General features: G+C 73.3%; 45 protein-coding genes and 2 pseudogenes (1 of these 47 cut by a window edge). 24 read left to right on the forward strand and 23 right to left on the reverse strand.

Annotated features, from left to right (window positions below; translation table 11 throughout):
* The first annotated feature begins 129 nt into the window (after positions 1 to 129).
* The gene (locus ABZ862_RS02790; protein ID WP_360951062.1) at positions 130 to 1,416 is read left to right on the forward strand and encodes a TetR/AcrR family transcriptional regulator; all 1,287 of its coding nucleotides are present in this window, start codon (positions 130 to 132) and stop codon (positions 1,414 to 1,416) included.
* Between the two features lie 693 nt (positions 1,417 to 2,109).
* Here the strand turns inward: ABZ862_RS02790 and ABZ862_RS02795 are convergent.
* The gene (locus tag ABZ862_RS02795) at positions 2,110 to 3,303 is read right to left on the reverse strand and encodes an oxygenase MpaB family protein (protein ID WP_360951065.1); all 1,194 of its coding nucleotides are present in this window, start codon (positions 3,301 to 3,303) and stop codon (positions 2,110 to 2,112) included.
* Between the two features lie 383 nt (positions 3,304 to 3,686).
* On the opposite strand from ABZ862_RS02795, the gene fucO reads away from it, so the two are divergent.
* The 8 genes and pseudogenes from fucO to ABZ862_RS02835 all read left to right on the forward strand — a co-directional run bounded on the left by fucO (position 3,687) and on the right by ABZ862_RS02835 (position 13,432).
* Positions 3,687 to 4,835, forward strand: a complete 1,149-nt coding sequence (gene fucO / locus ABZ862_RS02800) for a lactaldehyde reductase (RefSeq protein ID WP_360951068.1) — start codon at positions 3,687 to 3,689, stop codon at positions 4,833 to 4,835.
* A 216-nt stretch (positions 4,836 to 5,051) separates the two neighbouring features.
* On the forward strand, positions 5,052 to 6,401 hold the full coding sequence (locus tag ABZ862_RS02805) for an MFS transporter (protein WP_360951071.1): 1,350 nt from the start codon (positions 5,052 to 5,054) through the stop codon (positions 6,399 to 6,401).
* A 1-nt stretch (position 6,402) separates the two neighbouring features.
* Positions 6,403 to 6,708: pseudogene (locus ABZ862_RS02810) on the forward strand (L-rhamnose mutarotase); the annotation flags it as partial.
* A 65-nt stretch (positions 6,709 to 6,773) separates the two neighbouring features.
* Positions 6,774 to 7,949 (forward strand): L-rhamnose isomerase, encoded by a 1,176-nt coding sequence (gene rhaI, locus ABZ862_RS02815; protein WP_360951074.1) that lies wholly within the window; start codon positions 6,774 to 6,776, stop codon positions 7,947 to 7,949.
* A 1-nt stretch (position 7,950) separates the two neighbouring features.
* Positions 7,951 to 9,444 (forward strand): rhamnulokinase family protein, encoded by a 1,494-nt coding sequence (locus ABZ862_RS02820; protein WP_360951077.1) that lies wholly within the window; start codon positions 7,951 to 7,953, stop codon positions 9,442 to 9,444.
* Entirely contained in the window at positions 9,441 to 10,253 is an 813-nt protein-coding gene (locus ABZ862_RS02825; RefSeq protein ID WP_360951079.1) for a class II aldolase/adducin family protein, read from the forward strand. Before ABZ862_RS02820 ends, ABZ862_RS02825 begins: the two co-directional genes overlap by 4 nt.
* 253 nt (positions 10,254 to 10,506) lie before the next feature.
* Positions 10,507 to 12,561, forward strand: a complete 2,055-nt coding sequence (locus tag ABZ862_RS02830; RefSeq protein WP_360951082.1) for a phosphocholine-specific phospholipase C — start codon at positions 10,507 to 10,509, stop codon at positions 12,559 to 12,561.
* Positions 12,562 to 12,613: 52 nt separating this feature from the next.
* The gene (locus tag ABZ862_RS02835) at positions 12,614 to 13,432 is read left to right on the forward strand and encodes a phospholipid scramblase-related protein (RefSeq protein WP_360951085.1); all 819 of its coding nucleotides are present in this window, start codon (positions 12,614 to 12,616) and stop codon (positions 13,430 to 13,432) included.
* Between the two features lie 19 nt (positions 13,433 to 13,451).
* Here the strand turns inward: ABZ862_RS02835 and ABZ862_RS02840 are convergent, their stop codons facing one another.
* Together ABZ862_RS02840 and ABZ862_RS02845 are read right to left on the reverse strand one after the other, a co-directional pair.
* Positions 13,452 to 14,624 carry a hypothetical protein gene (locus tag ABZ862_RS02840; protein ID WP_360951088.1) on the reverse strand — a complete coding sequence of 391 codons (1,173 nt, stop codon included), beginning with the start codon at positions 14,622 to 14,624 and terminating at the stop codon, positions 13,452 to 13,454.
* Positions 14,621 to 15,535, reverse strand: coding sequence for a phosphatase PAP2 family protein (locus ABZ862_RS02845; protein ID WP_360951091.1), 915 nt, complete (start codon positions 15,533 to 15,535; stop codon positions 14,621 to 14,623). The genes ABZ862_RS02840 and ABZ862_RS02845 overlap by 4 nt, the downstream gene beginning before the upstream one ends.
* Positions 15,536 to 15,846: 311 nt before the next feature.
* Between ABZ862_RS02845 and ABZ862_RS02850 the strand changes: the two genes are divergently transcribed.
* Positions 15,847 to 16,461 carry a TetR/AcrR family transcriptional regulator C-terminal ligand-binding domain-containing protein gene (locus tag ABZ862_RS02850; protein ID WP_360951094.1) on the forward strand — a complete coding sequence of 205 codons (615 nt, stop codon included), beginning with the start codon at positions 15,847 to 15,849 and terminating at the stop codon, positions 16,459 to 16,461.
* Positions 16,462 to 16,611: 150 nt separating this feature from the next.
* On the opposite strand, the gene ABZ862_RS02855 is transcribed toward ABZ862_RS02850, so the two are convergent.
* The gene (locus tag ABZ862_RS02855) at positions 16,612 to 17,787 is read right to left on the reverse strand and encodes a DUF2510 domain-containing protein (RefSeq protein WP_360951097.1); all 1,176 of its coding nucleotides are present in this window, start codon (positions 17,785 to 17,787) and stop codon (positions 16,612 to 16,614) included.
* Between the two features lie 411 nt (positions 17,788 to 18,198).
* Between ABZ862_RS02855 and ABZ862_RS02860 the strand changes: the two genes are divergently transcribed.
* Positions 18,199 to 20,883 carry an AAA family ATPase gene (locus ABZ862_RS02860; RefSeq protein WP_360951100.1) on the forward strand — a complete coding sequence of 895 codons (2,685 nt, stop codon included), beginning with the start codon at positions 18,199 to 18,201 and terminating at the stop codon, positions 20,881 to 20,883.
* Between the two features lie 276 nt (positions 20,884 to 21,159).
* Here the strand turns inward: ABZ862_RS02860 and pcaD are convergent, their stop codons facing one another.
* The 6 genes from pcaD to ABZ862_RS02890 all read right to left on the reverse strand — a co-directional run bounded on the left by pcaD (position 21,160) and on the right by ABZ862_RS02890 (position 26,496).
* Positions 21,160 to 22,293, reverse strand: a complete 1,134-nt coding sequence (gene pcaD, locus ABZ862_RS02865) for a 3-oxoadipate enol-lactonase (RefSeq protein WP_360951103.1) — start codon at positions 22,291 to 22,293, stop codon at positions 21,160 to 21,162.
* On the reverse strand, positions 22,290 to 23,621 hold the full coding sequence (gene pcaB, locus ABZ862_RS02870; RefSeq protein ID WP_360951106.1) for a 3-carboxy-cis,cis-muconate cycloisomerase: 1,332 nt from the start codon (positions 23,619 to 23,621) through the stop codon (positions 22,290 to 22,292). The genes pcaD and pcaB overlap by 4 nt, the downstream gene beginning before the upstream one ends.
* A 72-nt stretch (positions 23,622 to 23,693) precedes the next feature.
* The gene (pcaG, locus tag ABZ862_RS02875; RefSeq protein WP_360951109.1) at positions 23,694 to 24,299 is read right to left on the reverse strand and encodes a protocatechuate 3,4-dioxygenase subunit alpha; all 606 of its coding nucleotides are present in this window, start codon (positions 24,297 to 24,299) and stop codon (positions 23,694 to 23,696) included.
* A 6-nt stretch (positions 24,300 to 24,305) separates the two neighbouring features.
* Complete coding sequence (gene pcaH, locus ABZ862_RS02880; RefSeq protein WP_360951112.1) at positions 24,306 to 25,079, reverse strand: protocatechuate 3,4-dioxygenase subunit beta; 774 nt, start codon at positions 25,077 to 25,079, stop codon at positions 24,306 to 24,308.
* Positions 25,080 to 25,096: 17 nt separating this feature from the next.
* Complete coding sequence (locus tag ABZ862_RS02885) at positions 25,097 to 25,741, reverse strand: 3-oxoacid CoA-transferase subunit B (protein ID WP_360951115.1); 645 nt, start codon at positions 25,739 to 25,741, stop codon at positions 25,097 to 25,099.
* A complete protein-coding gene (locus ABZ862_RS02890; protein WP_360951118.1) occupies positions 25,741 to 26,496 on the reverse strand; it encodes a CoA transferase subunit A in 756 nt (251 codons plus the stop codon). Before ABZ862_RS02890 ends, ABZ862_RS02885 begins: the two co-directional genes overlap by 1 nt.
* 214 nt (positions 26,497 to 26,710) lie before the next feature.
* On the opposite strand from ABZ862_RS02890, the gene ABZ862_RS02895 reads away from it, so the two are divergent.
* Positions 26,711 to 27,175: a MarR family transcriptional regulator gene (locus ABZ862_RS02895; protein WP_360951428.1), complete on the forward strand. Its 465-nt coding sequence runs from the start codon at positions 26,711 to 26,713 to the stop codon at positions 27,173 to 27,175.
* A 22-nt stretch (positions 27,176 to 27,197) separates the two neighbouring features.
* On the opposite strand, the gene ABZ862_RS02900 is transcribed toward ABZ862_RS02895, so the two are convergent.
* On the reverse strand, positions 27,198 to 28,181 hold the full coding sequence (locus ABZ862_RS02900) for a DUF3048 domain-containing protein (RefSeq protein ID WP_360951121.1): 984 nt from the start codon (positions 28,179 to 28,181) through the stop codon (positions 27,198 to 27,200).
* Between the two features lie 206 nt (positions 28,182 to 28,387).
* On the opposite strand from ABZ862_RS02900, the pseudogene ABZ862_RS02905 reads away from it, so the two are divergent.
* Together ABZ862_RS02905 and ABZ862_RS02910 are read left to right on the forward strand one after the other, a co-directional pair.
* Positions 28,388 to 28,909, forward strand: a pseudogene (locus ABZ862_RS02905) (DNA primase small subunit domain-containing protein); the annotation flags it as partial.
* 111 nt (positions 28,910 to 29,020) lie between these two features.
* Positions 29,021 to 30,103 carry a LacI family DNA-binding transcriptional regulator gene (locus ABZ862_RS02910; protein WP_360951124.1) on the forward strand — a complete coding sequence of 361 codons (1,083 nt, stop codon included), beginning with the start codon at positions 29,021 to 29,023 and terminating at the stop codon, positions 30,101 to 30,103.
* Between the two features lie 273 nt (positions 30,104 to 30,376).
* Here ABZ862_RS02910 and ABZ862_RS02915 read toward each other — a convergent pair whose 3' ends face one another.
* Positions 30,377 to 31,162 (reverse strand): VOC family protein, encoded by a 786-nt coding sequence (locus ABZ862_RS02915; protein WP_360951127.1) that lies wholly within the window; start codon positions 31,160 to 31,162, stop codon positions 30,377 to 30,379.
* Between the two features lie 283 nt (positions 31,163 to 31,445).
* On the opposite strand from ABZ862_RS02915, the gene ABZ862_RS02920 reads away from it, so the two are divergent.
* Positions 31,446 to 31,709: a WhiB family transcriptional regulator gene (locus ABZ862_RS02920; protein ID WP_360951130.1), complete on the forward strand. Its 264-nt coding sequence runs from the start codon at positions 31,446 to 31,448 to the stop codon at positions 31,707 to 31,709.
* Positions 31,710 to 31,780: 71 nt separating this feature from the next.
* On the opposite strand, the gene ABZ862_RS02925 is transcribed toward ABZ862_RS02920, so the two are convergent.
* The 4 genes from ABZ862_RS02925 to ABZ862_RS02940 all read right to left on the reverse strand — a co-directional run bounded on the left by ABZ862_RS02925 (position 31,781) and on the right by ABZ862_RS02940 (position 36,312).
* Positions 31,781 to 32,758 carry an acyl-ACP desaturase gene (locus tag ABZ862_RS02925; RefSeq protein WP_360951133.1) on the reverse strand — a complete coding sequence of 326 codons (978 nt, stop codon included), beginning with the start codon at positions 32,756 to 32,758 and terminating at the stop codon, positions 31,781 to 31,783.
* Positions 32,759 to 32,969: 211 nt separating this feature from the next.
* A complete protein-coding gene (gene ddaH / locus ABZ862_RS02930; RefSeq protein WP_360951136.1) occupies positions 32,970 to 33,746 on the reverse strand; it encodes a dimethylargininase in 777 nt (258 codons plus the stop codon).
* Positions 33,747 to 33,893: 147 nt separating this feature from the next.
* Positions 33,894 to 35,528, reverse strand: a complete 1,635-nt coding sequence (locus ABZ862_RS02935) for an ABC-F family ATP-binding cassette domain-containing protein (RefSeq protein WP_360951139.1) — start codon at positions 35,526 to 35,528, stop codon at positions 33,894 to 33,896.
* A gap of 370 nt (positions 35,529 to 35,898) precedes the next feature.
* Complete coding sequence (locus ABZ862_RS02940) at positions 35,899 to 36,312, reverse strand: SsgA family sporulation/cell division regulator (RefSeq protein ID WP_360951142.1); 414 nt, start codon at positions 36,310 to 36,312, stop codon at positions 35,899 to 35,901.
* 209 nt (positions 36,313 to 36,521) lie between these two features.
* On the opposite strand from ABZ862_RS02940, the gene ABZ862_RS02945 reads away from it, so the two are divergent.
* The gene (locus ABZ862_RS02945) at positions 36,522 to 37,211 is read left to right on the forward strand and encodes an endonuclease V (protein WP_360951144.1); all 690 of its coding nucleotides are present in this window, start codon (positions 36,522 to 36,524) and stop codon (positions 37,209 to 37,211) included.
* A gap of 147 nt (positions 37,212 to 37,358) precedes the next feature.
* On the opposite strand, the gene ABZ862_RS02950 is transcribed toward ABZ862_RS02945, so the two are convergent.
* Positions 37,359 to 38,537, reverse strand: a complete 1,179-nt coding sequence (locus ABZ862_RS02950) for a saccharopine dehydrogenase NADP-binding domain-containing protein (RefSeq protein ID WP_360951147.1) — start codon at positions 38,535 to 38,537, stop codon at positions 37,359 to 37,361.
* 278 nt (positions 38,538 to 38,815) lie between these two features.
* Between ABZ862_RS02950 and ABZ862_RS02955 the strand changes: the two genes are divergently transcribed.
* The 5 genes from ABZ862_RS02955 to ABZ862_RS02975 all read left to right on the forward strand — a co-directional run bounded on the left by ABZ862_RS02955 (position 38,816) and on the right by ABZ862_RS02975 (position 46,424).
* Entirely contained in the window at positions 38,816 to 39,952 is a 1,137-nt protein-coding gene (locus ABZ862_RS02955; RefSeq protein ID WP_360951150.1) for a CaiB/BaiF CoA-transferase family protein, read from the forward strand.
* Between the two features lie 152 nt (positions 39,953 to 40,104).
* Positions 40,105 to 41,247 carry an acyl-CoA dehydrogenase family protein gene (locus ABZ862_RS02960; RefSeq protein WP_360951431.1) on the forward strand — a complete coding sequence of 381 codons (1,143 nt, stop codon included), beginning with the start codon at positions 40,105 to 40,107 and terminating at the stop codon, positions 41,245 to 41,247.
* 55 nt (positions 41,248 to 41,302) lie between these two features.
* Positions 41,303 to 42,517, forward strand: a complete 1,215-nt coding sequence (locus ABZ862_RS02965; RefSeq protein ID WP_360951153.1) for an acetyl-CoA C-acetyltransferase — start codon at positions 41,303 to 41,305, stop codon at positions 42,515 to 42,517.
* A gap of 138 nt (positions 42,518 to 42,655) precedes the next feature.
* The gene (locus ABZ862_RS02970) at positions 42,656 to 44,857 is read left to right on the forward strand and encodes a 3-hydroxyacyl-CoA dehydrogenase NAD-binding domain-containing protein (protein WP_360951156.1); all 2,202 of its coding nucleotides are present in this window, start codon (positions 42,656 to 42,658) and stop codon (positions 44,855 to 44,857) included.
* 181 nt (positions 44,858 to 45,038) lie between these two features.
* Positions 45,039 to 46,424 (forward strand): glycoside hydrolase domain-containing protein, encoded by a 1,386-nt coding sequence (locus ABZ862_RS02975; protein ID WP_360951159.1) that lies wholly within the window; start codon positions 45,039 to 45,041, stop codon positions 46,422 to 46,424.
* Positions 46,425 to 46,458: 34 nt separating this feature from the next.
* On the opposite strand, the gene ABZ862_RS02980 is transcribed toward ABZ862_RS02975, so the two are convergent.
* Positions 46,459 to 47,190, reverse strand: a complete 732-nt coding sequence (locus ABZ862_RS02980) for a MerR family transcriptional regulator (protein WP_360951162.1) — start codon at positions 47,188 to 47,190, stop codon at positions 46,459 to 46,461.
* A 126-nt stretch (positions 47,191 to 47,316) separates the two neighbouring features.
* Here ABZ862_RS02980 and ABZ862_RS02985 point away from each other — a divergent pair, with 126 nt between their 5' ends.
* Positions 47,317 to 48,234: a PfkB family carbohydrate kinase gene (locus ABZ862_RS02985; protein ID WP_360951165.1), complete on the forward strand. Its 918-nt coding sequence runs from the start codon at positions 47,317 to 47,319 to the stop codon at positions 48,232 to 48,234.
* A gap of 63 nt (positions 48,235 to 48,297) precedes the next feature.
* Here ABZ862_RS02985 and ABZ862_RS02990 read toward each other — a convergent pair whose 3' ends face one another.
* Entirely contained in the window at positions 48,298 to 49,809 is a 1,512-nt protein-coding gene (locus ABZ862_RS02990) for a M1 family metallopeptidase (RefSeq protein WP_360951168.1), read from the reverse strand.
* A 353-nt stretch (positions 49,810 to 50,162) separates the two neighbouring features.
* On the opposite strand from ABZ862_RS02990, the gene ABZ862_RS02995 reads away from it, so the two are divergent.
* A complete protein-coding gene (locus ABZ862_RS02995; RefSeq protein WP_360951171.1) occupies positions 50,163 to 51,803 on the forward strand; it encodes an ABC-F family ATP-binding cassette domain-containing protein in 1,641 nt (546 codons plus the stop codon).
* Between the two features lie 253 nt (positions 51,804 to 52,056).
* Here ABZ862_RS02995 and ABZ862_RS03000 read toward each other — a convergent pair whose 3' ends face one another.
* The 3 genes from ABZ862_RS03000 to ABZ862_RS03010 all read right to left on the reverse strand — a co-directional run bounded on the left by ABZ862_RS03000 (position 52,057) and on the right by ABZ862_RS03010 (position 56,329).
* A complete protein-coding gene (locus ABZ862_RS03000) occupies positions 52,057 to 54,489 on the reverse strand; it encodes a Tex family protein (RefSeq protein ID WP_360951174.1) in 2,433 nt (810 codons plus the stop codon).
* Between the two features lie 143 nt (positions 54,490 to 54,632).
* Entirely contained in the window at positions 54,633 to 55,502 is an 870-nt protein-coding gene (locus tag ABZ862_RS03005; protein WP_360951177.1) for a hypothetical protein, read from the reverse strand.
* A gap of 83 nt (positions 55,503 to 55,585) precedes the next feature.
* Positions 55,586 to 56,329, reverse strand: coding sequence for an enoyl-CoA hydratase/isomerase family protein (locus ABZ862_RS03010; RefSeq protein ID WP_360951180.1), 744 nt, complete (start codon positions 56,327 to 56,329; stop codon positions 55,586 to 55,588).
* 280 nt (positions 56,330 to 56,609) lie between these two features.
* Here ABZ862_RS03010 and ABZ862_RS03015 point away from each other — a divergent pair, with 280 nt between their 5' ends.
* Positions 56,610 to 57,077 (forward strand): ATP-binding protein, encoded by a 468-nt coding sequence (locus ABZ862_RS03015; RefSeq protein ID WP_360951434.1) that lies wholly within the window; start codon positions 56,610 to 56,612, stop codon positions 57,075 to 57,077.
* Between the two features lie 81 nt (positions 57,078 to 57,158).
* Here ABZ862_RS03015 and idi read toward each other — a convergent pair whose 3' ends face one another.
* On the reverse strand, positions 57,159 to 57,671 hold the 3' portion of the coding sequence (idi, locus tag ABZ862_RS03020) for an isopentenyl-diphosphate Delta-isomerase (RefSeq protein ID WP_360951183.1). 81 nt of this gene lie beyond the right edge of the window; the window shows 513 of its 594 coding nt (coding positions 82–594); the start codon falls outside the window, past its right edge; it ends in the stop codon at positions 57,159 to 57,161.

Below are 57,671 nucleotides of genomic sequence, written 5' to 3' on the forward strand. Positions count from 1 at the left end.
GGCCACCAGGGCCCGCCGGGCGGAGCACTTCGGCGGATCACGCCGGAGGAGACCGGCGGGATTTGTCGGCCGGGGTGAGCGGGGGGCCGGGACGTCGCGCAGTCGCAAGGCGGAGGAGGGAGTCACACGGTGGGTGTCCCTCCCGCACGGGCGCGGCCGGGCATGCGGGAGTCGGCGACCGGCGGTGACGCCTCCGGCAGTACCTCCCCGGGGGCGGTCGGCGGACCTCCCGTCGGCGCGGGCCCGCCCGTCCCGGGCGTGATCCGCCGGACGGGGTCCAGGCCCCGGAACCGCAAGCAGCTCATCGTCGAGGCGGCCGGCCGGGTCTTCAGCGAGCGGGGCTACCACCGGGCGTCCATGGAGGAGATCGCCACCGCCGTGGGGATCACCGCGGCTGCTCTGTACCGGCATTTCCCCAACAAGTACGCGCTGTTCGCGGAATGCGCCGAGCTCATGGCGGACCGGCTCGTCGCCGCGCTCGACGAGGTGCCGCCCGGGGCGGCCCTGACGGAGGTGCTCTCCGCCGTCACCCGGGTCACCGTCGCGCACCGCGCGTCGGGCGGTGTGTACCGCTGGGAGGCCCGGTACCTCAAGCGCGAGGACCGCCGGAATCTGAAGGCCAGGTTCGGGCACCTCGTCGGACGGGTCGACGAGGCGGTGCAGCGCGAACACGCCCTGCCCGACGCGGGTCTGCGGGCCGTGGCGGCCCTCGGCGCGATCGGGTCCGTCACGATGCACCACACCTCGATCACCCCGCGCCGGGCCGAGGAACTGCTGCTGGCGTCCGCGCTCCGGGTCGCCGCGACCGATCCCGCGGCGGTCCGCGGGGGCGCGCGGCCCGTCGAGCTGCCCGCCCAGCCGGTCCCGGGCACCCGGCGCGCGGAGATCCTCGCGGCAGCCATCCCGCTGTTCGCACGGGACGGGTTCGCCAGTGTCACGAACGGCCAGATCGCGGAGGCCGTGGGACTGGCACCCTCGGCGCTCTACCGTCACTACCCCGGCAAGGTCGACATCCTGGCGGCCGCCTGCTTCCAGGCGGCCGGACTGCTGGCCCAGGGCGTGGCCCGGAGCCTGCAAGGGGTGGCCGGCCCGCACGACGCCGTCGTCGCGCTGGCGGCGACGTACGTGGCCTACAGCTTCGAGTACACCGCGCTCAACAGCGTCGCCGAGGCCGAACTCGCCGGTCTGCCGGCCGACCTGCGGCGGTCCCTGGCCCTCGCCCAGCGTGAACACATCGCCGTCTGGGAACAGCAACTGCGCCTCGCCCGGCCGGAACTGGACCCGCGTCAGGCCCGGGTGCTGGTGCACGCCGGGTTCGGGGTGGCGGTCGAGGCGGGCCGCAGACTGCGGTGGCGGGACGACCAGCACCACCGCGACGCCGTGACCGCCCTGCTCGTGGCCGCCCTGGGCATCTGAACAACCCCCGCCGGGCCCGACCCACCGGACCTACCGGGTCGCCGTCCCGCCGGATCCGCCGCGCCTGCCGACCTGCCGGGCCTGCCGGATCCGTCGACCTGCCGTCCCGCCGGATCCGCTGCCCGCCTGAGCCTGCCGGACCTGCTGACCCACCGGGTCTGCCGGGCCCACCGGGTTTGGCGGGTCTGGCGACCTGCCGGGCCTGCCGGATCCGCTGCCCTCCCGGGCCTGCCGGGTCTGGCGGGCCTGCTGACCCACCGGGTCCGCTGTGCCTGCCGACCTGCCGACCTGCCGGGCCGCCGTCTCGCCGAATCCGCCGTGCCGGCTGGACCCGCCGGCCTGCCGGGTCTGCCGTATCCGCTGCCCTCCCGGGCCTGCCGGGTCTGGCGGGCCTGCTGACCCACCGGGCCTGTCGGGCCCACCGGGTCTGGCGACCTGTCGGGCCTGCCGGATCCGTCGACCTGCTGGCCCGACGGATCCGCTGCCCTCCCGGGCCTGCCGGGTCTGGCGGGTCTGCCGACTCACCGGGTCTGCCGGGTCTGCCGGGCCGCTGGGCCTGCTGAGCCGCCGGACCCGCCGGACTCGCCGGACATGCAGACCCGCCTACCCGCCGGGCCCGGCATCCCGTACGGGTGCCCGCCCTTCGGCACGGCTCTGCCGAGGGGCGGGCACGTCCGGGGGCGGGACGGTGGCTCAGGCGGCCGGCCGGTTCCCGGTGGGGATCGTGATGAGGGTGGTGGTCGGGGAGGTGCCCTTGTTGAGGAACAGCATGGCCAGGGCGCGGATGAACTGGTCCATCACGTAGAACGTGCCGGGCATGATGGGCGACAGCCCCTCACGGAACATGATGTAGGCCGGCCACGCGGTGCGGACCAGGGCCGCCGCCGCGTAGTCCCGGGTCAGCCCCAGCCAGTCACCGATCTGGTCGCTGAGGACATAGCGCACGAACTCGTTCAGGAACCCGCGCGTGACCCCGAGATCGATCTGTGCGGTCAGACCGAGCAGGTCCTTGGCCAGTTCGATGCCCTCGGGCGTCGACGTGAGGATCGGGGTGAGCACCTGCGCGGACTGCGCCTCCGCGGCGGCCCAGGTCTGCGGGATGTACGTGTCCGGCACACCGAGCAGGTGCAGGGCGACCTGCCACGAGTGCAGAAAGGCGTCCTGGTCCGCGGCCGGCATCGGGACCCCCCAGTCGAGCATCCTCCGCCGCACGAAGGTGCCCAGGCTGTGGAAGGTGACCAGGATGTCGGCGGCACTGATCGGGACGGCCTCGTTGGTGACCGCCGCCCACTGGGGCGACTGCGGCAGCAGATGGCGCACCGCGGCGTGCACCAGGCGTGTCTTGTTCGCGGTGACGATGAACTGTCCCGTCGGGTCGAACGCCCCCAGCTGGGCCAGGTCGTAGCCGAACGTGAACGTCTTCGCCGCCCGGTTCTGCATGTCGGCGCCGCCCGCGGACCAGTAGACGCTCCTGGCCTCGCGCGGGATCACGGTGCTCATGATCCCGCTGCCCAGGCCGTACAGCATGAACAGGTAGGTGTCCCGCCGCCGGTTGAAGTCGGAGGCGCGGGCCAGCTTGACGGGATCGGCCCAGCTGGGCAGCTGGTTGACCCCCTGCAGATACGTGGTGAGGTCCGCGGGCAGGCCGCTGGGCAGCGGGTCGTTGTTGTTCACCCACGTCGCCATCGCGGAGTTGACCGACGCGACCTGGCCGTTCTCGATCAGCGACGCCACCAGCGGATCCGCCGCGCTGTCCCAGACGTACTCCGCACCGGTACCCGTCGCGGCCGCCGACGGGGACGCCCATGCCTTGCTGCTGTCCATCACGGTCACGAGACCGAGCGCGGCACCTAGGGATAAGACTCTTCGCCTGCTGAGATTGTCCATTGACTTACCCGCTTTCCTGATGGGCGAGTTGGCGCTTAGTGCCATGTCCGACTTGTCAGTTGCGTGACCGTCGTGTGACCGGTCGTGTGGGGCGACGTGATTTCCGATTAACATAGCGGGGCGCGTTACCGTCGGCAATGGTCGTGACGGACGCCGCCCGCGCGACCTTCCGGGGCGTCCGGCGGCGGGGTGCGTCCGCGGCCGGTCAGCCACCCGGCGTCCCTGTCCCCGGCCCGGTGCGGGTGCACCTGCGCCGCCGCTCCGGGCGTGCCGTCAAGTACCACCGGTCCTGGCAAGTCGGGACCTCCGACCCTGCGCCGCCACCCGGCCGCGGTTATGGTTTGAGCCACGCAATGAAACGATTCAATCCGAGGAGTTCTGGCGTGGCACAGCGAATGATCTGGAACCAGACCGCGTACTTCGGTCCGGGCGCGATCAAGGAGATCCCCGGCGAGCTCGCCGCCCGCGGTTTCACCAAGGCGCTGGTCGTCTCCGACCAGGTGCTGGTGGACACGGGCGTCACGGGCCGGGTCACCGACCTGCTCGACGCGGCGGGTTTCCCGTACGACCTCTTCAGTGACGTCGCCCCCAACCCGCCGATCGAGAACGTCAAGGCCGGCGTGGCCGCGTTCGCCGCCGCGGGCGCCGACGTGCTCATCGCGATCGGCGGCGGCTCGCCGCAGGACACCTGCAAGGCGGTCGGCATCGTCACCGCCAACCCCGAGTTCTCCGACGTGCGTTCCCTGGAGGGCGTCGCCGCGACGAAGAACCCGTCCGTACCGATCGTCGCCGTCCCCACCACCGCGGGCACCGCCTCCGAGACCACCATCAACTACGTCATCACCGACACCGAGCGGCAGCGCAAGTTCGTGTGCGTGGACCCGCACGACATCCCGGTCCTCGCGATCGTCGACCCCGAGATGATCGCCACCGCGCCCCGTGCGCTGAAGGTCGCCACCGGTCTGGACGCCCTGACCCACGCCATCGAGGGCTATGTCACCCAGGGTGCCTGGGAACTGTCCGACCTGTTCCACCTCAAGGCCATCCAGACCATCGCCGCCTCGCTGCCCGCCGCCGCCGACGGCGACCCGACCGCGATGGAACGCATGGCCCTCGCCCAGTACGTGGCGGGCATGGGCTACTCGAACGTGGGCCTGGGCCTGGTGCACGCCATGGCGCACCCGCTCGGGGCGTTCTACTCCTCCCCGCACGGCGTGGCGAACGGCATCCTGCTGGCCCCCGTCATGGCGTTCAACGCCGGGGCCACCGGCGAGAAGTACCGCGACATCGCCGCCGCGTTCGGGATCGACACCGGCAAGCTGGACCTGGACGAGGCCCGCGCCGCCGCCGTCGAGGCCGTCGCCGCCCTGACCCGCGACCTGGGCAACCCCGTCTCGCTGCGCGAGATCGGCGCCAAGGAGGAGGACCTGCCCGCCCTGGCCCAGGCCGCCTACGACGACGTGTGCGCCGGCGGCAACCCGCGCACGGCCACCGTCGAGGAGATCGAGGCGCTGTACCGGTCGGTCCTCTGACCGGAGTCCGCCGCGGACCCCGGTCCCCGACCCGTCACCGCCACGGCCTTCCGGAATCCCCCCGGAAGGCCGGCAGGCAGCCCGCCCCCGCTTCCCGGCCCCCCCCGGAACCCCCCGGAACCCCCCGGAACCCCCCGGAACCCTTCGGGGTTCCGTCCGATCCACTGATTGAATCGTTTCATTCCGCCGCACCTCACCCAAGCAAAGAGGCTTGAGATGGATCTGCAGAGTGGTAATGCCCCCGGGACCAGAACACGGTCCCTGTCCGGCTACAAGGCGACCATCGCCGTGGCCATGTCGAACTACATCGAGGCCGGCTCGATCATCGCGCTCGCCACGTCCCTGTCCCTGTGGCAGGACCGGTTCGGACTGTCGAACACGGCCGTCGGCCTGGCCGCGGCGATCTCCGCGAACGCCTTCGGCGCCGCCATCGGCGCCATGATCGGCGGCCCGCTGGGCGACCGGTACGGCCGGAAGTTCATCTACACGTACGACCTCATCCTGTACATGCTCGGCACGCTGCTGGTGGTCTTCGCCGGCGCGACCTGGATGCTGTTCACCGGCATCGTGCTGACCGGGATCGCGGTCGGCGCCGGTGTCCCGGTGGCCTGGACGTACATCGCCGAGGAGGCACCCACCGAGGAGCGCGCCAAGCACGTCGGCACCGCGCAGCTCGCCTGGTCCATCGGCCCGTTCATCGGCTTCGCCCTGGCCACCGCACTCGTCCCGCTGGGCCTGCTCGGCTCGCGGATCATCTTCGCGCACCTCTTCGTCATCGCGTTCGTCACCTGGTGGGTGCGCCGCGGGCTGTCCGAGTCGGACACCTGGAAGGAGTCCAACGAGAAGCAGGTCGCCGCGGGCCGCAACCGGCGCGGACTGCGCGAACTGCTCTCCGCCAGGCAGAACGTCAGGGCACTGGTCTTCCTGTTCCTCGTCTACGGCCTGTGGAACCTGTGGGCCAGCCAGGCCGGCATCTTCATGCCCCGGATCTACGACACCGCGGGTGTGACGTCCGCCGTCCAGCAGAACCTGCTCCAGGTCCTGGTCTGGGGCCTGACGGTCGCGGCCACCTTCTGGGGCTTCATGAAGTACGGCGACCGGATGTCCCGGCGCACGCTGTACGGCATCGGCGCGGTGATGGCCGTCGTGGCCTGCGCCCTGCTCGCCTTCGCACCGGGCTCCGTGCCCGTGCTCATCGCCTTCGCCGTCATCTGGGGCATCTCCGCCGGCATCGGCGCCCAGGCCTTCTACGCGCTGTGGACCGCCGAACTGTTCGCCACCGTCTACCGCTCCACCGCCCAGGGCGTGCTGTTCTTCGCCGTCCGCATCGCCTGCGGCCTGATCTCCTACGCCATGCCGACGCTGCTGGCGAACAACGGCGTGCACTTCGTGGGCACGCTGATGATGAGCCTCCTGCTGGTCGGCCTGGTCGTGGGCCTCGTCTGGGCACCCGACACCGAGGGCAAGTCCCTCAAGGAGATCGAACTCGAGCGCTACGGCGACCTGGACGCCGAGCTCGCCGTTCCCGCGCCGGCCGCCGAGGCCACGTCCGACACGGTGGCCTGAGATGCGCGTCTGCTTCGTCTCGCAGGTCGACCCCCGGCACCTCGACGCCTACCGCAAGGCCCATGCCGAGGTGTGGCCCGAGATGCTCGAGGCGCTGCGGGACACCGGCTGGCGGGACTACACCCTGCACCTGTCCGACGACGGGCTGCTCGTCGGCGTCGCCGACGTCGACTCCTACGCCGCCGCCCAGCGGCGGATGGCCGCCACCGAGGTCAACGCCCGCTGGCAGGAGGCCATGTCGCGGCTCTTCGCCGCCGACGGAGCCCCCGACGAGGGCATGCGCGTCCTGCCCGAGATCTTCAACCTCGACGACCGGCTCACCGCGGCCGGCCTGCCGACCACCCCCCACCCGTCCGCGCGAGAGGACCAGCCATGACCACCGCCACCTTCACCCCCGCCGCGCAGCAGGCACTGCGCGAGCAGACGGTCGAGCTGCCGTCCTGGGCGTTCGGCAACTCCGGTACCCGCTTCAAGGTGTTCGGCACCCCCGGCACCCCGCGCGACCCGTACGAGAAGCTCTCCGACGCCGCGCAGGTCCACCGCTACACCGGCATCACCCCCCGCGTGTCCCTGCACATCCCGTGGGACCTGGTGGACGACTACACCGCGCTCGCCGAGCACGCCCGCGCCGAGGGCGTGGCGATCTCCGTCATCAACTCCAACCTGTTCCAGGACGACGACTACAAGTTCGGCTCGCTCACCAACCCCGACCCGGCGATCCGCGCCAAGGCCGTCGCCCACCACCTTCAGTGCCTGGACGTCATGCACGCCACCGGCTCCAAGGAGCTCAAGCTGTGGCTGCCCGACGGCCTGAACTACCCGGGCCAGGACGACCTGGCCGCCCGCCAGGAACGCCTGGCCGAGTCCCTCCGGAAGATCTACGCCGCGATGGCCGACGACGAGACGCTGCTCATCGAGTACAAGTTCTTCGAGCCGGCGTTCTACGCCACCGACATCCCCGACTGGGGCACCTCCCTGCTGCACTGCCTGGCCCTCGGCGAGCGCGCCAAGGTCGTCCTCGACACCGGGCACCACGCCCCGGGCACCAACATCGAGTTCATCGTCATGCAGTTGCTGCGCGCCGGACGCCTGGGCGCGTTCGACTTCAACTCGCGCTTCTACGCTGACGACGACCTCATGGTCGGCGCCGCGGACCCCTTCCAGCTCTTCCGGATCATGCACGAGATCGTCAAGGCCGACGCCCTGGCCCCGGCGTCGGGCGTCAACTTCATGCTCGACCAGTGCCACAACATCGAGCCCAAGATCCAGGGCCAGATCCGCTCGGTGATGAACGTGCAGGAGGCCACCGCCAAGGCGCTGCTGATCGACGCCGACGCGCTGGCCGAGGCGCAGCGCTCCGGCGACGTCCTCGCCGCCAACGGTCTCCTCATGGACGCCTACCACACCGACGTACGCCCGGCGCTGGCCGCACTGCGCGAGGCACAGGGCCTGGCCGGCGACCCGCTGGCCGCCTTCCGCGCCTCGGGGTACGAGAAGAAGGTCGCCGACGAGCGCGTGGGCGGCACGCAGGCCGGCTGGGGTGCCTGACATGTCCGATCCGACGGCCACGGCGCGCGTCGCCGCCGTCGACCTGGGCGCCACCTCGGGGCGGGTGATGGCGGTCGAGGCCGGCCCCGGCGGCCTCACCGCCACCGAGGTGCACCGGTTCCCCAACGGGGCGCGCGACGACGGCGGTCACCTGGTGTGGGACTACGACGCCCTGCTCGCGGGCGTCGTCGAGGGACTGCGCCGGGCGGCGGCGACCGGCCCGGTGGACTCGGTCGGCATAGACACCTGGGGCGTCGACTACGGGCTTCTCGACGCCGAGGGGAACCTGCTCGGTGCGCCCGTCAGCTACCGCGACGGGCGCACCGAACAGGGGGTCCGGCTGCTGGGCGGACACCTCGGCACCGACGAGCTGTACGCCGTCACCGGGATCCAGCACCAGCGGTTCAACACCGTCTACCAGCTGGCCGCCGAGGCCGCCGGGCTCGCCCCCGGCGGCCGGGCCGCCGGCGACGGCAGGCTCGCCCGCGCCGAGCGGCTGCTGCTGATGCCCGACCTCATCGCGTACGCCCTCACCGGTGTCGCCGTCACCGAGGTCACCAACGCCTCCACCACCGGCATGCTCGACGCGTCCACCCGCTCCTGGTCCCCGCGCGTCCTGGACGCGCTCGGCATCGGCAAGGACCTGTTCGGTGACCTCGTCGAACCGGGCGCCGTCATCGGCCCGGTGACCGAGGCGGTCGCCGAGGCCACCGGTCTCGCCCCCGGGACGCCGGTGATCGCGGTGGGCTCCCACGACACCGCCTCGGCGGTGGCCGCCGTCCCCGGGCTGCGCCGCGGGGTCGCGTTCATCTCGTCCGGCACCTGGTCGCTGGTCGGGCTCGAACTCGGGACGCCGATCCTGACCCCGGCGAGCCGGGACGCCAACTTCACCAACGAACTCGGCGTCGACGGCACGGTGCGCTACCTGCGCAACGTCGCCGGACTGTGGCTGCTGTCGGAGTGCCGGCGCGAGTGGGCCGCCGACGGCGGGCAGGCCGAGCTGGCCGAGCTGCTCGCGGAAGCGGCCGGCGAACCGGCCGGCGCCGCGCTCGTACGGGCCGACGACGACGCGTTCCTCGCCCCCGGCGGCATGCCCGGCCGGATCGCCGAGGCCGTCTCCCGGGCCGGCGGGCCCGCACCCGGGACCCGGGGGCAGACGGTGCGCTGCATCGTCGACTCCCTCGCCCTGGCCTACGCCGCCGCCGTGCGCGAGGCCGCCGAGCTGTCCGGCACCCCGGTCCACGCGGTACGCATCGTCGGCGGAGGCTCGCACAACCACCTGCTGTGCCAGGCCACGGCCGACGCCACCGGTCTGACCGTGCACGCGGGACCGGCCGAAGGAACCGCCCTGGGCAACGCACTCGTCCAGGCCCGTGCCCTCGGCGTGCTCACCGGAGGACTGGACGCGCTGCGCGACATCGTCGCCGCGTCCTGCCCCGTCACCACCTACACCCCCGACCCCGGTTCACCCCTCGCCCGAAAGGCAATGCCATGACCACCCTTCCCCCCGTCGGCACCATCCTCGAGGAGATGGGCAAGGCCGGCGCACGGCTCGACACCATCCACGCCTGCGAGGCCGGCGCCGGGAACATCTCCGTCGCCCTGCCGACCCCCGCCGACCTCGCCGCGACGTTCCCGAACGTCGAGGAGTTCGAACTGCCCGGCCCCGCCCCGGCGCTCGCCGGATGGACGGTCCTGGTCACCGGCTCCGGCCAGCGGCTGCGCGACGTCGGGACCGCACCGACCGCGGCGGTCGCCGCCGTGAGCATCGCCGCCGACGGCTCGGCGACGCTGCGCTACGCCGACGACCGGGCCTACGCCCGCCCGACCAGCGAGTTCAACTCCCACCTGGCCGTGCACGACGACCAGATCGGCCGTCGCGGCCTGACCGGCCCGCACTCCGTGGTGCACGCGCAGCCGCCGTACCTGGTCGCCCTCAGCCACCACGGCCCGGCCGACTCGGTGAAGTTCTCCCGCCAGATCCTGCGCTGGGAGCCGGAGACGATCGTCCAGCTCCCCGAGGGCGTCGAGTTCCTGGAGTTCATGGTCCCCGGTTCGAAGCGGCTTCAGGAGGCGTCGGTGGCGGGGCTGCGCCGGGCCCGTATCGTCATCTGGGCCAAGCACGGCCTGATGGTCCGCTCCGACGACGGCCCGCTGAAGGCCGTCGACGCCATCGAGTACGCCGAGACCGGCGCGATGTACGAGGCGATCAACACCCAGACCGGCTCGCCCAGCCAGGGCCTGAGCGACGACGAACTGCGCAGTGTCATCGAGGCGTTCGACGTCAGCACCACGCTGTACTGACGCGCGCGGCTTCGGTGGCGGGACGCTGTTCCCCGTCCCCGCGCGTGAGGTGCCCGTCCCGGCTGGCCCGGGACGGGCACCGTGCTTTCCCCGACAGGCGGTCGACCGCGGCCCGTTCCGCACGTACCGCCGAGTTTCACGCGGGTGCCACCGCACCCTTCCCTCCCGTTCGCCGCGCTTGCCAGACTCGCACCGCGTTCCACAGACCGAGCTTTGGACAACCGGCACCACAGGACGAGAGGGTTCCTTCGCCATGCCCGAGGTCAACCGGCGTCGCTTCCTCCAACTCGCGGGCGGCACAGCGGCGTTCACCGCGCTCTCCAGCAGCATCGAGCGGGCCGCCGCACTGCCCGCCAACCATCGCACCGGGTCGATCGAGGATGTCGAGCACATCGTCGTCCTGATGCAGGAGAACCGCTCCTTCGACCACTACTTCGGCACCCTGAGAGGCGTCCGGGGCTTCGGCGACCCGCATCCCGTGGCGCGGCCCGACGGCAAGCCGGTCTGGTACCAGTCCGACGGCACCAAGGACCTGCTGCCCTTCCACCCGGACGCCGACGACCTGGGCATGGCGTTCCTCCAGGACCTCCCGCACGGCTGGAACGACGGCCACGCCGCCGTCGACGGCGGCCGGTACGACAAGTGGGTGCCGTCCAAGGGCGCGACCACGATGGCGTACCTCACCCGTGACGACATCCCGTTCCACTACGCCCTCGCCGACAGCTTCACCGTCTGCGACGCCTACCACTGCTCGTTCATCGGCTCCACCGACCCCAACCGCTACTACATGTGGACGGGACACACGGGCAACGACGGCAGCGGCGGCGGGCCGGTCCTCGGCAACGACGAGGCGGGGTACGGCTGGACGACGTACCCGGAGCGGCTGGAGAAGGCCGGCATCTCCTGGAAGATCTACCAGGACGTCGGCGACGGCCTCGACGCGAACGGCGGCTGGGGCTGGATCCAGGACGCCTACCGCGGCAACTACGGCGACAACTCGCTCCTCTACTTCAAGCAGTACCAGAACGCCCGGCCCGGCGACCCCCTCTACGACAAGGCCCGCACCGGCACCGACGCCCGCCGGGGCGAGGGCTTCTTCGACCGGCTCAAGGCCGACGTCAAGGGCGGCAGGCTGCCGCAGATCTCCTGGATCGTCGCCCCCGAGGCATTCACCGAACACCCCAACTGGCCCGCCAACTACGGTGCCTGGTATGTCGCTCAGGTCCTCGACGCGCTCACCTCCGCACCCGAGGTGTGGGCGAAGACGGCCCTGTTCATCACCTACGACGAGAACGACGGGTTCTTCGACCACCTCGTCCCGCCGTTCCCGCCCGGTTCGGCCGCCCAGGGCAGGTCGACCGTCGATGCCGGCCCGGACCTCTTCAAGGGCGACGGCAGCCATGTCGCCGGTCCCTACGGGCTGGGCCAGCGGGTGCCGATGCTCGTCGTCTCCCCGTGGAGCAAGGGCGGCTTCGTCTGCTCGGAGACCCTCGACCACACCTCGATCATCCGGTTCATGGAGCGGCGCTTCGGCGTGCACGAGCCGAACATCTCGCCCTGGCGGCGCGCGGTCTGCGGCGACCTCACCGCCGCCTTCGACTTCTCCCGCAAGGACGTCCGCCCCGTCGCCCTGCCGGACACCGACGGCTACCGGCCCCCGGACACGGTCCGTCACCCGGACTATGTCCCGGCCCCGCCCGCCGAGCCGGCGCTGCCGGGGCAGGAGCGCGGCCTGCGCGCCACCCGCCCGCTCAAGTACGCGCCCCTGGTGGACGGTTCGGTCGACCCGGCCGCCGGGACGTACACGCTCACCTTCGCCTCCGGGCCCGCGGCCGGTGCCGCCTTCCTCGTCACCTCCGGCAGCCGTGCCGACGGACCGTGGACCTACACCACCGCGGCGGGCGCCTCCCTCTCCGACACCTGGAACTCCGCCGCCTCGAACGGCTCGTACGACCTCACGGTGCACGGCCCCAACGGCTTCCTCCGGGTCTTCCGGGGTCCGGGCCGTGCCGCCGGACCGGAGGTCACCGCCCGCCACACCGGCGACGACATCGAGCTCACCTTCACCAACAAGGGCGGCGTCACGGCCGAGTTGCAGCTCACCGACGGCTACGGCAGGCGGCGCGCCACGACCGTCCGGGTACGCCCCGGTGCCACCGTGCGGCGGACCGTCGGCCTCGCGGCGAGCAGGCGCTGGTACGACCTGAGTGTCACGTACGGTACGGAACCGGCGTTCCTGCGGCGGTTCGCCGGACATGTCGAGAACGGGCGGGCCGGTGTGAGCGACCCCGCAATCGTGACGGTCTGATCCGGGCCATGGAGTTGGTTGCTTTCCGGCCGCCTCGCGGTAGTGTGCCCCGGTGACCACGCAATCGAACACGCCTGCAGGCTGGTACCCGGACCCGCACGGGGCCGCTCAGACGCAGCGCTACTGGGACGGTACCCAGTGGACGGAGCACACCCACGTCGGCCAGGGGCAGCCCGCTCCGCAGATGCCGCATCAGGCCGCGGGGCCTGATCCGCGCGTCCAGCAGCAGGTGCAGCAGCAGGCCGGGGTCGCGCCCAGCGGCCCCGGCGGCGGCACCCTGTTCACCGAGCCGGTCCTGGTGGTGAACCAGAAGGCCAAGCTCATCGAGGTGACGAACGAGTACAAGGTCTTCGACCAGGCGGGCAACCAGATCGCCTCGGTCACCGAGGTCGGGCAGAACGCCTTCAAGAAGGTGCTGCGCTTCGTCTCCAGCCTCGACCAGTTCATGACGCACCGGCTGGAGATCCGTGACGCCCACGGCCAGCCCCAGCTGCTGCTGACCCGGCCCGCGAAGTTCATCAAGTCCCGGGTGGTCGTGACCCGTCCGGACGGGTCGCAGGTCGGCGAGATCGTCCAGAAGAACATGATCGGGAAGATCAACTTCGCGATGATGGCCGGCGGTCAGCAGGTCGGCGCGATCAAGGCCGAGAACTGGCGGGCGTGGAACTTCGCGATCGTCGACCACACGGACAAGGAGGTCGCCCGGATCACCAAGACCTGGGAGGGCCTCGCCAAGACCCTGTTCACGACCGCGGACAACTACGTCCTGCAGATCCACTTCCAGCTGCCCGAGCCGCTGCGCAGCCTTGTCGTGGCGACGGCGCTCACCGTCGACACGGCGCTCAAGCAGGACTCGCGCGGCCTCGGCTGACGGGCCCTCGGCAAGACCCTCACCACCAGTGGACACGCTGTCCCGGAGCTGATCGCGGCCGGGGCAGCAGCGCCGGTTCCACCGGTGCCGCGCAGGGCAGTGCCATCGCGGACAGGGCCAGGACGAGCGCCGGTACCGGGACAGCGGCCGCGTGGGACGGATGTGCCTCGCGGCCGTCGGCGTGCGCCGCCACGGGCGCGGGCGCGAGGCCCGGCGCGGGAAGAGGCAGGGACACCGGCACAGGCCGGGGCAGGGGCGATGCCGCGGGGACCGGTGCCGGGGCCGCTGCGCCGGGCGCGGACACGGAGGCGGGAGCCGACGCCGCAACCGTAGCCGCAGCCGTAGCCGTCGAGGCCGCCGCGGCCGGTTCCGTGACGGTCGCCCGGGTCAGCAGCACCACGCCCCCCGAAGCCAGTGCCGCGCCCGTCAGCGCCAGCAGGATGCCCGCGGCCCCGCCGCGCAGCCCCTCACCGAGCAGTGCGAGTCCGATCGCCGCCGCGGCCATCGGGTTGGCCAGCGTCACCACCGCGAGCGGGGCCCCCAGACCGCCCCGGTAGGCGGTCTGCGACAGCAGCAGCCCGGCCGCGGCGAACGCGGCGACGAGCAGCGCCACCACGACGACCCGTACGTCGAGCACCGGGCCCGAGCGGTCGGTCGCGGCCACCGTGAGGGTCTGGGTGAGCGCGGACGCCACACCCGAGGCGATGCCGGACGCGGTCGCGTGGCGCAGGCCGGGCCGGCTGCCGGGCCACGACAGCATGCCGATCAGCCCCGTCGTCGTACCGGCGACCGCCAGTGCCGCCAGGAGACTCAGTCCCTCGTCGGGTGCCGGACCGGACGCCGTGACGAGGATCGCGGCGAGCCCGAGCAGGGTCAGCGCCGTACCGCGCCACTCCGCGGAGCCGACCCGCCGTCCCGCCACCCGGGCCCCCATCGGCACCGCCGCGACCAGGGTGAGCGCGCCGAGCGGCTGGACCAGGGTCAGCGGACCGTACTTGAGGGCGACGACGTGCAGCAGGGCGGCCGAGGCGTTCAGCACCACCGACCACCACCAGGCGCCGTCGGCCAGCATCCGCAGCGTCCCCGTACCGGAGGGGGAGCGGGCGGCGAGCCGTTCCTGGGCGACGGCCGCGGCGGCGTAGGCCACGGCGGAGACCAGCGAGAGCGCGACGGCGACCAGTGCGGCGTTCACCGGCCCGCTCCGATCGGCTCGGGCGCCGTGACCGGCCCGTGGTCGTCCGTGCCGGTCCGGCCGGACACCGGGTCCGGGGCCGGTGCCGGGTCCGGGTTCGGGTGAAGGGCCGTACCGGCGGCCGTCCGCTGGGCGGGGAGCAGGCGGGGCACGCCGTCCGGGCCGGGCCCGTGTGCGGTGGCCGTACGCCGCGGACGGGGTGTCAGCGCGAGCGCGGCGCCGAGCATGGCGGTCGCCGCCATCGCGTCCAGCCAGTAGTGGTTCGCCGTGCCCACGATCACCAGCAGTGTCACCAGCGGATGCAGCAGCCACAGCGCGCGCCACCGCGACCGGGTCGCCGCGATCAGGCCGACCGCCACCATCAGGGCCCAGCCGAAGTGCAGGGACGGCATCGCCGCGAACTGGTTCGACAGGTGGTCGCTGCCCGGCGGCCCGTAGACCGACGGGCCGAAGACGCGCCCGGTGTCCACCAGGCCGGTGGCCGCCAGCATCCGCGGCGGGGCGAGCGGGAACGTGAACGGCAGTACCAGGGCGGCGGCCGTCACCGCGGCCAGGACCCGGCGGGCCCACAGGTAGTGCCCGGGGCGTCTGACGTACAGCCAGACCAGGAAGGCGACGGTGGCCGGGAAGTGGACGGTGGCGTAGTAGAGGTTCGCCAGGCGTATCGCGGTGTGCCCGTGCAGCAGCAGGGCCTGCACGGCACCCTCGCCGGGCAGGCCGAGCGTCCGCTCCAGGTGCCAGACCCGGCCGGCGTTGTGGAGCGCCTCGGCCGTATGGCCCGTGGCGAGCTGACGCCCGAGTTTGTAGACGAGGAACAGCCCGGTGACGAGCAGGAGTTCCCGGACGACCGGCGGCCGGACCGCTGGGTCCGGCCGCTCCGTCGCCCGGTCGGGCTCGGTCAATACATCCATCCCCCGGCCCCTTCGCCGACCGTCTTCCTGCGTGCTGTCGTGTGTCCCGGCACGGGTGCCGGGGCCGAGACCGTTCCGAGACACTCCCGTCCCGAAACGCCCGCGTCCCGAAACGGTACCGTACCGAAACGGCAGTGTACCGATACAGCCTAGTACCGGTACACTCGAGTATCGGTACACTCACGTATCGCTGAGAGTTCGCCCGGACATTCCCGGAACGGGAAGGAAAAACCCCGACCAGGGGCCGGGACCCGCGCCGGACCGGAGACCGGGACGACGGCGGGCCGCCACGAGGAAGAGGAGAAGAGCACATGACGTCGCAGGCCGCGAAGGAGCCGGAGACGGTTACCGCATCGCGCCGCTCCAAACTCACGCCGGAGCGTGAGCGGGAGTTCTTCGACGCGGTGCTCGAACAGATCCGCGAGTGCGGCTACGACTCGGTCACCATGGAGGGCGTCGCCGCCAGCACCAGATGCAGCAAGTCCACGCTGTACCGGCAGTGGCGCACCAAACCCCGGTTCGTCGCGGCGGCGCTGCGCGCCAACCGCCGGGTGCGGTTCGCCGGCATCGACACCGGGTCGCTCGCCGGTGACCTGCGGCAGGCGGCGCGCGCCGCCGGGGACTGGTCCGGCAAGGACACCAAGCTGCTCCAGGCCCTCGGCCACGCGGTCACGGAGGACAAGGGACTGGCGCAGGCGCTGCGTGAGGCCCTCGTCGACCCCGAGGTCGAGGCGCTCCAGGAGCTCATGCGGCGCGGAGTGGAGCGGGGCGAGGTGGCCGACGGGCATCCGGCGCTGGAGTACCTGCCCGCCATGATCTTCGGCGTGCTGCGGGTGCGGCCCGTGCTGACCGGGCAGTACGCCGACGCCGACTACCTGGTCCGGTTCGTGGACGCCGTCGTACTGCCCGCGCTCGGACTGACGTAGCGCGGGCCCCGGACCCAGGCCACCGTTCCCCGGGACGACCGGACGGCGGCCTGACCGCGCCGCACCGTGGGGACGGGGGCGGCGCGCACCCCCCGGCCGGGTGGGACCCCCCTTGAGCGGAGGGGCGGTCCCACCCGGCCGGACCTCCGCTCAGACGTCCTGGCCGCTGCCGCCGCCGGAGGACACCTTGATGCCCTGGGTGATCTCGTCGATGACGGACTCGTCCTGGCCCGCGTCGATGCCGAAACGCACCACCGTGATCTGCTTCGGGCTCGCGGGCGACGGGAAGGCCAGCGACTCGACGATGCCGTCGGCGCCCTTGCTGGTGACCGCCTTCCAGCGGACCAGGTAGCCCTTCTGACCGGCCACGGTCACCGCCTTGGACGCCAGCACCTTGTGCGAGGTGATCGCGCCGTAGGTGGTGCCGCCGTAGGACTCCTTGGCGTTCGCCGCGATGTCCGCCTTGGCGACCGCCTCGGCGGTGCTGCCGTCGGTGCCCAGGGCCACGGCGGGCGCCGAGTACGCACCGCCGGCCGTGCAGCTCTTCGAGGTGTCGCCCGGGCACTTGTAGGTGTCGTCCGACGTCACCTGCGCGCCGTAGTCGATCGACTGGCCGGTCCACTTCTGCGGTACCGGCAGGCTGATGCCGTTGAGCGCGTCGGACACCGTGCCGCCGCCCTCGACCTTCGGCTGCTCCGACTGGCCCGGCGTCGGTGTCTGGCCGTCCGATCCGCCGGAACCCCCGGAACCGCCCTGGCCGTCCGAACCCCCGGGACCGCCCTGTCCCCCGAAGGGGGCGCCCTGGCCGCCGTTCTCGCCGCCCTGGCCGCCGAAGCCGCCCGGGCCCTGCTGGGAACCGGCGCGGCCGTCGGTGCCGCCGCCGTCGGCCAGCGCGTACACGCCGATCCCTATGCACGCCAGCACGGCCGCCGCCACGCCGACGGCTATCCCCGTGCGCATCCCGCGCCGCGCACCGGCCGGCGGCTGACCGGGGTACGGGGGATAGGCGCCGTAGCCCGGGTCACCGGGGCCGCCCGGATACCCGGGGTACGGCTGGGGCGGTCCGAAACCGGTCGCGAAACTCTGGGTCGGGGCGTACGCCGGATCCTGGCCCTGGCCCTGGCCCTGGCCGGGATCCTGCCCGGGATCCCGGTCGGGGTCCGCCCCGGCGGGCGACGGCTGCGGCGGGGGACCCCATACGGTGGCCGTTCCCACGGGGCGGGTCTGGTCCGTCCATGCCTTGCCGTCCCACCAGCGCTCGGTGGGGGGAGCGTCACTTGTCTGCCCCGGGTCGGGGTACCACCCGGGAGGAGTCACCTGCGTCATGCCCCTACCGTATGAGGCATCGGTGAAAGAGGGATGAGAGGACCCCTCCCGAACCACCGGACCCGCCCCCTCACGAACCCCGGACCGTCCCCGGACGTGACTCCTCGCGCCCGCGCCGCCACCTTCCGCGCCGAGTCCGTGCCGTCTTCGGGTGCCGCCGGGTGCCCGGCCCGGCCGGGCCGCCGCGCGCCACCCCACGTGTCCCCGGCACGGCTTCACGCGCCGCGCCCGATCTCGCCAACTCCCGTGCGGATCAGCAGAATCGTCACGCCGCGCGGTGGTACCGCCCTCATCATGCCCCCCCGGCCACCCCTCCCGGCAACACCTGGCGGGACCCGCCTCCGGGCGGCCGGGCCGCGGGCTACGCTCGAGTCCGGTACGGCGGTCGGGCGACTCGGGGAGGGGTACGGGATGACGGAGGAACGGCCCGCCTCGGACGCCTCGGCCGGTCTGTGGGAGCGGGACACGGAGGTCCGGCTGGTCGCGGCGGCGCTCGACGAGCTGTGCGCGGACCGCTCGACGGCGGGCACTCTCCTGGTGTTCCGGGGCGACGCCGGTCTCGGCAAGACCGCGCTGCTCGCCGAGACCCGCCGCATGGCCGAACTGCGCGGCTGCACCGTGTGGTCCGCGCGCGGCGCCGAGACCCTCGGATCCGTCCCGTTCACCGTCCTACGGCAGCTGTTGCAGCCCGCCCTCGTCACCCTGCTGCCCGAAGAGGCCCGTGAGTACCTCGGCGACTGGTACGACCTCGCCGGACCGGCCCTCGGGATGACCGACCCGGGGGAGCGGCAGGCCGACCCGCGGGGCGTCGTCGACGGACTCGTCGCCGCCGCCCGCAGGCTCGTCGAGCGCGAGTACCCGCTCGTCCTCCTCGTCGACGACGCGCACTGGGCCGACCAGGAGACCCTGAGCTGGCTCGCCGCGTTCGCCCGGCACCTCGGCGACCTGCCGGTGCTGATCGTGGTGGCCCGCAGGGCCGCCGACGTCAGCGGTCCGGGCGCCCGCCTCCTCGACGCGGTCGCCGCCGCCGCGCGCCGCCCCGTCACCGACCTCGCCGCCCTCACCCCGGACGCCACCGCCGGACTCACCCGCGCCACCGTCGGCCCGCACGCCGACGCCCCGTTCTGCCGCGAGGTGTGGGCCGTCACCGCCGGCAACCCCTACGAGACCGTCGAACTCCTCGCCAAGGTGCTGGACACCGAACTCGAACCGGTCGAGGCCCAGGCCGGCGATCTGCGCGCCCTCAACCGCTCCGCCCGCGGGGGCGGACTCGTCTCCCGTCTCAAGAGCCTCGGCATCGACGCCACCCGCTTCGCCTGGGCCGCCGCCGTCCTCGGCACCGGCATCAGGACCGGCCTCGTCGCCGAACTGGCCACCATGGACGAACGGGACGCGGTCCGCTGTGCCCAACTCCTGCGCACCGCCCGCATCCTGACCGAGCCCGACCCGGCGGACCGCCAACCCGCCGACGGAGAGCTGGTGTTCGTCCACCCGCTGATCGCCGGCGCCGTCTACCACTCGATCCCCGACGCGCTGCGCACCGCCATGCACGGCATCGCCGCCCAGATCATCACCGACGGCGGAGCGGGAGCCGCGGCCGCCTCCCGGCATCTGCTGCACGTCCACCCCGACGACGACGGCGAGGTCGTCGGGCAGCTCCGCGAGGCGGCCCGGGAACACCTCGCCGTCGGCGCCCCCGACGCCGCCCGCCGCTGCCTGGAACGGGCGCTGCGTGAACCGCCCGCCCCCGACATCCACGCCCACGTCCTCTACGAACTGGGCTGCGCCACCCTCCTCACCGCGCCCGCCACCACCGTCGGCCGGCTGCGCGCCGCGCTCGGCACACCCGGACTCGACCCCGCCACCCGCGTCGACGCCGTCGTCCGGCTCTCCCAGGCCCTGATGCACAACGACCAGCTCGAGGAGGCCGTCCGCACCGTCGAGGCGGAGGCCGCCCGGCACGAACCCGGCGCCGCCCGGCTGCGGCTACAGGCCGTGCAGTACCTGTGGGAGGGCATCCACGCCGGCGAGGGCACCACGCCGGGCCGCTCCGAGCGGCTGGCCGCACTCGCCGCCACCTGCACCGGACGCGACAACGCCGAACGCGTGCTGCTGATCCTGCGCGGCTTCGACGCCCTCGCCCACGGCGAGAGCGCCGAGGAGATCGCCGAACTCTGCGACCGCGCCCTCGTCAACGGCCGCCTCGCCCCCGGCCTCGGCTGGACCGACACCGAATGGGGCATCGAACTCCCGCTGATGCTCGCCACCACCTACGCCCACATCGACCGCCTGGACCGCGCCGAGGCCCTCTACACCGAGGCGGTGCGCACCTACGAGCGGGCCGGCTGGAGCGGCGGCCACCTCGCCCTCGCACACGCCTACCTCGGCCTGGGGCTCCGCAGGCGCGGCCGGCTGAGGGAGGCGGAGACCTCGCTGCGCGAAGCCCTGCGCCTCGCCGAGGACGTCGGCCGCGGGCTGCCGTTGTACTGGACGGCGATCTGCAACCTCATCGACACCCTGCTGGCCCGCGGCCATGCCGAAGAGGCCTGGTCCGTCGCCGAACGGCACGGCTTCACACCGCCGTACCCGTCCATGATCGTGCTGCCCGACCCCCGCTGCGTGCGCGGCAGGCTGCTGCTCGCCGTCGGCCGCACCGACGACGGCATCAACGAACTCGAGGCCGCCGCGAAGGCCGCCGCCCTGCGGGGCCACCGCAACCCGCTGATGGCGCCCTGGGCCGTCGACCTGGCCCGCGCCCTGGCCGGCCGGGACCCCGCCCGCGCGGCACGGCTCGCCGCCGACGCCCGCCGCCAGGCCGAACGCCTCGGCACCGACACCGCCATAGGCGAGGCCCTGCGCTGCGCCGCCGCCCTGGAGACCGGCCGGCGCGCGGTACAGCTGGCCGCCCAGGCCATGACCTGGCTCGCCGCCTCGCCCTGCCGGTACGAGCACGCGGCGGCCTGTGTCGAGTACGGCATCGCCGCCCGGTCCGCCACCGAGCTCCACCGGGGCCTCGCACTGGCCCGTTCCTGCGGCGCCGACGGCCTGGCCGCCCGGGCGACGCAGGCCCTCCAGACGGACGGCGCCCTGAACTGACGCGCCGGCCGTGGCACGACCCGGCGGGATACCCGGTGCCGGCCGCGCCGGCTACGGCCCGGTGACCTGCCCACCGCCGACCGCGCCGGGCGATGCGGGTTGGTGTGTCCTGCCGTGTCACCGGGCGGCACGGCGGAGTCCGGCGCACGCCGTCCCGGCCGGGACGGGGCCGCAGCCCGGCGGTCCCGCGGTCGGCGGCAGGTGGGGGCTCCCTGTCCGGCGGCAGGTGTGGGCTCCGTGTCCGGTGGCGGGTGCGGTGCTTCGCCCGTCGTGCCGTCAGGGCTGCCCCGTCCCCCGTTCCTCCTCCGCCAGCACCCGCTGCGCCGTCGCGAACGCCGCGTTGGCCGCCGGGACACCGCAGTACACGGCCGTCTGCAGCAGGACGGCGCCGATCTCCTCGGGCGTCAGCCCGTTGCGCCGCGCCGCCCGGACATGCATCGCCAGCTCGTCGTGGTGCCCGTACGCGACCAGCGCGGTCAGGGTGACCATGCTGCGTTCGCGCCGGGTCAGTGTCGGGTCCGTCCAGATCTCGCCCCAGGCGTAGCGCGCTATGAAGTCCTGGAAGCGGGCCGTGAAAGCCGTCTGGCGGGCCTGCGCCCGGTCCACGTGCGCGTCCCCGAGCACTTCCCGCCGTACCGCCGTGCCCCGCGGGGCATCGCCGCCGAGATGTGTCCGCAGCGCCGTCAGCACCGCCTCCGGCCGCTGCGCGGGTGCCAGGTGCGCGGCGCCGGGGATCTCCACCAGCGCGGCGCCGGGCACCGCGTCGGCGATCTCCCGCAGCCGGGCGGGCGGGGTCGCCCGGTCCTCGCGGCCCGCGACCAGCAGCGTCGGTACGGAGACCGAGGCCAGCCGCTCGCGGACGTCGAAGGCGGCCAGCGCGTCGCAGCAGGCGGCGTACGCCCCGGGGTCGGCGTCCCGCTGGTCCCGGACCAGCCGGGGGACGGTGAAGCCGGGGGTGAACCAGCGGGCGTCCGCGCTGTCCGCCAGCCAGCCGAGCCCCTCCCGCCGGACCCGTTCGGCCCGTTCCCGCCACGGCCCCCCGCCGCCGAAACGGGCCGACGAGCAGATCACCGTGAGCGAGGTGAGCCGCTGCGGCCGCCGCAGGGCGAGTTCGAGACCGACCGCGCCGCCCAGCGACACCCCGGCGTACGCGAACCGCTCGACGCCGAGCGAGTCGGCGAGCGCCAGCACCAGGTCGGCCAGGTCGGCCACGGTGGCGCCGGGCCCGATCAGGCCGGCGGGGGAGCCGCCGTGCCCCGGCAGGTTCCAGCGCACCACCCGGTGGGCGGCGGACAGTTCGGGTGCGACCTCGTCCCACAGGGCGTACGAGGTACCGAGCGACGGCCCGAGCAGCAGCGGGGCCGCGGACGCGGGGCCTTCGACGCGGTGGTCGAGGAGGTGCTCGTTCAACGTCGCTCCAGGGCGCGGTCGGTGAGGGCTCCGGCGGAGCCCGTGTAACGGGCCGGATCGGTCAGCTCGGTGAGATCGAGGTCCTGCAACTCCGGCACTTCCGAGAGGAGTTCGGCGAGACCGCGGTTCTCGGTGTGGCTCCGCCGGGCGAGTTCCGTGAGGAGTTCCCTCGCACGGCCCCGGCCGAGCAGCGGGGCCAGCTCCGCGGACAGCCGCTCGGAGACGATCAACCCGTGGGTGAGAAGCAGGTGTTCGCGCATGGCCGCGGTGTCCACCCGCAGCCCCTCCGCCAGTCCGGCCGCGTCCCCGGCCGCGCCGCCGACCAGCCGCAGCAGGTCCCGCAGCGGCTCCCACTCGGCGTGCCAGGCCCCCGCCGGGCGTTCGTCCTCGGCGGCGAGACAGCCGTGGAGCGTGGCGGCGAGCTGCGGTGCGCGCCGGGCGGCCGCCGCGATCAGGGTGGCACGCACCGGGTTCGCCTTGTGCGGCATCGCGCTCGACCCGCCCCCGCCGCCCTCGGCCACCTCACCGATCTCGGTGCGGGCCAGGGTCAGCACGTCCACGGCCGCCTTGCCGAGCGCCCCCGCCGTGAAGGCCAGCGCCCCGGCGAGGTCGGCGACCGGCGTGCGCAGCGTGTGCCACGGCAGCAGCGGCTCCTGGAGCCCGAGTTCACGGGCGTACGCGGCGGGCAGCGCCGTGGCGTCACCGGCGCCGTACGCCGTGAAGGCGGCCAGTGTGCCCGCCGCGCCGCCGAGCTGGACCGGCAGGCTGTCGCGTACGGCGGTGAGGCGGTCGCGGGCGTCGAGCACCAGGGAGCGCCAGCCGGCCGCCTTCAGCCCGAACGTCGTGGGCACCGCGTGCTGGGTGAGGGTCCGTCCCGGCATCGGGGTGTCCCGGTGCGCGGCGGAGAGCCGGGCCAGCGCGGTCGCGGTGCGGTGGAGGTCGGCCAGGACCAGGTCCAGGGTGCGTGCGGCGACCAGCATCATCGCCGTGTCCATGATGTCCTGGCTGGTGGCACCCCGGTGGACGTACGGCCCGTGGTCCGGACCGACGGCCTCGGTGAGGTCGGCGACCAGGGGGATGACCGGGTTGCCGCCCGACCGGGCGCGCCCGGCGAGGGAGCGCACGTCGAAGCCGCCGCCGGCCGCGGCCCGTGTCACCGCCTCCGCCGCCTGGGCGGGGGCGAGCCCCAGCCGGGCCTGGGCGCGGGTCAGCGCGGCCTCCGCGTCGAGCAGCGCCCGCAGGAACGCCGGGTCGCCGGTGGCACTGTCCGCCGGGGACCCGGCCCGGCCGGGGGCGAGCAGACCGGCGTCGGCGCAGGCGGACGTCACCCGGACTCCGATGCCGCGGGAACGGACAGCGATGCCACGGGAAGGAACTCTGATGTCACTCAAACTCCGATGTCACTCGAACTCGAGGAAGACCGTCTCGCCCTCGCCCTGGAGGCGGATGTCGAAACGGTAGGTGCCGTTGCCCTCGTCCACCGCGATCAGCGTGCCGCGGCGCGCCCCGTCCAGCCGCGACAGCAGCGGGTCGGCGGCCCACGCGGCCTCGTCGCCCGGCAGGTGGACGCGGGTGAACAGGTGCTTCATCAGGCCGCGCGCGAACACGCACACACTGATGTACGGGGCGTGGCCGCCGCGCGCGCCGGGCCGCAGGGTGCGCGCCACCCACTGCCCGCTCCGGTCCACCTGGACCCGGCCCCAGCCGGTGAACTCGATGCCGTTGCGGCCGGCGAAACCGCCGTCGGCCGGGTCGCGCCGCATCGAGCCGTCCACCCGCGGCACGGTGCCGTCCGGGCCCGGACCCCACAGTTCCACGAGCGCGTCGGGCACCGGGTCGCCCGCGCCGTCCAGTACCCGGCCGTGCAGGGTGACGGTGCCGGGATGACCGTCCGGCGCGATGTCACCGCCGCCGGGGAACGGCAGCGCGTAACCGTAGAAGGGGCCGACCGTGTGCGACGGCGTGGGCGGCACGGTCTCCGGGCCGCCGGTGTCGGTCCTCGTCATGGCGGATCAGCGTCCTTCCTCGATCCAGGTGGCGGCCGGCCCGTCGAGCACGATGTCCCAGCGGTAGCCCAGGGAGAACTCCGGGACCGACAGGCCGTGGTCGTAGCCGGCGATGAGCCGTCGGCGTGCCGTGTCGTCGGTGACGGCCTGGAGGATGGGGTCGTAGGGGAACAGCGGGTCGTTCGGGAAGTACATCTGCGTCACCAGACGCTGGGTGAAGGCCGTGCCGAACAGCGAGAAGTGGATGTGCGCCGGGCGCCAGGCGTTGAGATGGTTGCGCCAGGGGTACGGGCCGGGCTGGATCGTGGTGAAGCTGTAGGCGCCGTCCGCGTCGGTCAGGGTGCGGCCCACTCCGGTGAAGTGGGGGTCGAGCGGGGCGTCGTGCTGCTCGCGCTGATGGGCGTAGCGGCCCGCCGCGTTGGCCTGCCAGATCTCGACGAGCTGGCCGCGCACCGGGTGCCCGGTACGGTCCAGGAGCCGGCCGGAGACCGTGATGCGCTCGCCGATCGGCTCGCCGCGGTGCTGCCGGGTGAGGTCGTTGTCGATCTCGGTGATGTCGCGCTCGCCGAACGCGGGGGAGGCCAGCTCCACCAGCTCGGGGTTCCTGCTCACGTCGACGGGGACCGGCGGCTGCTTCGGGTGACGCAGCACCGAGGAGCGGTACGGGGCGTAGTCCCGGCGCGGATGGTGCTCGACGGGGGCGCCGTCGGCGATCCGCTTCTCGTACGCGGCGTGCTCGGCCGCGATCTCACGGTCGATGTCGTGCTGGGTGAGGGGCACGGGGGCTCTCCTTCGGGTCAGGCCAGGTCCTCGGCGACGGTCAGCTCGGCGTCCGTCCGGTCCGCGATCTGCTCGGCGGTGACGCCGGGCGCGGTCTCGGTGAGGAGCAGGCCGTCGGGGGTGACGTCGAGGACGCCCAGGTCGGTGACGATCCGGTTCACACAGGCCCGGCCGGTCAGCGGCAGGGTGCACTCGGTGAGGATCTTCGGGCCGCCGTCCTTCGTGGTGTGCGTCATCACCACGACCACCGTGCGCGCCCCGTGGACCAGGTCCATCGCGCCGCCGATGCCCGTCACCATGTGGCCCGGCACCGCCCAGTTGGCCAGGTCGCCGGAGGCCGACACCTGCATGGCGCCCAGCACGGCGACGTCGATGTGGCCGCCGCGGATCATCGCGAACGACAGCGCCGAGTCGAAGAACGACGCTCCCGGCAGCACGGTGACCGTCTCCTTGCCGGCGTTGATCAGGTCCGGGTCGATGGCGTCCTCGGCGGGATACGGGCCCGTGCCGAGGATGCCGTTCTCGCTCTCCAGGACCACCTCGACGCCCGGCGGGAGATGATTGGGGATCAGGGTCGGCAGACCGATGCCGAGGTTGACGTACTGGCCGTCCCGCAGCTCCCGCGCCGCGCGGGCCGCCATCTGCTCGCGTGTCCAGGCCATCAGCCGCTCACCGTCCGCCGCTCGATCCGCTTGTCCGCCGCCTGCTCCGGGGTGAGCGCCACGACCCGCTGCACGAAGACGCCGGGCAGGTGCACCGCGTCCGGGTCGATCCCGCCGGGTTCGACGAGTTCCTCCACCTCGGCGATCGTCACCCGGCCCGCCATCGCGGCGAGCGGGTTGAAGTTGCGGGCGGACCTGGCGAAGACGAGGTTGCCGTGCCGGTCGCCCTTCGCGGCCCGTACCAGCGCGAAATCGGTGCGGATACCGTGCTCCAGGACGTACTCGGTGCCGTCGAACTCGCGTACCTCCTTGGCCGGCGAGGCCAGGGCGACGCCGCCCGAACCGTCGTAGCGCCAGGGCAGTCCGCCGTCGGCGATCTGCGTGCCGACGCCCGCGGGCGTGTAGAACGCGGGGATCCCCGCCCCGCCCGCGCGCAGCCGCTCCGCCAGGGTGCCCTGCGGGATCAGCTCCAGTTCCAGCTCACCGCCCAGGTACTGGCGCGCGAACTCCTTGTTCCCGCCGATGTACGAGCCCGTCACCCGGGTGATCCGGTCCGCGGCCAGCAGTACCGCCAGCCCGGAGTCCATCGCCCCGCAGTTGTTCGACACCACGCTCAGGCCCGACACGCCCCGCTCGTACAGCGCCTGGATCAGTACGCCGGGCACTCCGCTCAGCCCGAAACCGCCCACCGCGAGCGACGCGCCGTCCGGTACATCGGCCACCGCCTCGGCGGCTGTGGCAACCACCTTGTCCATCTCGAAGCCCATCTCCTCCGCGTGCCCGACCGCTCAATTACTCAGGGCACTGAGTAATTCGGCGAGGTGTCCCTCACGCTGCCATCGGGCCGGTCCGGCGTCAAGACCTCGGACGATGGGTAAGTCAAGGGGCCTACCGGCCTTGAGACAGCCCCCTTCGGGGAGGGTATTGTTCAGTGCACCGATGAGTTCGCCGATGAGGACGGGAGCGCACATGGCCGCCGTGGACCTCACCACCCATCCCGGGCACCTGGCCCGGCGGCTCCAGCAGGCGCACTACCTGCTGTGGAACCTGATGGTCTCCGAGGAGATCACCTCGCCCCAGTTCGCGGTCCTCAACGCGCTCGTCGCCGAGCCGGGCCTGGACCAGCGCACCGTGGGGGAGCGGGTCGGCCTCGACCGGTCCACCATCGCCGAGGTGATCAGCAGGCTCAGCCGCCGCGGCCTGCTCGACAAGGTGCGCGACCCGCAGGACGGCCGCCGAGCCCTGCTGCGGCCGACCGGGGACGGCACCCGCACGCACCGCAGACTGGCCGTCCGCGCCGCCAGGATGAACCAGGTCTTCCTCGCCCCGCTGTCCGCCGAGGAACAGACGGTGTTCCTGGACCTCATCCGCCGGGTCTCGGACGCGGCCGAAGGGCTGCGCCACCCGGCGGAACCCGTCACCGGCCGCCCCTGACCCGGTCCCCGGCGGGGCCCGCTCAGCCCGCCGCGACGAACACCACCCACACCTGGCCCTCGGCGAAGTTCACCGCGGCACCGTCCGCGCCGGTGAACTCCGTACCGCCGTCGGCCCGTGCGCGCGTCCACCGGGCCTCGTAGGACCGCCCGCCGCGCAGCACCTCGGCCTGCCCCGAACCGACCGTCTCGGTGTACGGCGTGTGGTTGCCGAGCACGTCGTGGTACGCGGACCGCCGCACCGTCACGTGCTGCACGACGACCGTCGCCGGGGCCACCCGGGTGCCGTCCGTCGTGACGGTGGGCGAGCCGTCCGTCGACACCAGCCAGCGCCCCCGGCCCGCGGACCAGGTGAACGTGAACCGGGCCGCCGGGTAGCGCACGGTGCGCGAGGTCTCGGGGGTGCCGCCGGACGGCGCCGCGCCGTACCGGAAGCCCGTCGTGAGCGCCGCCGCGCCCGGCGCCGACGGCACCAGCCGGTCCGGGCGCACATAGAGATTGTGCGGGGCGGCCCGGTCCGTGCCCCGGTAATAGGCACCGGACGCCGCCTTCTCCGGCGACTCCGCCTCCAGCGGTGCCCTGTCGATCAGCGGCAGCAGCCTGCGCTGCGCGCCGGAGAAGGCCAGCACCGGCCGGGTGAACTGGCGCAGCAGCTCCAGATCGGACTCGCGGGCGCTGCGCACCGGTCCCACGGACCGGGGGAACCGTGTGGCGTACACGGCCATCAGGCGGCTCAGACCGCCCTCGACCTGCTCGGCGTACACCACGTCGGCCGCGTCCAGACCGGTCTGCGGGCGGGCGGGCGCGACGTTGTCGATCTTCACGGCGAGCACCGGGCCGCTGCCCGCGGACTGCGACGGGCCGGTACTCGGGCTCCGCCCGTGGCCGCTGCCGTCGTCGTGCGTGCCGCCCGTGCAGCCCGCCAGCGGTGACAGGGCCGCCGCGGCGGCCAGCAGCAGCGCCGTCGCGGCACCTCTCCTGCGGGTTCCCGGACCGTCCGTGCCCATTGCCGTCACCCCGTCGCCGTCGTCCGATCGCGCGCTCCCCGGTTCGATCGCGCGCTCCCCGGTTCATAGATGGTCATACCCGATCGCATCCGGTCATGCGCGTGGCACGGCCGTGACCCGCCGTGAAGCCGTCGCCGGCCGCGGTCCGCCGTGCGGGGGCCGGACCGTGCGCCTACCGTGACCCCATGGGCGAAGCGGTGGAACTGACGGCCGGCGGCCGGGGACTGCACGTCTTCGTACCCATCGCTCCCCGGTAGACCTTCACCCAGGTCAGACGTGCCGCGATCGCCGCCGGGCGGGAACCGGAACGCCGGATGCCGGAGCACGTCACCGTGAAATGGTGGAAGGAGGAACGCGGCAGCCGCGTCTTCCTCGACTACGACCAGACCGCCCGGGACCGCACCATCGCCTCCGCCCACTCGGTACGGCCCCGCCCGCACGCCCCCGTCTCCGCACCGCTGCGCCGGGACGAGACGGACGACGCCCGGCCGCGCGACTTCGACATCGCGACCATGCCCGCCCGCTTCGCCCGGCTCGGCGACCTGCACGCCGGCATGGACGAGCACGCCCACTCCCTCGACGCGCTGCTCGACCTCGCCCGCCGCGACGAGCACGACCACGGCCTGGCCGATCTGCCGTACCCTCCGGAGTATCCGAAGATGCCCGGCGAACCGAAACGCGTGCAGCCCAGCCGGGACAGTGCCGACCGGTCAGGGACGGACCGCTGAACCCGTGCCGCGCGGCGGCCGGCCGGCAGATCACCCGGAGTGCGGAGAGCGCTCTCATTCCCTCCGTTCCGCGACTAGGGTGATCGGCAACCGCCCACGAGGAGCCCAGAAGTGACCGAGACCGTCTCCCGTCCCACGCTGGAGGCCGTCGCGGCGCGGGCCGGGGTGTCCCGGGCCACCGCGTCGCGCGTCGTCAACGGCGGCGACGGCGTGCGGGAACCCCTTGTCGAACGGGTACGGCGAGCCGTCGAGGAACTCGGCTACGTCCCCAACCAGGCCGCCCGCAGCCTGGTCACCAAGCGGCACGACGCGGTCGCCGTCGTCATAGCGGAACCCGAGACACGGGTCTTCGCCGATCCCTTCTTCGCCCTGCAACTGCGCGGCATCAGCAAGGAACTCACCGCCCACGACTCCCAGCTGGTGCTGCTGCTCACCGAGGGCCGCGCCGACCACGCGCGGGTCGGCCGCTATCTCGCCGGCGGCCATGTGGACGGCGCGCTGGTCTTCTCGCTGCACCTCGACGACCCGCTGCCCGGACTGATCCGCACGGCCGGCGTGCCCGTCGTGTTCGGCGGGCGGCCCGGCTGGAGCGAGGGCGTGCTGCCCGGCGGTCCCGGCTCCGCGCGCGCCGAGGGACTGCCCGGCTCCGCGCCCGCCGTCTACGTCGACAGCGACAACCGGGGCGGCGCCCGCACCGCCGTACGGCATCTCGCCGGCCTCGGCCGCACCCGGATCGCGCACATCACCGGCGCCCTCGACCAGACGTCCGCGGTGGACCGGCTCGACGGGTTCCGGGACGTCCTGCCCGACACCGACCCGCGGCTGATCGCCGAGGGCGACTTCACCCCGGCAGGAGGCGAGCGCGCCATGCGGGAACTCCTGGACCGCTGCCCCGGCATCGACGCCGTGTTCGCCGCCAGCGACCTGACCGCCGCCGGTGCCCTGCGCGTGCTGCGCGAACGCGGGCGGCGGGTGCCGCAGGACGTCGCGGTGATCGGGTTCGACGACATGCTGCCCGTCGCCGAACAGACCGACCCGCCGCTGACGACGATCCGTCAGGACATCGAGGAGATGGGCGGACTGATGGCCCGACTGCTGCTGAGCACCCTCGACCGCCGCCCCGGCGCCGACGCCCCGGCCGTACCGGCCAGCGTCGTCACCCCGACGACCCTGGTCCGGCGCGCCTCCGCCTGACCGCTCCGCGGGTTCGGCGGCCCTCCCGGCGCCTGGCCCCGTCACGGCCGACCGCCCTCGCCGGGCCGGGTCCCACCGGTGCGGTGCGGTTCGCCGTCCGGGTGGGTGCGCTGTGCCGTCCGGCGGGTGCGGGTTCGCGGCGGGCTGTCCGCGCAGTTCCCCGCGCCCCTGGGGGTGGTCGGGCGTGTGGGTCTCGCGCGGGTCGTCGCGGGTCGCCGACATGGTTCCGCGCCTCGCCGGGCGTGGGCCGCAGCCGTCCGGGTCGGGTGCGGCTCAGGTCGGGGAGGGCATGCCCGTGATGACCGCGAAGCGTGCCCCGTACGGGTCGGTGAGGCGGGCGATACGGCCCACGCCCTCTATCGTGGTCGCCGCCATGGTCACCCCTCCGCCCGTCTCCCGGGCCTTGGCGACCGTGGCGTCCGTGTCGGCGACCGCGAAGTAGGGCACCCAGTGCGGGCCCGCCGCGGCGGGGTCGACGTCGGTCGGGACGATGCCGCCGAACATGGCGTCCTGACCGCCCTCGGCGGGGTTGACGCAGGTGTACGTGCCGCCGGGGAAGGGAACGGCCGACGTCTCCAGGCCGAGCGACGCGTGGTAGAAGGCGGCGGCCGCCGCGACGTCCGGGGTGAAGAGCTCCACCCACGTCAGCGAGTTCGGCTCGCCCGCGACGTCCACCCCCTTGGTACGGCCCGGCTGCCAGATGCCGAACACACAGCCCGCCGGGTCGGCGAAGACCCCCACGCGGCCCTCGCCCATCACATCGGCCGGCTGGAACAGCACCGTGCCGTGCGCGCCCTCGACGGCCTTCGCGGTGGCCTGCGCGTCCGGGCTTCGGAAGTACACGGTCCAGGCCGGCGGGGCCTGGCCCTCCTCCACCGGCATGGCGCCGGTCACCGTCCTCCCGTCCAGCTGGAAGAAGCCGTAGCCCCCGGACCCCGGTCCGGCCGACAGGTACTGCCAGCCGAACAGCCCGCGGTAGAAGGAGATCGTGCCGTCGATGTCCGGTGTGCCGACGTCGATCCAGTTGGGAGCGCCGTCCACGAAATGTGTGGTGAGCATCGCTGCCCTCCTCCGAAGGGTCTGATCCTCTGCTCTGCCGAGTCTGGCACCCACCACCGACAACCGCGTCCCGGCGCGCTCACCACGGGTCACCCCGTGATTCCGCCGGGTTCCCGTCTTCCGCGGTCCGTGCCGCGCGCCGCCGTGCGCCCGGCACCGCGGCGGGGGCACCATACGGTGGCCGCACCGTGCGACGGCCGGCACCGCGCGACGACCGGAGGCCCCGCGCGGCGTTGATCGGACGTTGATCGGACGTTTTTCCGCGCCCGGCACGATCCTGGGCATGCACATACAGACGATCACCTCGCCCGACCTGGACTGGCAGCAGGAGGCGTTGTGCGCTCAGACCGGGGGAGACTTCTTCTTCCCCGAGCCCGGCAGCTCCGTACGGGATGCCAAGCGCATCTGCGGCCTGTGCCCGATCCGCACCACCTGCCTCGAGTACGCCCTCGGCAACGACGAGCGCTTCGGGGTCTGGGGCGGACTGTCCGAGAAGGAACGCCTCCACATCAGACGCCGGCGCGAACCGCTGCGCGACTGCTCCTGACGCGGGCCGGGCACCCCCGGACACGCCGGCGGGGCGCACCGGCGAACCGGTGCGCCCCGCCGGCGGGGCGCTCAGGCCGCGGCGCGGGCCGCCATCCGTGCCTTGCGCGCCGCCAGCTTCTCGTCGAACTTCACGGCCTCCGCGTCCAGGCCGCCCATGAACATGCCGAGCTCCTCCTGCGCCTGCAGGCCCGCGGTGCCGAGGCCGTCGACCTCCAGGACCTTCAGGAAGCGCAGCACCGGCTGGAGCACGTCGTCATGGTGGATGCGCAGGTTGTAGACCTCGCCGATGGCCATCTGCGCGGCGGCGCGTTCGAAGCCGGGGATGCCGTGGCCGGGCATGCGGAAGTTCACCACGACGTCCCGCACCGCCTGCATCGTCAGGTCGGGGGCGAGTGCGAACGCCGCCTTCAGCAGGTTGCGGTAGAAGACCATGTGCAGGTTCTCGTCGGTCGCGATACGGGCCAGCATGCGGTCGCACGCCGGGTCGCCCGACTGGTGGCCGGTGTTGCGGTGCGAGACCCGGGTGGCCAGCTCCTGGAACGCGACGTAGGCCACCGAGTGCAGCATCGAGTGCCGGTTGTCCGACTCGAAGCCCTCGCTCATGTGGGCCATGCGGAACTGCTCCAGCTTGTCGGGGTCCACCGCGCGCGAGGCGAGCAGGTAGTCGCGCATCACGATGCCGTGCCGGCCCTCCTCCGCCGTCCAGCGGTGCACCCAGGTGCCCCAGGCGCCGTCACGGCCGAACAGGCTGGCGATCTCGTGGTGGTAGCTCGGCAGGTTGTCCTCGGTCAGCAGGTTGACGACCAGGGCGATCCGGCCGACCTCGGTGACCTTCGACTGGCCCTTCTCCCAGGCCTCGCCGTCCTCGTAGACGCCGGGGAAGTTGCGGGCGTCGCTCCAGGGCACGTACTCGTGCGGCATCCAGTCCTTCGCGACCTTCAGATGCCGGTCGAGCTCCTTCGCGACGACCTCCTCCAGCGCGAACAGCAGCCGGGCGTCGGTCCAGTCGGTGGACGGGCTGCCGAGAGAGGGGGACGCGATCGACACGAAAACTCCAGGGGGACGTACGCGGGCAGGAATCTGTCCGGCGAGCGGGGTGCCGGAACTTACGGGATCGTAGGCTACGAGACCGTAGGCTACGAAACCGTAGGTTATGAATCCGCAGGCTAAGGGCGCTGTAAAGAGCCCCTTGCGTACGGGGAGAAGGCCCCGGGGACGGAGTGTCGCGGAGCCCTTTCCCGCTGGTGGGGTCGGCGCGTCAGACGTACAGGTCCCGCAGCCGCACCGAAAGACAGGTCACGCAGCCCTCGAGTTTCTCGAACTCGCCGATGTCCACCAGAACGGGCTCGTGCCCCAGGTCCGCGAGCAGCTCCGCGGTCTGCGGCGCGCTCGCCGCCATCAGCAGCTTGCCCCCGCCGAGCCGCACCACATGCGCACCGGACTTCTCCGGCACCGCCAGGAAGCGCGGGAACAGCGACGGCCGGTCCACGTGCGGGACGTGCCCGATGACCGTCCCGTCGGGCAGGGCCGTCACCGCCGACTTCAGATGCAGCACCTTGCTCACCGGCACCGCCACCACCCGCGCCCCCAGCGGTTCGAAGGCGGCGCGCAGCTGCTGCACCCCGGCCGCGTCGGTGCGCCCGCCGCGGCCGACGTAGATGTCGTCGCCGATCTTCAGCACGTCGCCGCCGTCCAGCGTGGCCGGCTCCCAGATCCAGTTCACCGAGCAGCCCAGCCGTGCCACGGCCTCCTCGACACCGGCCGTCTCGGCCCGCCGGGACTCGGCGCCGGGCCGGGTGATCAGGGCGACGTTCCGGTACATCACCACCGTGTCCTCGACGAACACCGAGTCCGGGCAGTCGTCGGCCGGCTCCACCTCGACCGTCTCCCAGCCGTGCGCGGCGAGCGCCTCGACATAGGCCTCCCACTGCTCCACGGCGAGTTCCACGTCGACCTTCTCCCGCTCGATGTGCGTGACCAGCCCTTCGGCGAGGCGCGGGCTGGGGCGGCGGACGAGGGCCTTCTGGCTGGGCACGGCGGATCTCCGTATCGGCGGGGTACTTCCCGGTGCCGGCTCTCCCGGCACCGGTTGGTCATCATGCGCCACCCCGGGGCACGGACAAAACCCCCGCAGAGCCCCCGCGTCCCGCCCGGCACCCCCGGCACGCGCGCGCGTGGCCGGTCAGTCCGGTTCCCGGACCGGCTCCGGGCCGGTCTCCCGCAGCTCACCGTCCATCAACAACCAGCGTGTGACGCCGATCGACTCCAGGAACGGCAGATCGTGCGAGGCGACGATCAGCGCTCCCCGGTAGGACTCCAGCGCCGTCGTGAGTTGCCGCACACTCGCCAGGTCGAGGTTGTTCGTCGGCTCGTCCAGCATCAGCAGCTGCGGGGCCGGCTCGGCCAGCAGCAGCGCGGCCAGCGCCGCCCGGAACCGCTCACCGCCGGACAGCGTGGCCGCCTTCCGGTCGGCGCGGGCGCCCCGGAACAGGAAGCGGGCCAGCCGGGCCCGGACCCGGTTGTCCGTGGCGTCCGGCGCGAACCGCGCCACGTTCTCCGCGACCGTGAGACCGTCGTCCAGCACGTCCAGGCGCTGCGGCAGGAAACGCACCGGCACGTGCGCGCGTGCCTCGCCCGACACCGGCGCCAGTTCCCCGGCGATCGTGCGCAGCAGCGTCGTCTTGCCCGCCCCGTTGCGCCCGACCAGGGCGACACGCTCGGGACCGCGCAGCTCCAGACCGCCCCGCACGCGTGCGCCGTAGGCCGGTTCGAGGTCCTGGAGCGTGAGCACGGTCCGGCCCGGCGGCACGGCCGTGTGCGGCAGGTCGACACGGATCTCGTCGTCGTCCCGTACGGCCTCCACCGCGTCGTCCAGCCGTTCCCTCGCCCCGGCGAGGCGCTCCTCGTGCAGGATGCGGTGCTTGCCCGCGGACTCCTGCGCCGCGCGTCTGCGCGCCCCCATGACGATCTTCGGCTCGCGCCGCTGGTCCCACATCTTCTGCCCGTACCGCCTGCGGCGGGCCAGCTTGACCTGGGCGTCGACCAGTTCGCGCTTCTGCCGGCGCAGATCGGCCTCCGCGGCGCGCACGGTGCGCTCGGCCGCCTCCTGCTCCACGGCGAGGGCCTCCTCGTACTCGGTGAACGTGCCGCCGTACCAGGTGACCTCCCCGGCCCGCAGGTCCGCGATCCGGTCGACCAGGTCGAGGAGCTCCCGGTCGTGGCTGACCACCACCAGCACGCCGGACCAGGACGCCACGGCCGCGTACAGCCGGCGGCGCGCGTACAGGTCGAGGTTGTTGGTCGGTTCGTCGAGCAGCAGCACGCCGGGCCGGGCCAGCAGCAGTGCGGCGAGCCGCAGCAGCACCGACTCGCCGCCGGAGACCTCGCCGACGGTGCGGTCGAGCCCGATGCGGCCGAGCCCCAGCTCGCCGAGCGTGGCGAGGGCGCGCTCCTCGACGTCCCAGTCGTCGCCGAGCGTCTCGAAGTGCGCCTCGCTCGCGTCGCCCGCCTCGATGGCGTGCAGGGCGGCGCGCCGGGCGGCGATGCCGAGCGCCTCGTCGACGCGCAGGGCGGTGTCCAGGGTGACGTTCTGCGGGAGGTGGCCGACCTCGCCCGTCACCCGGACGGTGCCGCCGGACGGGGCCAGCTCACCGGCGATCAGCTTGAGGAGCGTGGACTTGCCCGCCCCGTTGACGCCGATGAGGCCGGTCCTGCCGGGGCCGAGGGCGAGGTCGAGGCCGTCGAGGACGGGGGTGCCGTCGGGCCAGGCGAAGGACAGGGACGTGCAGGTGACGGCGGGGGAGGAGGTATGTGACATGCGGGCCTCACGGTCGCTCGATGCGGAAGGGACACACGCGTATCGAGACACCGCGGGGCGGGAGAGAGCCCGGCCGGGCGGCGGGCGGGAGCCCGCGGCACGGAGGACGGCTCGTGCGCCGAGGTCGTACGAACGCCACGCACACACACCTCACCGGGGTGTGACGCGGTGTCTCGGGACCTCAGACGAGCAACGTCCTTCTCCTATCGGCGGCAACAGGACCGCCGTACACGCTAGGAGGACGGCACGGGGGCGTCAACGCGATTACGGCCCGACCCCGGGCGGTGCCGCCCACTCCGGACGGGCCGCCTCCGCTCTGCGCCCCCGCTTCCCGCCCGCTTCCGTTCCCCCGCTCCTCCGGTCCGCCGCTTCAGGCGTCGCGCGTCAGCTCCAGCAGCTCCTGGTCCAGGTCCAGCTGGAGATGCTCCAGCCCGACGGGCACCAGCACGCCCGTGTCCTGAAGGAAACGGCGTATCTCCTCGCTGCGCACATGGACCACCGCGGTGCCCTCGGGGGCGTGGAACTCCAGCACGGTACGGTCGTAGCCGTACGGACGTATCCGCACGTCGCCACGGCCCTGCGGTGTCTCCAGCCCGGCGGTGAGCAGTTCGCGCGAGAAGGTCCAGCACACGTCGACCCCCTCCAGGGTGGCCGGGGCCGGGAACGCCATCCGGACGGCGAACGGATCGCTGCGGTCGTAGCGCAGTGCCGCGGGGATGCTCTGCATCCGCGGCGCGGCGGCGACGAGACGGGCCTCTACGGGCTGCTCGATGACGGTGGACAACGCCTTGCTCCCTCGCGACGGTCGGACGGCTCCGGCCGGCCGGGGGCCGGAGACCGGACGGGATCCGGATACTGGAAGAGACGACGGAAACGGCCGGACAGTGCTCATGAATCGAGTGACCTGCGTCACCGCTTCCCTGCGCGGTCGCGCGGGGAAGGACCGGCGCGGTGTCCACCGGGGGCACCCGGAGCCGTAGGCTCGACGGCGCCATGACGACCGTACGCATCCCCGCGGGCTGGCCCGCGACCGAGGAACAGGCCCGCGCCGTCCAGGACGGCCTGCGGGCGGCCGTGGTGCTCGACGAGCCCGGACCACCGCCCGGATCCGGCCGTGTCACCGGCGTGGACGTCGCCTACGACGACGCGCGGGACGTGGTCGCGGCGGCGGCCGTCGTCCTGGACGCCGCGACCCTGGAGACCGTCGCCGAGGCCACCGCCGTCGGCCGGATCTCCTTCCCGTACGTCCCCGGGCTGCTCGCCTTCCGTGAGATCCCCACCGTCCTCGCCGCCCTGGAGGCGCTCACCGAGCCGCCGGGACTGGTGGTCTGCGACGGCTACGGCCTCGCCCACCCCCGGCGTTTCGGGCTCGCCAGCCACCTGGGCGTCCTCACCGGGCTGCCCACCATCGGCGTCGCCAAGAACCCGTTCGCCTTCGCCCACGACGAGCCCGGCACCGCGCGAGGCTGCACGGCACCCCTCAGGGCGGGGGACGAGGAGGTCGGCCGTGCCCTGCGCACCCGGGACGGCGTCAAGCCGGTCTTCGTCTCGGTCGGCCACCGCACCGCCCTGGACAACGCCTGCGCCCACACCCTCGCCCTCACCCCGGCCCACCGCCTCCCGGAGACGACCCGCAGAGCGGACGCCCTGTGCCGCAGGGCCCTGCGCGAGGCGACGGCGTAGGAGGCGAGCCACTCCCGGGCGGGGCGGGGCGCGGGGCCTGTGTCATGTGCGGTTCCGGCGCGCGGGCGCCACCGGCCGCGTACGACCCGCCCCCGCCACCGGCCGGACACCCCCCTCGCTCTCCGGCGTGCCCCGGGCAGCCGGACGTCAGAAGCTCGCGGCGACCCGGAACCCGATCCCGGCCGCGCTCAGGCGCGCCGTCAGCGCGTCGCCCATGGCCACCGCCGTGGTCACCTGACCCGCCGTCTCCGGCAGGTCGTCCAGCGCGAGCGACAGCGCCGACTCGGCGAACATCTTCGCCGTCTCCCCGTACCCCGGATCCCCGCCCGAGACCTGTGTGAACACCCGCCGTCCCGCGCCCTCCCCGACGAACCGCACCGTGAAGCTGCTGCGGGCCCGCCGCTCGGCGCCCGGCCCGTCACCCGGCTCCAGGCGTCCCGACAGCCAGCGGCGGGCGGCCGGCAGCTGGGCCGCCGCCACGGCCGCACCGACGGCCGCCACCCCGCCGAGCGCGGCCGGGAGCCGCCGGACGGCGGCGTAGTGGCGGTAACGGAAGTCGGGGCCGTAGCGCTCCAGGGCGCGCGCCGAGCGGCGCACGATCTGCGGGTCGAGGGTCGGCAGCGGCAGCACCCAGGAGCCGACCTCCCGGGCGAAGCGCGGCGCGCCGGACGCCGTGACGGCCCGGCGTGTCACCAGCCGCGGTTCGTGCCGCCCGCGGTCCCGGGCGGCGGCCCGCATCTGACGGGTGCGCGCCACCTGGTTGAGCGCGGAGGCCAGGGTGCCGCCGGAGAACGAGGCGTCCACGTGCACGAAGCCGTCCACGGTGAGCGGCACGCCCTCGGGCAGCCGCCGCACGGTGAAGTACACCCCCAGGTCGTGCGGGACCGAGTCGAAGCCGCACGCGTGCAGCAGACGGGCGCCGGTCTCGCGCGCGCGTGCGTCGTGCCGTACGTACGTCAGGTCGACGAACTCGGGCTCCCCGGTGAGGTCCAGGTAGTCCGTTCCGGTGTCCGCGCAGGCGGCGACGAGTCCTTCCCCGTGGGTGACATAGGGGCCGACCGCGGTGGCGAGCACACGCGTCTGCTCCGCGAGTGCGCGCAGGGAGGCCGGATCGGAGGTGTCCGCACACAGCACGCCGGGACCCGCGGCGCCGGGCAGCCGCTCGCGCAGCCGTTCCAGCTTCCGCCCGTCGCGGCCCGCGACCGCCCAGCGCAGCCCCGCGGGCGCGTGGGCGGCGAGGTACTCCGCGGTGAGCGCCCCGACGAAGCCCGTGGCTCCGAAGAGCACGATGTCGTACGGACGGTCCGTCCTTCTCAGCCTGCTCATGACACCCCTCGGTCAGGCGGCACGCGCCGCTGTCGGTGGCTGAGGCTAGCGTGAGAGCGGCGGGGGCCGGTCACCCGGACCCGCCGCCGTATCCCGTGCCCGCCGGCCGTCTGCCGCCGGGCGGGTGACATCCGGTTGACATCCGCGCCGTTCCGCCCGATATCCGTCCGGTACGACGGCACTTCACTAAGCGCTTGCTCGCCGGGGTCTTGTGCCGACTGGAACGCGTTCTTAACATCATTGGTGTTACATCAGTTGTGTCACAGCGAGGGGGCTGGATGACTACGGCAGAGAAGCCGGGGCGGGGACCGCTCGCCGGCGTGCGCGTGCTCGAGCTGGCCGGGATCGGACCGGGTCCCTTCGCCGCCATGCTCCTGGGCGACCTGGGTGCCGACGTGGTCCGCGTGGACCGGCCGGGCGGCGCCGGGCTGGGCATCGATCCGGCGTTCGACGTCACCAACCGCAACAAGCGCTCGGTGCTCGTCGACCTGAAGTCCCCCGACGGCGCGGCCCGGGTCCTGGACCTCGCCGCCCGCGCCGACGTCCTCGTCGAGGGATACCGCCCCGGCGTCGCCGAGCGGCTGGGGATCGGCCCCGGCGTCTGCCACGCGCGCAACCCGCGCCTGGTCTACGGCCGGATGACCGGCTGGGGCCAGGACGGCCCGCTCGCCCCGCGCGCCGGGCACGACATCGCCTACCTGGCCCTCACCGGCGCCCTCGGCATGATCGGCAGCCCCGGCGAGCCGCCGCCGCCCCCGGCCAACCTGCTCGGCGACTACGCGGGCGGTTCGCTCTACCTCGTCGTCGGCGTGCTGGCCGCGCTCTACCACGCGCGCGAGACGGGCGCCGGCCAGGTCGTCGACGCGGCCATCGTCGACGGCGCGAGCCACCTCTCCGCGATGATCCACGGCATGCTCGCGGCGGGCGGCTGGCAGGACCGCCGCGGTGCCAACCTCCTCGACGGCGGCTGCCCCTACTACGGCACCTACGAGACCGCCGACGGCAGGTACATGGCCGTCGGCGCGCTGGAGACGCAGTTCTACGACGAGTTCCTCCGGCTGCTCGGCGTCGCCGACGAGGCGCCCGCGCGCGGGGACCTCACCCGCTGGGACGAACTGCGCACGGTGATCGCGGCCCGCTTCAAGTCCCGTACCCGTGACGAGTGGACGGCCGTCTTCGCCGGCTCCGACGCCTGTGTGGCGCCCGTCCTCACCCTCCGCGAGGCCCCGCTCCACCCGCACCTCGCGGCCCGCGGCACCTTCACCGAACACGGCGGCGTCGTCCAGCCCGCCCCGGCGCCGCGCTTCTCCGCGACCCCCGCCGCCGTCCGCGGCGGCCCCGCACAGCCCGGCGCGCACGCCGCCGAGATCGCCCGCGACTGGGACGTACCCCGGCTCCTGGAGGACGGCACCTGATGGACCGGCCGGAGGAGCACGGCAGGCCGCATGACACACAGCGCGACACACAGCGCGACAGGCCGCACGACAGGCCGCACGACAGGCCGCACCGCGAGGAACCCGCCCGGGAAGACCGCACGGAGCACGCTAGGGAGAATCGGATGGAACCGATGGAACGGCGTATCTTCACCCCCGACCACGAGGCGTTCCGCGCCACCGTGCGCAGCTTCCTGGCCAAGGAGGTGCTGCCGCACCACGACCGGTGGGAGAAGGACGGCGTCGTCTCCCGGGACGCCTGGCTCGCGGCGGGCAAGCAGGGCCTGCTCGGCATGGCCGTGCCCGAGGAGTACGGGGGCGGCGGCACCCCCGACTTCCGCTACGCGGCCGTCCTGGGCGAGGAGTTCACCCGCGCGGGCGCCTCCGGCCTCGCGATCGGCCTGCACAACGACATCGTCGGGCCCTACCTCACCTCGCTCGGCACCGAGGAGCAGAAGCGGCGCTGGCTGCCCGGCTTCTGCGACGGCACGCTGATCACCGCGATCGCCATGACCGAGCCCGGCGCGGGCTCCGACCTCCAGGGCATCAGCACCCGCGCCGAGGACAAGGGCGACCACTGGGTGCTCAACGGCGCCAAGACGTTCATCTCCAACGGCATCCTCGCCGACCTGGTGATCGTGGTGGCCCGGACCACCCCCGAGGGCGGCGCGCGCGGTCTCTCGCTGCTCGTCGTGGAACGCGGCACGCCCGGCTTCGAACGCGGCCGCAACCTCGACAAGATCGGCCAGAAGGCCCAGGACACCGCCGAACTGTTCTTCACCGACGTCCGGGTGCCGAAGGAGAACCTGCTGGGCGAGCTCAACGGCGCGTTCCTGCACCTGATGACGAACCTCGCCCAGGAGCGCCTGGCCATCGCCGTCGCCGGGATCGCGGGCGCCGAGCACGTCCTGGAGCTCACCACGGAGTACGTCAGGCAGCGCGAGGCGTTCGGCCGGCCGCTCGCCGCCAAGCAGCACATCCGCTTCGAGATCGCCGAGATGGCCACCGAGTGCGCCGTCACCCGCGCGTTCCTCGACCGCTGCATCGAGGACCACTCCGCGGGCCGGCTGGACGCGGTGCACGCGTCCATGGCCAAGTGGTGGGCGACCGAACTGCAGAAGCGGGTCGCCGACCGCTGCCTCCAACTGCACGGAGGATACGGCTACATGACCGAGTACCCGGTGGCCAGGGCGTTCACCGACGGCCGTATCCAGACCATCTACGGCGGCACCACCGAGATCATGAAGGAGATCATCGGCCGCTCCCTGCTCGGCTGAGCTCCTCCCGGAGCCGACGGCTTCCGCGCAACCACCCTCACCGAAAGGCTTACCAGTGAGCACCGAAGCGTACGTGTACGACGCGATCCGCACCCCGCGCGGGCGCGGCAAGGCGAGCGGCGCCCTGCACGGCACGAAGCCCATCGACCTGGTCGTCGGTCTCATCCACGAGCTCCGTGACCGCTTCCCCGGACTCGACCCGGCCGCGATCGACGACATCGTGCTCGGTGTCGTCAGCCCGCTCGGCGACCAGGGCTCCGACATCGCCCGGACCGCCGCGATCGCGGCCGGACTGCCGGACACCGTGGCGGGCGTGCAGGAGAACCGCTTCTGTGCCTCGGGCCTGGAGGCCGTCAACCTGGCCGCAGCCAAGGTCCGTTCGGGCTGGGAGGACCTGGTGCTCGCGGGCGGCGTCGAGTCGATGTCCCGGATCCCGATGGGCTCGGACGGCGGCGCCTGGGCCAACGACCCGCAGACCAACATGTCGCTGGGCTTCGTGCCGCAGGGCATCGGCGCCGACCTGATCGCCACCATGGAGGGCTTCTCCCGCCGGGACGTCGACGAGTACGCCGCGATGTCGCAGGAGCGGGCGGCCACCGCCTGGAAGGAGGGCCGCTTCAAGCGGTCCGTCGTCCCGGTGCGCGACGCGAGCGGCCTGCTCGTCCTCGACCACGACGAGCACATGCGCCCCGGCACCACCGCCGACTCGCTGGCCGGGCTGAAGCCGTCCTTCGCGGACATCGGCGACCTGGGCGGCTTCGACGCGGTCGCCCTGCAGAAGTACCACTGGGTCGAGAAGATCGACCACGTCCACCACGCGGGCAACTCCTCCGGCATCGTCGACGGCGCGTCCCTCGTCGCGATCGGCACCAGGGAGGTGGGGGAGCGCGCCGGGCTCACCCCGCGCGCGCGGATCGTCTCCGCCGCCGTCTCCGGCTCCGAGCCCACCATCATGCTCACCGGCCCCGCGCCCGCCGCCCGCAAGGCGCTCGCCAAGGCCGGGCTGACCGTCGGCGACATCGACCTCGTCGAGATCAACGAGGCGTTCGCGGCGGTCGTCCTGCGCTTCGTGCGCGACCTGGGACTGTCCCTGGACAAGGTCAACGTCAACGGCGGCGCCATCGCCCTCGGCCACCCGCTCGGCGCCACCGGCGCGATGATCCTCGGCACCCTCGTCGACGAACTCGAGCGCCAGGACAAGCGCTACGGCCTCGCCACGCTGTGCGTCGGCGGCGGCATGGGCATCGCGACCGTCGTCGAACGCCTCTGACCCCCTTCCCCGCGGCACCCCGGCCCTCAGGGCCGCCCCCAGACACCGGCCACAGGCATCCGCCCTCAGGGACCGGCCACAGGCATCCGCCCACAGGCACCGGCCACAGACTTCTTCGACGGAGACGAGACACCTGTCATGACCACCGAGAGCAGCAGCACCATCCGCTGGGAGCAGGACGACACCGGCGTCGTCACCCTCGTGCTCGACGACCCCGACCAGTCGGTCAACACCATGAACCAGGCCTTCCGCGACTCGCTCGCCGCGGTCGCCGACCGCCTGGAGGCCGAGAAGGACACCGTCCGGGGCGTCGTCCTCACATCCGCCAAGAAGACCTTCTTCGCGGGCGGCGACCTGCGTGACCTGATCCGCGCCACGCCCGAGACCGCCCAGCAGCTGTACGACGCCGGCATGGCCGTCAAGCGGGACCTGCGCCGTATCGAGACCCTCGGCAAGCCCGTGGTCGCCGCGATCAACGGCGCGGCCCTGGGCGGCGGTTACGAGATCGCGCTGGCCTGCCACCACCGCGTCGCCCTCGACACGCCCGGCACCAGGGTCGGCTGCCCCGAGGTCACCCTGGGCCTGCTGCCCGGCGGCGGAGGCATCACCCGCACCGTGCGGATGCTCGGCATCGCCGACGCCCTGCTCAAGGTCCTCCTCCAGGGCACCCAGTACAGCGCGCACCGCGCCCTGGACAACGGCCTGGTCGACGAGGTGGCCGACACCCCGGAGGACCTGATCGCCAGGGCCCGCGCGTTCGTCGACGCCCACCCCGAGTCGCGGCAGCCCTGGGACCGGCCCGGCCACCGCATCCCCGGCGGCACCCCGGCCACCCCCAAGTTCGCCGCCAACCTGCCCGCCTTCCCCGCCAACCTGCGCAAGCAGACCAGCGGCGCCCCCTACCCGGCGCCCGCCGCCATCCTCGCCGCCGCCGTCGAGGGCGCCCAGGTCGACTTCGAGACCGCGCAGGTCGTCGAGGCGCGCCACTTCGTGGCCCTGGCGACCGGGCAGACGACGAAGAACATGATCCAGGCGTTCTTCTTCGACCTCCAGGCCGTCAACTCCGGCGTCAACCGGCCCCAGGGCATCGCACCCCGCACCGTCCGCAAGGTGGCGGTACTCGGCGCCGGCATGATGGGCGCCGGCATCGCCTACGCGTGCGCCCGCGCGGGGATCGAGGTCGTCCTCAAGGACGTCTCCGAGGAGGCCGCCGCCAAGGGCAAGGGCTACTCGGAGAAGCTGTGCGCCAAGGCCGTCAGCCGGGGCCGTACCACCCGGGAGAAGGCCGACGCGCTGCTCGCGCGCATCACCCCGGCCGCCGACCCGCAGGCCGTGGCGGGCTGCGACGCCGTCATCGAGGCCGTCTTCGAGGACCCCGCGCTCAAGCACAAGGTGTTCCAGGAGATCCAGCACCTCGTCGCCCCCGACGCCCTGCTGTGCTCCAACACCTCCACCCTCCCCATCACCGTCCTCGCCGAAGGCGTCGAGCGGCAGACCGACTTCATCGGGCTGCACTTCTTCTCCCCGGTCGACAAGATGCCGCTCGTCGAGATCATCAAGGGCGAACGCACCGGCGAGGAGGCACTGGCGCGCGCGTTCGACCTGGTCCGGCAGATCGCCAAGACGCCCATCGTCGTCAACGACTCGCGCGGCTTCTTCACCTCACGGGTGATCGGGCACTTCATCAACGAGGGCGTCGCCATGGTCGGCGAGGGCATCGAGCCCGCCTCCGTGGAACAGGCCGCGGCCCAGGCCGGTTACCCGGCCAAGGTGCTCTCCCTGATGGACGAGCTGACCCTCACCCTGCCCCGCAGGATCCGCAACGAGTCGCGGCGCGCGGTCGAGGAGGCGGGCGGCACCTGGACCGGGCATCCCGCCGAGCCCGTGATCGACCGCATGATCGACGAGTTCGGCCGCCCCGGCCGCAGCGGCGGCGCGGGCTTCTACGAGTACGGCGAGGACGGCAGGCGCGGCGGTCTGTGGCCGGGCCTGCGCGAGCACTTCACCCAGCCGGGCCACGAGATCCCGTTCCGCGACATGCAGGAACGCATGCTGTTCTCGGAGTCCCTCGACACGGTCAGGCTCCTGGAGGAGGGCGTCCTGACCTCGGTCGCCGACGCCAACATCGGCTCCCTGCTGGGCATCGGCTTCCCCGGCTGGACCGGCGGCGTCCTGCAGTACGTCAACGGCTACGAGAGCGAGGACGGCAAGAGCCGCGGCCTGCCCGCGTTCGTCGCCCGCGCCCGCGAACTCGCCGAGCGCTACGGCGACCGCTTCGAGCCGCCGGCGCTGCTCGTGACGAAGGCCGAGAAGGGGGAGACGTTCACGGACGCCCGCTGAGGCGCCGACCGCCGCACCAGAACCTCCCCAACCCCCCCAGCCCCCTGAGCCGTTCTCACCTGTTCGAGTGATGGTTGCCGGGCCTGACGGGCCGTCGACAGGGCCTTGTGGTCCCTTTTGTGCCCGTTGGTCCTAGGGTCAACCTGACGTCAGGTCAAGCGAACGACTCAGGGGGGTCGTCATGTCCCACCAGCGCTCCCTGCCGAGACGGCCGAGACTGCCCCGTCTGTACGGCCCGTACGGCCTGCCGGGGCTGCGAAGGCTGTTGGCCGCCTGCTCCGCATGCGTCCTGGGCGGTGCCGCCGCACTCGCCGTCGCCCCGCCCGCCGCCGCCGAACCCGCCACCCCGGCCGGTTACCCGTCCGGCGCCACCGCCACCCGCTACAGCGGACTCGCCTTCGACGCCTGCACCGCGCCGCCGCTGTCCACGATCCAGGCGTGGAAGACCTCGCCGTACCGCGCGCTCGGCGTGTACGTCTCCGGCGTCAACCGCACCTGCGCCCAGCCCCGGCTGACATCGGACTGGGTGGCCTCCGTGTCGCAGCTGAACTGGCGTCTGCTGCCCATCCACAAAGGCCTCCAGCCCTCGTGCGGAGCGCGCCCCACCGACGCCAAGATCAGCAGGACCTCGGCGACGGCCCGTGCCCAGGGCGCCGCCGCGGCCCAGGAGGCGGTCACCGCCGCCGAGGCGCTGGGCATGCTGCCCGGCAGCGCCCTCTACAACGACATCGAGAACTACAGCCAGACCGACGGCACCTGCCGCACCTCCGTGCTGAACTACCTGTCGGGCTGGACCAGGGAACTCCATCGCGTCGGCTACGTGTCCGGCGTCTACATGAACCTCGGCCTCGGCGCCGGACAGCTCGCCGGCGTCTACACCTCCACGTCGTACGCCCGCCCGGACGCCCTCTGGATCGCCCGCTACGACGGCAAGGACACCCTCACCGGCTGGAGCGGCGTCCCCGGCTCCCGGTGGGCCGTCCACCAGCGCGCCAAGCAGTACCGCGGCAGCCACGACGAGACGTACGGCGGTGTCACGGTCAACATCGACAACGACCGCGTGGACGCACCGGTGGCCACGGTCGCGTACCCGTACGCGGCGACCGGTACCGCACCGCTCGACGCCCGCACGGGCCCCTCGACGAGCTACCCCGTCACCACCACCTACGCACCCGGCGACACCCTGGACGTGGTCTGCCAGACGCCGGGCCCGAAGGTCGGCACGACGACGGTCTGGGACCAGCTCGGCGACGGCGCGTACGTGCCCGACCACTACGTCGGCACGCCCTCCGCCACCGGCTACAGCAGCCCGCTGCCGCGCTGCACCTATCCCTACCAGACGACCGCGGCGTCCGGCCTGACCCAGCGGACCGGCCCCGGCGCCGGGTACGCCTCCGCGGGCAGCCTGTCCAACGGCTCGCTGGCATGGGTCAGCTGCCAGAAGGCGGGCACCACGGTCGGCACCACCAAGGTCTGGGACCGCCTGGAGAACGGCCGTTACGTGAGCGACCGCTACGTGGCGACCCCGAGCGGCACCACCTACAGCAGACCGGTACCGCGCTGCTGAACCCGGTTCCCGGTTCCCGGTGCCTGCCGCGGCACTAGCGGCCGCTGTCCGGCCCCTCGTCCTGCGACTCGCTGAGCCATTCCCGCAGTTCCTCCCGCAGGGACCGCTGGAACGTCGTCAGCAGAGCCTGCACGACGAGGGGCTGCATGTCGGCGGAGAGCGTCTTGACGTCCTGGGCGTCGCGCTGGGCGACCTCGTCGCGCAGCAGCCGCGACAACGCCTGCGCGGCGGAACGGGAGTGCTCCAGGAGGACGGTACGGGCGGCGAGGATCGACTCCTGGGACAGCGGTACGCCGAGCAGCCGTACACCGAGCCGCAGCAACCCGGAGTCCACCCGGAACGCGTCGCCCTCGACCGTCAGCATCCCCATCGCCGCCAGCCGCTTCACCTCGGCGTCGTCCAGCGCCCGCCCCGCCCGCTGCTCCAGGCCCTCCCGGGTCACCGTGTCCACCGTGTCCGGCGCCCAGGACGCCACCACCGCACGGTGGATCGCGAGGTCGTGCGCGCTCAGCCCCGGCGGCAGCTGCCGCAGATACCGCTCGATCGCGGCCAGCGTCATCCCCTGGTGCTGGAGCTCCTCGATCAGCGCGAGCCGCGCGAGGTGCAGCGCGCCGTAGTGGCCCACCCGGCGCGCACCGATCTCCGGCGGCGGCAGCAGCCCCTTGGTCCCGTAGAACCGGACGGTACGCACGGTGACCCCCGCACGGGCGGCCAGCTCGTCGATGGTGAAGGTCCCCTCTGCCTGATCTCCGGTGTCGGTCGTCATGTACAGCAGTATCGCTGTAACACCACCACTGTGACACCCCGGCGGGTGAAGCCCGGGCCCCTCCCCGCCCGGCCTCTACAATCCCTACGGCGTCAACCGTCCCCAGGAAAGGCACCCCTGACAGACATGCCCCAGGCCACCGACGTCCTAGTCATGGGCGGCGCCGGAGTGGACACCGTCGTACGGGTCCCCGCCCTGCCCCTCCCCTACGCCGACAGCTACATGATCGACTCCGGCATAGTCACCCGCGCCGGCCAGACCGGTGACTTCGTGGCCGTGGGTCTCGCCGCCCTCGGCCTGCGCGTGCACCACCTCGACCTGCTCGGTGAGGACCCCGAGGGCGAGCTGGTCCGGGCGCTGCACGAACGGCACGGCATCGCCCTCACCGCGATCCTGCAGCCCGCCGGCACCAAGCGCGCGGTCAACCTCGTCGGCCCCGACGGCCGGCGGCTGTCGCTCTACGACACCAGCCGCTCCCGCCCCGGCGACCGGTTCCCGGAGGCCGCCGTCCGCGCCCTGGCCGGGGCGAGCCGGCACGTCCACGTCACCATCACCCAGCCCGGCGACCACGCGCTCCCGCTGCTGCGGGAGTCCGGGGCGACCCTCTCCACCGACCTGCACGACTGGGACGGCACCGACCCCTACCACGAGCCCTACGCCTACGCGGCCGACGTGGTGTTCCTCTCCGCCGCCGCCCTCACCGACCCGGAGGCCACGATGCGCCGGATCGCCGGGCGCGGCCGGGCCGGCACGGTCGTCGCGACGGCGGGCGCGGAAGGGGCGTATCTGCTGGCCGACGGAGAGATCACCCGGGTCCCCGCCGTCACGCCGCCGGCGCCGGTCGTGGACTCCAACGGCGCGGGCGACGCCTTCGCCGCGGCGTTCCTCTACGGCCGTCTGAACGGCGAACCACCCGCCCGCTGCGCCCGGTACGGCGCGGTGGCCGGGGCGTACGCCTGCACCGTGCCGGCGACGGGGACGGCCGCGATCGGCCGGACCGAACTCCTCACCCGCGCGGCGGCGGCGGAGTCCGCCGTGCGCTGAGACGGCGGCCCGGGGCATCGCCACCCCGGGCCGCCGCCCGCCCCCCGCTCACTGTCGCGCCGCTCAGCGGGTGGCGTGCACGTCGTTCGTCGCCTCGATCGCCTTCCACGACTTCGGCCGGACGGCCGCCTTCACACCCTTCGCCGACGGCACCGACGGCACCGCCCCCGGTGCGAGGGCCGGTGCCCCCGGCTTCGACGGCTGGAACAGCCAGGTGTCGAACAGCGCCGTCAGCGACCGCCCCGACACCCGCTCCGCGTACGCCTGGAAGTCGGCGACGGACGCGTTGCCGTAGGCATGCTCCTGCGGCCACCCCTTCAGCACCGCGAAGAACGCGTCGTCGCCGATCCCGTCGCGCAGCGCCTGGATCGCGAGGGCGCCCCGGTCGTACACCGCGATGTCGAACTGGTCGTCGGGACCGGGGTCGCCGGGCTTCACGGTCCAGAAGGCGTCGTCGGCCGGGTGCGAGGCGTAGACGTAGTCGGCGAGTTCCTGCGCGGTGCCCTCGCCCTCGTGCTCGGACCACAGCCACTGCGCGTAGCGCGCGAAGCCCTCGTTGATCCAGATGTCCTTCCAGCCCTTCAGCGACACGCTGTCGCCGTACCACTGGTGGGCCAGTTCGTGCACCACGACGGAGGTGTTGGAGCCGTTCGCGAACTGCCGCGGGCTGTAGTAGACCCGGGTCTGCGTCTCCAGGGCGAACCCGGTGGTGGTGTTCGGCACATAGCCGCCGGCCGAACCGAACGGATAGGGCCCGAAGTAACCGCTGAGCCAGTCGACCAGCTCCCCGGTCCGCTCGACGCTCGCCCGGGCCGCGCCGTCGTTGTCGCCGAGGTCCTTGCTGTAGGCGTTGACGACGGGGACGCCGCCGTCGGAGGTACCGGTCGTGATGTCGAACCTGCCGAGCGCCAGAGTGGTCAGATAGGTGGTCTGCGGCTTGTTCTCACGCCAGTTCCAGCGGGTCCAGCCGAGCCGCGAACTCGTCGACTGCAACGTGCCGTTGGAGACCGCCTGGGTGCCGTCGGGCACGGCGACGGAGATGTCGTAGGTGGCCTTGTCGCCGGGGTGGTCGTTGCTGGGGAACCACCACCACGCGGACTCGGGCTCGTCCGCCGCGATCGCACCGTCCGGGGTGCGGTGCCAGGTGGTGAAGCCGTACGCGCTCTTCGTGGACGGCACCCCGCTGTAGCGGACCACCACGGTGACCGGGGTGCCCTTCGCCAGCGGGGTCCTGGGGGTGACGACCAGTTCGTGCTCGCCGGAGGAGGCGAAGGAGGCCGCGGTGCCGTTGACCCGCACCTCGGAGACGTCCAGCAGGAAGTCCAGGTCGAAGCTGGACAGATCCTGGGTGGTGGTCGCCAGGACGGTCGCCGTGCCCTCCAGCTCGTCCGTCGCGGGCTGGTACTTCAGCCGCAGGTCGTAATGGGAGACGTCGTAGCCGCCGTTGCCGTAGTACGGGTAGTAGGGGTCGCCGAAACCCGGTGCGCCGGGGGTGTAACCCGCGGCCGAGGCCGGGACCGCCAGCAGCAGGGAGGCCGCCGCGAGTGCTCCCGGCGCGAAGATTCTGCGGTGCACGAGAACTCCAAGTCGTGGGGACGCGAGGTCTTTCCGGACCTTCCGGAGCCTATTGAGTCCCGTGGGCCGCGGTGGTGTCCATGGCCGCCCCCGTCACACGATCGCCATTCGGCCGACACGGGACCCCGTCCCCTCCGTCCCCCGCCCTGCCGACGCGTACGCGTTTCACGAGCCGGCTCGGCGCCCGGAGCCGGACCCCGCTGAGGGCACCTGCCGTCGCCGTCCTCCCGGCCCCCTTCCTCCCCCCGGCCGGTGTACTCCTGCGACCTGTCCCCTCTCGGCGCGCATCCCGCTCGCCGGAGGCCCGGCGGCATCCGCCCGCGCCGGCCGGGGGCGGTTAGGATCGTCGCCTTATGACCGCCACCCTCGTCGCCAAGGACCTCACCGCCGGGCACGGCGACCGCGCCCTGTTCACGGGGCTCGACCTCGTCGTCGCGCCCGGCGACGTGATCGGCCTGGTCGGTGCCAACGGCGCGGGCAAGTCCACGCTCCTGCGGCTGCTGGCCGGACTGGACCGCCCCGAGCAGGGCGAGCTGAGGCTCTCCCCGCCGAGCGCCACCGTCGGACACCTCCCGCAGGAGCCGGAGCGCCGCCCCGGCGAGACCGTACGGGAGTTCCTGGCCCGCCGCACCGGCGTCGACGCCGCGCAGCGGGCCATGGACGACGCCACCGAGGCCCTCGTCGCGGGCGCCCCGGGCGCCGACGACGCCTACGCCACCGCCCTCGAGCGCTGGCTCGGCCTCGGCGGCGCCGACCTCGACGAACGCGCCGAGGAGGTCGCCGACGGCCTGGGCCTCGGCATCGGCCTGGACCAGCCGATGACCTCCCTGTCCGGCGGCCAGGCGGCCCGCGCCGGACTCGCCTCGCTGCTGCTCTCCCGCTACGACGTCTTCCTCCTCGACGAACCCACCAACGACCTCGACCTCGACGGCCTGGAACGCCTCGAACGCTTCGTGACCGGACTGCGCGCGGGCACCGTCGTCGTCAGCCACGACCGCGAGTTCCTCACCCGCACCGTCACCAAGGTCCTCGAACTCGACCTCGCCCAGGGGCAGATCAACCTCTACGGCGGCGGCTACGACGCCTACCTGGAGGAGCGGGCCACCGCCCGCCGACACGCCCGCGACGACTACGAGGAGTTCGCCGACCGGCGCGCCGCCCTCCAGGACCGCGCCCAGACGCAGCGCGCCTGGATGGACAAGGGCGTCAAGAACGCACGCCGCAAGGCGGGCAACGACAACGACAAGATCGGCCGCAAGTTCCGCAGCGAGGCCAGTGAGAAGCAGGCCGCCAAGGCCCGCCAGACGCAGCGCATGATCGAACGGCTCGACGTCGTCGAGGAACCCCGCAAGGAGTGGGAACTGCGCATGGAGATCGCCTCCGCGCCCCGCTCCGGCGCGGTGGTCGCCACCCTGCGCGACGCCGAGGTACGGCGCGGAGGCTTCACCCTCGGCCCGGTGTCCCTCCAGATCGACTGGGCCGACCGTGTCGCCGTCACCGGCGCCAACGGCGCGGGCAAGTCCACGCTGCTCGGCGCCCTGCTCGGCCGCGTCCCGCTCGACGCGGGGCACGCCGCGCTCGGCTCCGGTGTCCTCGTCGGCGAGGTCGACCAGGCCCGCAAGCTGTTCCACGGGCCGCAGACCCTGCTGGACGCGTTCCGCGCCGCCGTGCCCGGCACCGAACCGGCCGAGGTACGGACGCTGCTCGCGAAGTTCGGGCTCAAGGCGGACCATGTGCTGCGGCCCGCGGACACGCTGTCGCCGGGCGAACGGACCCGCTCCGCGCTGGCGCTGCTACAGGGACGCGGAGTCAACCTCCTCGTCCTCGACGAGCCGACCAACCACCTCGACCTTCCGGCCATCGAACAGCTGGAGTCCGCGCTGGACGCCTACGACGGCACGCTGCTGCTCGTGACGCATGACCGGCGGATGCTGGACGCCGTCCGCGTGGGGCGACGGCTCCAGGTGTCCGACGGGACTGTCAGCGAGAGCTGAGGGCTGTCCTGGTGCTCGCCTGGCCGCGGGCGCGTCGTGGCCGGTCGCGCCACGCGGCGGAGCCGCACATCGACAGAGCCCCGCGCCCCTGGGGGAGTCGGCCGGCCATCAGTTGACAAGGTCCCGGCCGAGCATGACAACTCGGGGTCCGGCACCCCTCTCAGGGGCGCGGGGAACTGCGCGACCGGCCCCCACGCGCCCGCGGACGAGACACAACCCGAGCCGAGCTCGACCGGCCGACCCGACCGGACGGTCAGCCGCGTCCCTTCTTCGGGTCGAGCAGGCCGGCCCGGCGCAACGCGTCGGCCATCGCGCTGTTGGCCGGAGCGGGCGCAGCCGCCTGGCGGCCCCCGCCCTGGCCCCGCTGCTGCGGCCGGCCACCGCGCTGGGACCGGTCACCCTGCTGCGGCCGGCCACCCTGCTGCGGCCGCCCCGCCCCCCGCGGCTGACGCTCGCCACCGTCCTGCGGGGCGGCCTCGTCGTCCAGCCGCAGCGTCAGCGAGATCCGCTTCCTCGGGATGTCCACCTCGAGGACCTTCACCTTGACGATGTCGCCCGGCTTCACCACGTCCCGCGGGTCCTTGACGAACGTCTTCGACATCGCGGAGACATGGACCAGGCCGTCCTGGTGGACGCCGACGTCCACGAACGCGCCGAAGGCCGCCACATTGGTGACCACGCCCTCCAGGACCATCCCGGAGGACAGGTCGGAGATCTTCTCGACGCCCTCCTTGAAGACGGCCGTCTTGAAGGCGGGCCGCGGGTCACGCCCGGGCTTCTCCAGTTCCCTGAGGATGTCGGTGACGGTCGGCAGACCGAACGTGTCGTCGACGAAGTCACCCGGCTTCAGCGACCGCAGCACCGACGTGTTGCCGATGAGCGCGGCCACCTCCTGCCCGGAGTTCTTCACCATGCGCCGGACCACCGGGTACGCCTCGGGGTGCACACTCGACGCGTCCAGCGGGTCGCCGCCACGGATGCGCAGGAAGCCCGCGCACTGCTCGTACGCCTTCGGGCCGAGCCGGGCCACCTTCTTCAGGTCGCCGCGCGAGGTGAAGGGGCCGTTGGCGTCGCGGTGCGCCACGATGTTCTCGGCGAGACCGGAGGAGATGCCCGACACCCGGGAGAGCAGCGGCACGGACGCCGTGTTGACGTCGACGCCGACGCCGTTCACACAGTCCTCCACCACCGTGTCCAGCGAGCGTGACAGCTTCACCTCGGACAGGTCGTGCTGGTACTGGCCGACGCCGATCGACTTGGGGTCGATCTTCACCAGCTCCGCCAGCGGGTCCTGAAGCCGCCGGGCGATGGAGACCGCGCCGCGCAGCGACACGTCCATGCCGGGCAGCTCCTGGGAGGCGTACTGCGAGGCCGAGTACACCGACGCGCCCGCCTCCGACACCATCACCTTGGTGAGGTCCAGCTCCGGGTGCCGGGTGATCAGCTCGCCCGCGAGCCTGTCGGTCTCACGGGACGCCGTGCCGTTGCCGATGGCGATCAGCTCGACCGCGTGCTGCGCGGCCAGCCGGGCCAGCTTGGCGAGCGCCTCGTCCCACTTGTTCGCCGGGACGTGCGGGTAGATCACGTCGGTCGCGACGACCTTGCCGGTGGCGTCGACGACGGCGACCTTCACCCCCGTACGGAAGCCGGGGTCCAGGCCCAGCGTCGCGCGGGTGCCGGCCGGGGCGGCGAGCAGCAGGTCGCGCAGGTTCGCCGCGAACACGCCGACCGCCTCGTCCTCGGCGGCCGTCCGCAGCCGCAGCCGCAGGTCGATGCCGAGGTGCACCAGGATGCGGGTGCGCCAGGCCCAGCGGACCGTGTCCAGCAGCCACCTGTCGGCGGGGCGCTTGTGGTCGGCGATGCCGAACCGGGCGGCCACGATCGGCTCGTACGACGACGGAGCCGTCGCCGCCGCCGGGGATCCGTCCGTCGCGGCGGGCTCCTCCGGCTCCAGGACGAGGTCGAGGACCTCCTCCTTCTCACCGCGCAGCATCGCCAGGATGCGGTGCGAGGGCAGTTCGGTGAACGGCTGGGCGAAGTCGAAGTAGTCCGCGAACTTCGCGCCGGCCTCCTCCTTGCCCGCGCGCACCCGGGCCGCCAGCCGCCCCCGCACCCACATGCGCTCGCGCAGTTCGCCGATCAGGTCGGCGTCCTCCGAGAACCGCTCGGTGAGGATCGCCCGCGCGCCGTCCAGGGCGGCCTGCGGATCGGCGACGCCCCTGTCGGCGTCGACGAAGGCGGCGGCAGCGGCGAGCGGTGCCACGCCCGGGTCGCCGAGCAGCCCGTCGGCGAGCGGTTCCAGGCCCGCCTCGCGCGCGATCTGCGCCTTGGTCCGCCGCTTCGGCTTGTACGGGAGATAGACGTCCTCCAGCCGCGCCTTGGTCTCGGCCCCCCGGATCCGCGCCTCCAGCTCCTCGGTGAGCTTGCCCTGTTCGCGGACCGATTCGAGGATCGCCGTCCGCCGCTCCTCCAGCTCCCGCAGATAGCGCAGCCGTTCCTCGAGCGTGCGCAGCTGCGCGTCGTCGAGCATCTCGGTCGCTTCCTTGCGGTAGCGGGCGATGAAGGGCACCGTCGAGCCGCCGTCGAGCAGCTCCACCGCGGCCTTCACCTGCCGCTCCCGTACGCCGAGCTCCTCGGCGATCCTGCCTTCGATGGACCCTGCTGCGAGGGATCCGGGTGTCGTCACGATCCGGTACCGCCTGCCTTCTCCACTACGGGTTGCGCGGCAATTGTGGCAGGCGGCACCGACAACCGGGGATCAGGGCGCTGCCGGGAGCGGCGCGGCGGCGTGTACGGCGGCCCGTACGGGGGTGGGCCCGGCGGCCCCGCTCACCGCTTCCCGACCAGGTCCGCGGGGAAGGCCCCCGCCGTCAGGGCCGCGCGGGCGAACCCGGCGCCCAGCTCGGTCAGCCGGGCCACGCCCGCCGCGCCGAGGTGCTCGTACGGAGCCCGGTCCAGCCGGTCCGTGTCCGCCTCGATCTGGGTGCGCAGCAGCCCGCCCCGCTCGGTCAGCTCGCCGTCCGCGTCCAGCAGGCCGCGCTCCCGCAGCCGCAGCACGGCCGCCTCCCAGTCCTCCCGGCTCCAGCCGCGTGTGCCGCGCACCCACTTCGGGGTCATGCCCCTGCCGGTCGCGGTGTGGGTGACCACGGCCTCGAGCCCGTCGAGCTCCGCCGCCATCAGTACGGTGATGTGCCCGTCGCCGCGGTGCTCGCGCAGCAGCGTCGCCGCGTGCCAGTACGCCAGGTGCGGTTCCGCGGGCACCGGCAGGTCGGCGTGGGCCGCGTAGAGCGGGCGGCCGCCGCGGGAGCACGCCTCGGCGGCCCGCAGGGCGAGCCGCGCGGCCTCGGCCATCTCGGCGGACGCCAGGGTCTCCGGGCCCAGCAACCGCCGCAGCGCCGCGTCGACGGCCCGCGCGCGGGCGGCCAGGACGGCCCCGGGAGCGGCCGTCTCCCAGATCGCGGGCACGTGGTCGGCGACGAGCGTGTGGCGGTAGTTGTAGAACATCGCCGTCACCGCTCCGGCCCCGACCGCGCCCGCCGCGGCCGAGCGCACCGCGAAGTTGACGGCCCGCGGGTCCGTGATGCCGAGAGCGGCCAGTTCCCGCCCCAGCTCGGGCGCGAAGTAGTGCGTCGTGTGCAGCGAGTTGAGCACGTTGTGACAACGACGTCCGGCGCGTGGTGCGAGGGTGACGGTGGTCATGCCCAGAACGTTACCGACCGGCCGGTAACGTCGTTCAGAGGGTCCCCTGGTCCAGGGGCCCGGGAGTGCAGGGGCCCGCAGGTTCAGGGGGCCCAGGTGAACGAGGGCGGCCTGTGCTCGAGGAACGCCGCCACGCCCTCCGCCGCGTCCGTGGCGGAACGCGCCTGGCCGGCCCAGTGCGCGTCGCGGTCCGTACGGCCGTCGGCGAACTCCTTCGCGGACACCTGCGTCAGCTGCGAGCGGGACACCAGAGTCCGGGTGAACTCCGCCACCCGCTTGCCGAGTTCTCCCTCCGGCAGCACCTCGTCGACCAGCCCGGTGCGCAGTGCCCGCCCAGCGTCGATCAACTCGCTGGAGAAGAGCAGGTACTTGGTGGTGGCCGGGCCGACCAGCGCGGTGAGCCGCCGGGTCCAGGACGACGGGTACACGATGCCGAGCCTGGCCGGTGTCACCCCGAAGAGCGCGCCCTCCTCCGCGAACCGCAGGTCACAGGCCGCCGCGAGCTGGGCGCCGCCGCCCACGCAGTACCCCCGGATCGCCGCCAGCGTCGGTTTGGGGAAGGTGGCCAGCGCCTCCTCGGCCACCACGGCGAGCCGCTGCGTCTCCTCCATGGAGTCCCGGAGCTCCGAGATGTCGGCCCCGGCGCTGAACGTGCCGCCCGCCCCGGTGAGGACCAGGACCCGTACCCCGGGGTCGGCGGCGAGCGTGCCGAGCAGCGGGGGCAGCGCACGCCATATCGCGGCCGTCATGGCGTTGCGCCTGGCCGGATGGTCGATGACGACGGTGGCGACCGAGTCGGCGACGCTGTGCGACAGCTGGGGCTCCATGGGCCGGATGGTATCCGGCGGCGTCCGGCGCACGGACGCACGCGGCCGCGGGAGCGGCGGGAGCGGCGGCGGGAAACCCCGTCCGGCCTGCCGTACAAGCCGAAAAGTTCCAGAAGTCGGCACACGGGGCACAGAGGCGGTCTCCTGGACACCTCCGTCGCACAGCGGCGGTCGGAACCGCTCGATAACCGCTGACTTCTGTTCAGCCCTGGGGGGTGGAGGGGCCCGTCCCCACACTCGACGTGTGGTCACAATCGAGCGCAAGGGCGGCGACGGGACGATGGGGAATTCCGAGCCTCCGAGTCCGCTGCCGTACGAAGGGGTGTGGCGGTTCACCGCCCCCGCCGTCGACGTCTCGGTCCCGCAGGCGCGCCACGCCGTACGGGACCTGCTCGCCCGCCAGGGCGTCCCGGTCCCCGCGGAACTGGCCGAGGGTCTGCTGCTGATCGTCTCGGAGCTGGTCACCAACGCGGTCCGGCACGCGGCGCTGCTGTCGCCGATGCTCGCCGTGGAGGTCGCGGTCGGAGCCGAGTGGGTACGGGTCTCCGTGGAGGACAACCACCCCTACCGGCCCACCGCCCTGGAGGCCGCCCACAACGAGACCGGCGGCCGGGGGCTGCTGCTGGTGCGGGAGATCACCCTGGAGGCGGGCGGGGTGTGCGACGTGGAGAACACCGCCACCGGCGGCAAGGTGGTCTGGGCCGCCCTGCCGCTCGGCCCCGCACCGGTGCCGCGGCACGTGACCTGACCGGGGCCGCCGCCCGCGGGGCGCGGTGGGCCGACGCGCCCGGGGTGCCACGGTGCGGGTGGGCCGCCCGCCGGCGGACGCTCACCAGCCCGCGGCGGAACCCGTCAGCTCGCGCACCGCCGGACGCGCCGCGTCCAGGACGGTGAGGAACCATGCCGAGAACGTGTCCTTCGCGTGCCGTTCCGCCAGCTCGGCGGGGGTCACGAACGCGGTGGCGCCGACCTCCTCGGGGTCCGGCCGCAGCGGGGCCTGCACCAGGCCGACGAAGAGATGGTTGTACTCCTGCTCCACCAGGCCCGACTCGGGGTCGGGGTGGTTGTAGCGCACGGTGCCCGCCTCCGCCATCAGCGACGGCGAGACGCCGAGCTCCTCGTACGTACGCCGGGCCGCCGCCGCGAAGGGCGCCTCGCCGGGGTACGGGTGACCGCAGCAGGTGTTGGACCACACACCGGGGGAGTGGTACTTGCCGAGCGCCCGCTGTTGCAGCAGCAGCCGGCCGTGCGCGTCGAAGAGGAAGACCGAGAAGGCCCGGTGCAGCAGCCCGGGCGGCTGGTGGGCGTCGAGCTTCTCCGCAGTGCCGATCGTCACGCCGCT

Origin of the sequence: Streptomyces sp. NPDC047000, assembly GCF_040644295.1 — a bacterium.
Lineage (GTDB): Bacteria > Actinomycetota > Actinomycetes > Streptomycetales > Streptomycetaceae > Streptomyces.

Coding starts and splice junctions, on each gene's coding strand:
- ABZ862_RS02795 (WP_360951065.1), bottom strand. CDS start 3,303: ATGGACAATCTCAGCAGGCGAAGAGTCTTATCCCTAGGTGCCGCGCTC.
- ABZ862_RS02805 (WP_360951071.1), top strand. CDS start 5,052: ATGGATCTGCAGAGTGGTAATGCCCCCGGGACCAGAACACGGTCCCTG.
- rhaI (WP_360951074.1), top strand. CDS start 6,774: ATGACCACCGCCACCTTCACCCCCGCCGCGCAGCAGGCACTGCGCGAG.
- ABZ862_RS02820 (WP_360951077.1), top strand. CDS start 7,951: ATGTCCGATCCGACGGCCACGGCGCGCGTCGCCGCCGTCGACCTGGGC.
- ABZ862_RS02825 (WP_360951079.1), top strand. CDS start 9,441: ATGACCACCCTTCCCCCCGTCGGCACCATCCTCGAGGAGATGGGCAAG.
- ABZ862_RS02830 (WP_360951082.1), top strand. CDS start 10,507: ATGCCCGAGGTCAACCGGCGTCGCTTCCTCCAACTCGCGGGCGGCACA.
- ABZ862_RS02845 (WP_360951091.1), bottom strand. CDS start 15,535: ATGGATGTATTGACCGAGCCCGACCGGGCGACGGAGCGGCCGGACCCA.
- ABZ862_RS02850 (WP_360951094.1), top strand. CDS start 15,847: ATGACGTCGCAGGCCGCGAAGGAGCCGGAGACGGTTACCGCATCGCGC.
- ABZ862_RS02855 (WP_360951097.1), bottom strand. CDS start 17,787: ATGACGCAGGTGACTCCTCCCGGGTGGTACCCCGACCCGGGGCAGACA.
- ABZ862_RS02860 (WP_360951100.1), top strand. CDS start 18,199: ATGACGGAGGAACGGCCCGCCTCGGACGCCTCGGCCGGTCTGTGGGAG.
- pcaG (WP_360951109.1), bottom strand. CDS start 24,299: ATGACGAGGACCGACACCGGCGGCCCGGAGACCGTGCCGCCCACGCCG.
- ABZ862_RS02885 (WP_360951115.1), bottom strand. CDS start 25,741: ATGGCCTGGACACGCGAGCAGATGGCGGCCCGCGCGGCGCGGGAGCTG.
- ABZ862_RS02890 (WP_360951118.1), bottom strand. CDS start 26,496: ATGGACAAGGTGGTTGCCACAGCCGCCGAGGCGGTGGCCGATGTACCG.
- ABZ862_RS02895 (WP_360951428.1), top strand. CDS start 26,711: ATGGCCGCCGTGGACCTCACCACCCATCCCGGGCACCTGGCCCGGCGG.
- ABZ862_RS02900 (WP_360951121.1), bottom strand. CDS start 28,181: ATGGGCACGGACGGTCCGGGAACCCGCAGGAGAGGTGCCGCGACGGCG.
- ABZ862_RS02915 (WP_360951127.1), bottom strand. CDS start 31,162: ATGCTCACCACACATTTCGTGGACGGCGCTCCCAACTGGATCGACGTC.
- ABZ862_RS02920 (WP_360951130.1), top strand. CDS start 31,446: ATGCACATACAGACGATCACCTCGCCCGACCTGGACTGGCAGCAGGAG.
- ABZ862_RS02935 (WP_360951139.1), bottom strand. CDS start 35,528: ATGTCACATACCTCCTCCCCCGCCGTCACCTGCACGTCCCTGTCCTTC.
- ABZ862_RS02945 (WP_360951144.1), top strand. CDS start 36,522: ATGACGACCGTACGCATCCCCGCGGGCTGGCCCGCGACCGAGGAACAG.
- ABZ862_RS02950 (WP_360951147.1), bottom strand. CDS start 38,537: ATGAGCAGGCTGAGAAGGACGGACCGTCCGTACGACATCGTGCTCTTC.
- ABZ862_RS02955 (WP_360951150.1), top strand. CDS start 38,816: ATGACTACGGCAGAGAAGCCGGGGCGGGGACCGCTCGCCGGCGTGCGC.
- ABZ862_RS02960 (WP_360951431.1), top strand. CDS start 40,105: ATGGAACGGCGTATCTTCACCCCCGACCACGAGGCGTTCCGCGCCACC.
- ABZ862_RS02970 (WP_360951156.1), top strand. CDS start 42,656: ATGACCACCGAGAGCAGCAGCACCATCCGCTGGGAGCAGGACGACACC.
- ABZ862_RS02975 (WP_360951159.1), top strand. CDS start 45,039: ATGTCCCACCAGCGCTCCCTGCCGAGACGGCCGAGACTGCCCCGTCTG.
- ABZ862_RS02980 (WP_360951162.1), bottom strand. CDS start 47,190: ATGACGACCGACACCGGAGATCAGGCAGAGGGGACCTTCACCATCGAC.
- ABZ862_RS02985 (WP_360951165.1), top strand. CDS start 47,317: ATGCCCCAGGCCACCGACGTCCTAGTCATGGGCGGCGCCGGAGTGGAC.
- ABZ862_RS02995 (WP_360951171.1), top strand. CDS start 50,163: ATGACCGCCACCCTCGTCGCCAAGGACCTCACCGCCGGGCACGGCGAC.
- ABZ862_RS03005 (WP_360951177.1), bottom strand. CDS start 55,502: ATGACCACCGTCACCCTCGCACCACGCGCCGGACGTCGTTGTCACAAC.
- ABZ862_RS03010 (WP_360951180.1), bottom strand. CDS start 56,329: ATGGAGCCCCAGCTGTCGCACAGCGTCGCCGACTCGGTCGCCACCGTC.
- ABZ862_RS03015 (WP_360951434.1), top strand. CDS start 56,610: ATGGGGAATTCCGAGCCTCCGAGTCCGCTGCCGTACGAAGGGGTGTGG.